The following is a 55337-nucleotide window of genomic DNA, read 5'->3' as shown; positions in this document are numbered from 1 at the left end:
GCCCACGGGGGCACTCGCGAAATCGGGTCTCCCAGGGAGTAATGTCCCCCCTGAGAAGACGATCACGAGGAAGGAACGCTTCATGCTTTCCCGCCTGTTTGCCCCCAAGGTCACGGTCAGCGCCCACTGCGACCTGCCCTGCGGCGTGTACGACCCGGCCCAGGCCCGCATCGAGGCGGAGTCGGTGAAGGCCGTCCAGGAGAAGATGGCCGGTAACGACGACCCGCACTTCCAGGCCCGCGCCACGGTCATCAAGGAGCAGCGCGCCGAGCTCGCGAAGCACCACGTGTCCGTGCTGTGGAGCGACTACTTCAAGCCCCCGCACTTCGAGAAGTACCCGGAGCTGCACCAGCTGGTCAACGACACCCTGAAGGCCCTCTCGGCCGCCAAGGGCTCGACCGACCCGGCGACCGGCCAGAAGGCCCTGGACTACATCGCCCAGATCGACAAGATCTTCTGGGAGACGAAGAAGGCCTGACCTGATCCGTGTCCGCACCCGTTCCGCAGGCCGCCGAGCACGGCGTCCCTCACGGACCGGGTGCGGTCTTCTTATTAGGCCGGGCAGCCCCACCAGGATGCGGGCGGGCACTCACACGGGCCGGTAATGCTCGGCGAACAGTCGTGCAACGAGTTCGCCCCGGCTGGAGACCTCTGCCTTGCCGAAGACGGCCTTGATGTGGTCGCGCACGGTGTGGGGGGAGATGAACAGCGTCGTCGCGATCTCGGCGGTGGGCAGCCCGCGAGCGATGAGCTGGGTGACCTGCAGCTCGCGCGGTGTCAGGCCGTACGCCTCGGCCATCAGGACGGCCCGGTCGGCGGCGGCCGCCGGTTCGATGACGAGTGCCACGGGGCCGGGTTGGCCGGCCGGGCCACTGAGGCAGGAAGCGCGGCACGTCAGCCATCGGCCGTCGACGGTGCGGATGCGCGTCCTCGCGCCGCCCGCCCGCTCCTGGCCCCGGGCGATCGCGCGGGCCTGCAGAGCGGTGGCGACCAACCAGATCGGCAGCCTCAGGCCCAACCGCGAGGGAATGGAGGGGCCTTCAGGGAGCCGCGAGAGGTGCTGCCGTGCCTCCTCATTGATCGAGGTCGGTTCCCCGGAGGGATCGAAGAGCATCAGTCCGGGCGCGGGTACGTCGGCTTGAGCGTCGGACGCCGACTGGCGGGCGAATCGGCGCAGCCGCGAGGCCAGCGGGGCGGACAGGCCGGCGAGCAGTGTGGTCTCGTCCTGGCCGAACGGGGCGCCACCGCCCATACGGAACAGGCTTATCACCGCCCATGGCCGGTCACCGACCCGCAGGACGGCCCGTAGTTCGTCGTCCACGCCCTGGCTCCCGAGCAGCCGGCGAAAGCGCGCGCTACGGGCGGGCAGGCCGCTGGTGGCCGCGCGCAGGCCGGCCACCGGCACGGCGGCGCGGGCGAGGTCGCGAAACGGGAGGACGTTCTCCTCCAGGAGTTCGCTCTCCCAGTATTCGGCGCAGCGTTCACCGGAGCCGAGGTTCTCCACCAGCATCGGCGCGGTGATGAGACCCGTCTCGGGGTCGGTGGCCGCCCACACCGCCGAGTCGAACGGCATGAGCTGTCGCAGCTCGGCGGATGTCCGGCCGAAGAGGTCGTGTGTGTCGGTGGCCCGATCCGCACCCGCCAGCACCTTGGTCTGAGCTGACAGCACCTCGGCGTGGCGGCGCGCAGCGGACATGGAGACCCCCCTGGTCTGGCTGCGGACCAGCCTGCCCGCCCTCCCGGTACTGCGCCAACCCCCCGTTTGAGGGGGTCATTCCCGGGCCCGTCACCGCTCACGGGGGATGGGCCTCGGCACCGGCGGCCGCGAGGCTCGAAGGGGCCGCGGCTTCCTCTCGACCGCGGCCGCCGACGTGAAGGGGAAGAACATGGACATCGCCATCGTCGGAGCGGGTGCCGCCGCGGTCGGCCTGCTGGACACGCTGGCGGCCACCGCCCACAGCCCCGGGACCATCACGGTGTTCGAGCCGTCCCCGCATCTCTGGCGAGGCCGCCCGTACGGGCCGGACCTGGATGCGGTGCTGGTCAACGCACCACCGGCCCTCATGTCGATCCGCCACTGGGACTTCGGGCACTACGCCGCGTGGCTGGGCCCGCGTGGCGCCGTCCATCTCGATGAACGGCTGGGACAGCCGCTGGTACCGCGCGCGCTCTACGGCGATTACCTCGCACACACCGCGGAGACGGCGTTGGCGACCCTGCGCGCGTACGGCTGGCGAGTGCGCGTCGTCATCTGCCGCGTCACCGGCGCCACCCGGTCCGGGGCCCGCTGGTCGCTCCGCACCGAGGACGGACGCGCGCACGAGGCCGACCACGTGGCCCTGTGCGTGGGCGGGGGAACACCGCGGGACCACTACGGTCTCGACGGCGCCCCGGGGTACGTGAACGATCCGTATCCGCTGGCCCGCACCCTCGAACGGGTCCCGCCCGGCAGCGACATCTTGGTCATCGGGAGCGGCCTCACCGCGGTCGACATCGTCGTGTCCCTCGCCGCACGCGGGCACACCGGGCCGATCACGCTGCTGTCCCGCAGCGGTGTGCTGCCCCACGTCTGGCAGCGCCCGGTCGGCCACCGGCCGCGGCAGGTGACCGCCGAACGGGTGGCGGCGCTGCACCAGGAACGGGGTGCCGTCACCCTTGACGACCTCATCGGGCTGCTGCGCGCCGAACTGGCGGAGGCGGGAGAGGACTTCGAAGAGCTCAAGTCCGATCTGCTGGCGACCGGGACCGACGATCCGGTGCGGCGTCTGCGGACGCAGCTGGCCGCTGTCGACGACCCCAGGATCGGCCGGCGGGTCCTCCAGGAGACGGCGCACAGCGTGGGCCCGTACGCATGGCGGCTGCTGCCGGAACCCGACCGTATGCGACTGCGCCGTCACTTCCGCCTGGCGACGAGCGTGGCCTCGCCGATGGTGCCGGTGAACGCCGCCACCCTGATGCGGCTGTCGGACGCCGGGCAACTCGGCATCCTCGCGGGCGTCCGCAAGATCGAGGCGGCGGACGGCGTGTTCCGGGTGCACGGCGACCACGGGGAACGCGGCTTTGACACCGTCGTCAACGCCGTGAACCCGCCGCCGCGGGCGATCCCGCAGGCAGCCGAGCCGCTGGTCACTGCCCTGGTGGCCGACGGCTCCGCCGAGCTGCACCCGGACGGTGGACTGGTTCCGGCCGACCCGCGCCTGCACGTGGCCGGAGACCTCGCCGGGGGCGGTTCGTTCATCACGTCCAGCATCGCGGGCATAGCGGCCCAAGCCGCACGGGTGGCGCACACGATCGTCGCGGCCGGTTGAGCAGGACGACCGTTCGGCCGGCGGTTGTGCGGATCGAACGGTCGGTCTTGTCACGGTCCCGTGGTCGGTGTCCCTTCCTCGCGGTGAGCCAGGGCGCACGCGCCCGCCGCGATCAAGGCGCACGCTCCGGCGACCAGCCACAGCATCACGTAGGCGCGTTCACCGGGCGCCTCTCCGTCGGCGGTGAGCAGTGAGCCGAGGACCGACGCGAACACACCGCCCGCCACCGCGCCGCCGAGGGTCTTGACGTTGTTGTAGACGGCGGTCGCGACCCCCGAGCGGGACGGGTCGCTGGCCTCGACGACGACGGTCGGCATCGCCCCCAGCGCCAGGCCGACCGCGAAGCCGAGCACGGCGTACGTCAGCGACATCTGCCACCACGCGTCGTGCAGGAGCGCGAACGAGCCGAAGGACAGCGCGACGAGCGTGAACGCCCCGACGAGCGCCCGGCGGTAGCCGGTGCGGCCCGCGATACGGGCGGTCAGCATCGAGCCGACGACACTGCACGCCGCCCCCGGCAGCGCCATCAGGGAGATGGACAGCGCGCTGAGCGCGAACCCGTAGCCGGTCTCGGCGGGGTCGGCCGCCCAGAACGTGGAGTTGGGCGCCTGGCTGCCGAAGAAGAAGACCCCGAACAGGAACGAGGCCAGGTAGAACGGCGCGCTGGCCCGTCCTTTCATCGCCCGCAGGTCCAGCAGCGGGTCGGCGGAACGCAGCTCGACGGCGGCGAAGGCGGCCAGCAGCACCGCCCCCGCGGCGACCGGGACGAGGACCGGCGCGGTGAGCCATCCCTCCTCCTCGGCCGCGGAGACGCCGAGCAGCAGGCCGATCATCGCGGCACCGAGCAGGGTGAGGCCCGGCAGGTCGACGCGTCCCGTGGCGAGGCGCTGGCTCTCCGGGATGCGCAGGAAGGAGACCGGCACGCAGGCCACGGTGAGCACGGCGGGGAGCAGCAGCGTGAGCCGGATGTCGTCCAGCGCCTCGTCCGCCGCGCCCATGGCCAGCCCGCCGAGGAGCGATCCGACGGTGAGGGCACCCACCAGCCGGGCGATGGCACGGCGGGCGAGCTCGACCGGAAGCCGGTCGCGGACCAGCGCGATCTCCAGCGGCAGCAGGGCGGCCAGCGGACCTTGCAGGACCCGGCCGAGCAACAGCGTCTCGAACGACGGCGCGAGGGCCACGAGGCAGGTTCCCACAGCCACCGCGGCGAGGGAGATCCGGAGCATGAGCCGGTGTCCGTGGAGGTCGCCGAGCCGCCCGAAGGCCGGTACGCAGACGGCGGCGGCAAGGAGCTGTACGGCGACGACCCAGGAGAGGTCGGAGTCGGTCACGCCGAGCCGGTCGCCGATCTTCGGGAGCAGCGGCACCATGCCCATCTGGAGGAAGCCGCTCACGAACTCGAAGAGGACGAGCAGTCCGACGACCGCCTTCACCGAGCCACCGGGGGCGGGTCCGGACGCCTCCCGCGTCCTGGTCGTAGCGCTCACCTGGACCCCTCCGGGCCCAGTCGGTCGGCGGCGAGCCGGGCGAGCAGCGTCGCCGCGTCCATGAGCACCGCGTCGTCGTAGACGGCCTGGGGCGAGTGATTCATCGGCGCGGTGGCCGGGTCGCGGTCCGGTGGGCAGGCGCCGAGGCCGAGGAAGGCGCCGGGCACCTCCTGGAGCACGAAGGAGAAGTCCTCCGAGCCCGCCATGGGCTTCGGCGCCTCGACCACCCGCCCGGCGCCGAACAGGCCGGCGGCGGTGCGCAGGGCGAAGGCCGCCTCGTCCGCGTCGTTGACCGTGGGCGGGTACAGGTCCTGGTAGTCGACCTCGGCGTGCACGCCGTGGGCCGCGGCGACGCCCTGGACCGTGCGGTGCACGCCCTCGCGCACGGCCTCGTGCGTGGCGGCGGAGAAGCTGCGCACGGTCGCTTCGAAGCGGGCGGTCTCCGGGATGACGTTGTGGGTCGTGCCGGCGTGCAGGGAGCCGACGGTGAGGACGGCGGGGTCGAAGACGTCCACGGTGCGGGTGACCATCGTCTGGAGTGCGGTGACCATCTCGCAGACCGCGGGCACCGGGTCCGTGGCCGCGTGCGGCGACGAGCCGTGGCCGCCGCGTCCGGTCACGGTGACGGTGACCGTGTCGGAGGCGGCCAGCACCGGGCCGGGCCGGGTGGCGACCGTGCCGAGGGTCAGGACCGTGGAGAAGACGTGCAGCCCGTAGGCGGCCACCACACGGGTGCCGGCGGCGTCCAGCACGCCTTCCTCGATCATCAGCCGGGCCCCGCCGTAGCCCTCCTCACCCGGCTGGAACATGAACACCACGTCACCGGGCAGCTCCTCCCGCCGGGCGGCGAGCAGACGCGCGGCGCCCACCAGCGCGGCGGAGTGCACGTCGTGTCCGCAGGCGTGCATCACACCCGGGACCTCGGACGCGTAGGGCACGCCGCTCTCCTCCGGCACCGGCAGCGCGTCCATGTCCCCGCGCAGCAGGACGGCCGGTCCGGGACGGCCACCGCGGAGCACGGCGGTGACGGAGCCGAGGCGCTCACCGGTGCTGATCTCCAACGGCAGCCCGTCGAGCGCGTCGAGCACCTTCCGCTGGGTCCGGGGCAGGCCGAGGCCGATCTCGGGGTCACGGTGCAGGGCGTGGCGCAGCCGGACCAACTCGTCGTGCAGGTCGCGGACGTCGTGGTGTGCGTTCATGTGGGGTACGGTCGGCGCCACTCACCGAACACCGGGGCGAAGTGCCCAGGATGCGCCACAGGAGCGCTTCTGATGCAGACATCCGCCGAGCTGGACGAGCTGGACCGCATGCTCGTCACCGCGCTCCAGGCCGCGCCGCGTGCCGACTGGCGCCGGGTGGGGCGGGCGCTGGACGTGGACGCCTCCACCGCGGCCCGGCGGTGGGCGCGGCTCACGGAGGCGGGGCTGGCCCGGCTGAGCTGCCACCCGTCGGTCGGGCCCGGTCTCGCGCCGCTCGTGGCGTTCATCGAGATCGACTGCGCGCCGGGGCTGCTGCGCCAGGTCGCCGCGCGGATCGCCGCCGACTCCCACGTCTTCACCGTCGAGCACGTCACCGGCGCCCGTGACCTGCTGGTCACCGCCGCCTTCCAGGACCAGGCCGCGCTCGCCCGCTACCTCGGGTTCCGGCTCGGCGCGCTGGAAGGGGTAGCCGCCACACGCAGCCAGATCGCCACCATGGTGCACGTGGAGGGCAGCCACTGGCGGCTGGACCGGCTGCCCGAGCGGCGCCGGGCACTCCTCCTCGACCGTGCCCCGGCGGAACGTTCCGCCGGGGCCGCGGCCGCCGGTACGCCCGACACCGCGGACCTCGCCCTGTTCACCGCGCTCAGCGAGGACTGCCGGATGCCCGCCGCCGGGCTCGCGGAGCGCACCGGGCTCAGCCCCACGACGGTCCGTCGCCGCCTCGCGCGGATGCAGGCCGACCGGGCCCTGGTCTTCCGCTGCGAGGTGGCCCGCTTCCTCTCCGGCTGGCCCGTGTCGGTGACCTTGTGGTGCGCGGCCCCGCCGGGCGACGTACCGAAGATCGCCGCGCAGCTCATCGGCACGCGCGAGACGCGCCTGTGCGCCTCGCTGTCCGGGCCGCACAACGTCATGGCCACCGTCTGGCTGCGTTCGGTCGAGGACATCCAGGCGTACGAGGCACGGCTGGTGGCACGTTTTCCCGAACTCGTCATCGCCGACCGGGCGATCGCCCTGTGGCCGCTCAAGCTGGGCGGCCACATCCTGGACCCGTACGGCCGCCATGTCCGGGCCGTGCCGGTCGCGCTCTGGGAGGACTCCGCGGCGGCGACGGCCGAGGAGTCGCTCCTGGCCCCGTTCCGGCCGGCGGGCGGAGGGGGACCGGCCGCGCAGCGTGGGGTGTGACGACCCGTCCGGAGCGCGGGACGGCTCAGCGCTTCCGGTCGTAGGTCCGCACCACGACGCCGTTGCCGAAGGTGCGCACCGGCCCCGTCACGAACTCGGAGACCTCGAAGCCCGAGGCGAACATCGGCATGCCGGTGCCCAGCACCACCGGGTACGTCTTGATGACCAGCTCGTCGACCTCGTCGGCCAGCTCCCCGGCGACGGCCGCCCCGCCGCACAGGTAGATGTCGAAGTCGCTCTCCTCCGCCTTCAGTTCGCGGACCCTGCCGACCAGGTCCGTCGCGACGATCTCGACGTTGGGGTCGGGCGACTCCGTGAGCGTGCGCGAGGCGACGATCTCGCGCATGTGTGCGTAGGGGCTGGTGATGCCCTCCTTCAGCGCCAGGTCGTAGCTGCCCCGGCCCTGGACGACCGTGTCGAACCGCTTGTTCGGCAGGTCGTCGATGCCGCGCTGCCGCCGGCCGAAGGTCGGCACCGTCTCCGGGTACTCCGCCTTCAGGAACGCGAAGAACTCCTCGTCCACGAACGGGTACATGAACGACGCGTCGCCGTCCGGGCCGCCGATGAAGCCGTCGATCGAACAGGCGATGAAGTACGTGAGCTTGCGCAAACCGGTCTCCTTCTTCTGGGTCACCCCTTGGCCACCCCTTGACCACTACGCTCACAGTACTCCGAATGTAGTTGTATGGTCTCCTGACTATTCGCCCCGCGGCTCGCGCCACATCGGCCACATCATGGGGCCGTCCGGCAGTTGGAGGGCCTGTCCGGTGAACTCGAAGCCCAGGCGCTCGTACAGCACCCGGCCGCGGGCGCTGCTCGCCTCCAGGTAGGCGGGCGTTCCCTCGCTGTCGCAGCGGTCGAGGACCGACGCCATCAGCGCGGTGCCCAGCCCTTCGCCCTGCCGTCCGGGGGCCACGCCGATCATCCACAGGTACTCGTGGGCCCGGCCGGTGGGGTGGATGCCCTCGGTCAGCCGGGCTATCAACTCGACGCGCTCGTTGTCCGGGTCGACGGCCTCGCGCACCAGGACGGGGATGTCCTCGGCGAGTTCCTCGGCGGCCTGTCCGTCCCCGGCCGGTTCGTCCGCGGGTACGGGCAGCCACAGCGCGCAGGCCGCACCGTCCTCGGTGAGATCGATGCGCCCGTCGGCGAGCACGGCGTCGGTGAAGGCCGCCATGAGCCGGTGATGGGTCAGCCGGCGGTACTCCGCGCCGGGAAAGACCCAACCGCTGACCGGATCGTCCTGGAAGGCCTCGTCCAGCAGCCGGACGACCCGCTCCCGGTCGCCCTCCCCCGCCGTCCGGATCACCACACCCATAACCCGCCCCGCCCCTTCGGCTCAACGTCGCTCGTGTGTACGGAGGTTGAGCCTATCCGGGAAGCCGCACGCGCCGGCCGGACAGGGAAAGGGGCGGGCCCCGCACACCGTGGGGAAGTGCGGGACCCGCCGGACCGGAGCCGTCGGCGGTGCGGCCGTACGTCGGGTCAGGTGCCGTACGGCCCTGCACGAGCTCCGGGGTCTTGCGGCCGGCCTGGGCGGCCGGGGTGGTGCGGCGAGCGGCCGTCAGGTGGTGCGCCGGGTCACGAACTCGGCGAGCGCGAGCAGTCCGCCCGCCGACTCCGGGTCCGGCACGGCACGGGCCAGTTCCTGCATCGCCCGTGCCATCCGGTCGGCCGCCTGGGCCTGCGCCCAGTCCCGGCCGCCGGCCCGCTCCACGGCCAGGGCGGTGCGCTCCAGGTCCTCCTTGTCCTCGTCGTACGGTGCCGCGTACAGCGCGGCGAGTTCGGCGGCGACCGGGGTGCCGGAGGTGAGGGCGGCGACCACCGGCAGCGACTTCTTGCGGACGGCCAGGTCCGCACCGGCCGGCTTGCCGGTGCGGCGCGGGTCGCCCCATATGCCGATGACGTCGTCGATGAGCTGGAAGGCCAGCCCGGCCTGCCGGCCGAAGGCGTCCAGCGCCTCGACGTCCTCGTCGGCGGCACCGGCGTACAGCCCGCCGAGCGCGCAGGCGCATCCCAGCAGGGCGCCCGTCTTGGCCTCGGCCATGGCGAGCGTCTCGTCGAGGGTGACCTCGTGGGGCGCGCGCCGCTCCATCGCCGTGTCCGTGTGCTGGCCCTCGCACAGTTCCATGACGCAGTCGGCCAGCCGGATGGCCGCCGCCGCGGACGCCGGATGCGGGTCCGCGGCGAGCAGCCGCAGGCCGAGCGCCTGAACGGCGTCCCCCGTGAGGATCGCGTCGGCGTCGCCGAACACGGTCCAGGCGGTGGGCCGGTGGCGCCGGGTGGTGTCCCGGTCCATCACGTCGTCGTGCAGCAGTGTGAAGTTGTGGATCAGCTCCACCGCGGCAGCGGCCCGGACCGCCGCCGCACGGGCCGCGGGCCCGCCGAGCGCGGCGGCCGCGGTGAGGACGAGTGCGGGGCGGATCGCCTTGCCCGCGTTGCCCTCCGCGGGCGTGCCGTCCGCGTGCTGCCAGCCGAAGTGGTAGAGCGCGACGCGGCGCATCATCGGGGGCAGTGCGGCGATGGCGGAGCGGAGTTCGGGGTCGACCGACGCCCGGGACTCGCGCAGGAGCGCCGCCGCCTCCTGCCCCTCGGACACCGGCGGCCCGGGTCCGTCGACCGGGGTTCCCGGCTCGTCCGCGCGCTGTGTGCCGATGGGCCCGTGCCTCTCCGGCGCTCCGGTGGGACCGCGGGTCGCGGTGGCGCCGCACCCGGTCTCCGTCATGGACTCACCTCCCCCATGGGCCCGCTCCCGTACCCCCGGGGTGTACCCGCCCGGGAGGGCGGGGACACGGCGTCGGGCGGACTGGCGTCACTGCCAGCGGCCGATCTCGACGTTCTCCAGGACGCCCAGCGCGTCCGGCACCAGGACCGCGGCCGAGTGATAGGCCGTGACCAGGTACTTGATGACGGCCTGCTCATTGATGCCCATGAAGCGCACCGACACACTCGGCTCGATCTCGTCGGGGATGCCGGTGGCCCGCAGCCCGATGACGCCCTGCTCCTGCTCACCGGTACGCATCGCGATGATCGAGGTCGTACGGGCCTCGGTGACCGGGATCTTGTTGCACGGGTAGATCGGCACCCCGCGCCAGGTCGGGATGCGGTTGCCGGCGACGTCGATCGTCTCGGGGACCAGTCCGCGCCGGTTGAGCTCCCGGCCGATCGCGGCGATCGCACGCGGGTGGGCGAGCAGCAGCTTGGTGCCCCTGCGGCGGCTGAGCAGCTCGTCCAGGTCGTCCGGTCCCGGCACGCCGTCGTGCGGCTGGATCCGCTGGTCGTACTCGCAGTTGTGCAGCAGGCCGAACTCGCGGTTGTTGACCAGCTCGTGCTCCTGCCGCTCCTTCAGCGCCTCGACCGTCAGCCGGATCTGCTGCTCGGTCTGGTTCATCGGCTGGTTGTACAGGTCGGCCACGCGCGAGTGGATGCGCAGCACGGTCTGGGCGACGCTCAGTTCGTACTCACGGGGCCGGGCCTCGTAGTCGACGAAGGTGTGCGGGATGTCCGGCTCACCGCTGTGACCGGCGGAGAGGTCGATCGCCTTCTCGCCGTGCTTGTTGGTGTTCTGCTCCGGGAGCGAGCGCTGCTCCTCCAGGTGCGCGCTCAGGGACTCCGCGCGCTCCGCGACCTGGTCCACCTCCTGGCGGGGCAGCACGAGCACGGTGCAGACGGTGACCGCGCGGGCCGTGTACTCCCAGATGGCGTCCCCGTCGAGCAGCGCCTGGTCGCCGAAGTAGGCGCCGTCGGCGAGGACACCGAGCACCGCGTCGTCGCCGTAGGGACCGGTGCCGATCTTCTCGACCTTGCCGTGCGCCAGCAGGTACACCTCGTCGGCCCGGCCGCCGAACGAGGCGATGACCTCGCCGGGGCCGAACTCCCGCTGCTCGCAGCGCTGCGCGAGCTCCGACAGGACCTCGTCGTCCTCGTACGACCGCAGCGCCGGCAGCTCGCCCAGCTCCGCGGGGACGACCTCGACGCGGTCGCCGGTCTTCACGAACGTCACGCGGCCGTCGCCGACGGCGAAGGTCAGACGCCGGTTCACCCGGTACGTGCCGCCCTGGATGTCCACCCAGGGAAGCGAGCGCAGCAGCCAGCGTGAGCTGATCTCCTGCATCTGAGGAACGGACTTGGTCGTGGTGGCCAGGTTCCGCGCGGCCGCCGTGCCGAGGCTCTGCTGCGGCCTGGTCTGCTCGGTGCGGACCTCTTCGCCTACCGACATAAGGAATTGCCCTCCCGGTCGTGCCGGACGGCTGCGCCCGGCATCGATGTGCGTGGACCAGCCTTCCTCACGGAGCGTGCCGGTGCTATTACACGAAAGAGCGGGAATGGATCACCGGAAGCCGGGGCAGATATGGGAGCTTGTTCGCCGTCTCGGCGTCTTGTCCGGCCCTGTTCAACGCGATGGGCCGGGACGAGATTGGCCGAAAACGCTCGTACGCGCGCCGGACAAGTAATAGCGGGAGCTCCGTTTCGGTACAAGCACGGTACGAGACGGTCGCGCCCAGGCGGTCGTCACACAGCGTGAAGGAGTCGGCCGTGGCCTCACCCATGTCCGCGAGCAGCTTCCTCAAGGCACTGAAGGCGGAGGGGCTCACCGTCGTCGAGGTCGGCGACTGGCGCGACCACAACCGCAACCACAAGGGTCCTTGGGGGCCCGTGAACGGTGTGATGATCCACCACACGGTCACGAAGGGCAGCGCGCGGACGGTGGACATCTGCCGCAGGGGCTACGAGGGCCTGCCCGGCCCCCTGTGCCACGGGGTCATCACGAAGGACGGCCGGGTCCATCTGGTCGGGTACGGCAGGGCCAACCACGCCGGGCTCGGCGACGACGACGTCCTGCGCGCGGTGATCGCCGAGCGGGCGCTGCCGAAGGACAACGAGGCGAACACCGACGGCAACCGGCACTTCTACGGGTTCGAGTGCGAGAACCTGGGCGACGGCGACGACCCCTGGCCGGCGGCGCAGCTGGAGGCGATCGAGCGGGCCACCGCCGCGGTCTGCCGCCATCACGGGTGGAACGAACGGTCCGTGATCGGGCACCTGGAGTGGCAGCCCGGGAAGGTGGACCCGCGCGGGTTCACCATGGCGTCCATGCGGGGGCGGATCCGGGACCGGCTGACGTGACGCGCCCGCGCCGCGGCGTGAGAATGGCCCGGTGACCGGCACCGACACCTCCGACCTCGCCGCCCTCGGCCCCCGCCTGCCGTCACCCTGCCAGGAGATCGTCGACGGGCGGTTCGAGCGGCACGGCGTCCGGCTGCTGCTGAAGCGGGACGACCTGATCCACCCCGACCTGGTCGGCAACAAGTGGCGCAAACTGGCACCGAATCTCGCCACCGCGCGGGGCCGCACCGTCGTCACGTTCGGCGGCGCCTACTCCAACCACCTGCGCGCCACGGCCGCCGCCGGCCGACTGCTCGGCCTGCGGACGGTGGGCGTGGTGCGTGGTCAGGAACTGGCCGGGCGGCCGCTCAACCCCTCCCTGGCCCGGTGCGCGGCCGACGGCATGCGGCTGCACTTCGTCGACCGCTCGACGTACCGCCGCAAGAGCGAGCCGGAGACCCTGGCCGCGCTGCTGCGCGCGCTGGCCGCCGAGGACGCGGTCGTCGTCCCCGAGGGCGGCAGCAACGCGTCGGCCGTCCGCGGCTGCCGGGCTCTCGGCGAGGAACTGGGCGGACACGCCGACGTGGCCGCCGTCGCCTGCGGCACCGGTGGCACGCTCGCCGGTCTGGCCGCGGGACTGCCCCGGGGCCGCCGGACGCTGGGGATACCCGTGCTCAAGGGCGGCTTCCTGGCCGACGACATACGGCGGCTCCAGGACCGTGCGTTCGGCGGACCGCGCGGCGACTGGAGCCTCGACGACCGCTTCCACTGCGGCGGCTACGCGCGCACGACGCCGGAGCTCGACGCCTTCGCCGACGACTTCGAGCACCGCCACGGCCTCCCCGTGGAGCGCGTGTACGTCGCCAAGCTGCTGCACGCCCTGCTCGCACTCGCCCGGGAGGGCGCCTTCCCGCGCGGGACCACCCTGGCCGCGGTCGTCACCGGCCGCCCGTTCCCCTGACCGCGGCCGCCCCTCCCAGGCGCGCCCCGCTCACGTGGCCTCCCGGTAGGCCGCCGCCTCCTCCAGGTCGAGGCGCCGCAGCAGCGTCCGCAGCATCTCGTCGTCGATGTAACGGCCGTCGCGCAGCCGGACGAAGACGTCGCGCTCGGCGCTGATCATCTCCCGGGACAGCCGCCGGTAGGTGTCGTCGACGCTCTCGCCGGTGACCGGGTTGACCTGCCCGAGCCGCTCCCAGACGGCGTTGCGGCGGCGTTCCAGGACCGTGCGCAGGCGCTCGGCGAGCGGGCCCGGCAGGGCGTTGCGCTCGTCGGCGAGCAGCTCGTCCAGGCGCCGCTCGGCCGCCCGGGAGGCCTGCGCCTGGGCGTTGGCCTCGGCGAGCGTCTCGGTCTGCACGTCGCGGGCGGGGAACTTCAGCAGGCGGATCAGCGGCGGCAGGGTGACGCCCTGGACGACGAGCGTGCCGATGACGGTGGTGAAGGTGAGGAAAAGGATGAGGTTGCGCTCGGGGAAGGGATCGCCGTCGTGCACGGTGAGCGGGATGGAGAAGGCGATGGCCAGCGAGACCACGCCCCGCATCCCCGCCCAGCCGATGATGAAAGGCCCCTTCCAGGAGAGGTCGCCCTCCCGCGCGCGTACGCGTGCCGACAGGCGCGGCAGGAAGGTCGCCGGATACACCCACACGAACCTCGCCACCGCGACCACCAGGAAGAGGGCGACGGCGTACCAGGCGGCTTCGGCGCCCTCGTACTCACCGAGCCCCTTGAGGACGACGGGCAGCTGGAGTCCGATCAGGGCGAACACGGCAGACTCCAGCACGAACGCGACCATCTTCCACACCGCCTCCTCCTGGAGCCGGGTGGCGAAGTCGACCTCCCACGCGCGGTGGCCGAGATAGAGCGCGACGACGACCACCGCGAGCACCCCGGAGGCGTGCACCTGCTCGGCGACCGCGTAGGCGACGAACGGGATCAGCAGGGAGAGCGTGTTCTGCAGCAGCGCCTCCCGCAGATGGGTGCGCAGCCAGTGCAGCGGCACCATCAGCACCAGCCCCACGCCGACGCCGCCGATCGCCGCGATCACGAACTCCAGGATCCCGCCGGCCCACGTGGCGCCCTCGCCGACCGCCGCCGCGAGCGCCACCCTGAAGGCGGTGATCGCGGTGGCGTCGTTCACCAGGGACTCGCCCTGGAGGATCGTGGTGATCCGGGAGGGCAGCCCCACGCGGCGCGCGACGGCCGTGGCGGCGACGGCGTCCGGCGGCGCGACCACCGCACCGAGCACCAGGGCCGCCGTCAGCGGCAGACCCGGCACGATCAGGTACGCGGCGCAGCCGACGACGAAGGTCGCGAAGAGGACGTAGCCCACGGACAGCAGCGCCACCGGCCGCACCTGAGCCCGCAGGTCCAGGTAGGAGCTGTCGGTGGCCGCCGTATAGAGCAGCGGGGGCAGCAGCAGGGGCAGGACGATGTGCGGGTCGAGGGTGTAGTCGGGCACGCCCGGGACGTAGCTCACCGCCAGGCCCACCGCCACCAGCAGCAGCGGCACCGGTACCGGTACCCGCCGCCCCGCGGCGGCGACCGCGGCACTGCCCGCCACCAGCAACAGCAGCGGCATCACGTCCATGTCCTCGCCCGCCCTCTTCTTCCGCGCGGTGATCCGCACACCCGTCGTAACCTGGCAATCATGAAACAGTGCACGCACGCCGACGCGCTGCCGCACCCGGAACCGGAGCCGCGCGGTGAGACCTGTCCGGAGTGTCTGGCCGAGGGCACGGACCCGGTGCAGCTGCGGCTGTGCCTCGACTGCGGTCATGTCGGCTGCTGCGACTCCTCACCGGGGCAGCACGCGACGACGCACCACAAGGAGACCGGCCACCCGGTCATGCGCACCTTCGAGCCCGGGGAGAACTGGCGCTGGTGCTTCGTCGACCACGTCCTCGTGTGACCTCGGCCCGGTACGGTTCGACCGTCTGACGCCTGGGTACGTCAACCCGGCGCGCGCTCTTCCGATTTGGGCCGCCGAACCCCTAGCCACTGTGCGTGTTCGTGTGTTTACTATGAGTGACAGCATGGGGTTGGGGTCTCGGGGACAGGAAAGTTCGGAGCGCGATAACGTCACCGCTGAACCACGTATCGCGTTACCCCGAGGGCGACCCCCTGGCCCTGTAACGCTTGTACCACCTTGGAGGTGAGGGTGTCCCAGATCGCAGGCGAGCCCGCGACCCAGGACTTCGTCGAAGTCCGGCTGCCGGCCGCGGGTGCCTACCTGTCGGTGCTGCGTACGGCGACGGCCGGCCTCGCAGCCCGTTTGGACTTCACCCTCGACGAGATCGAGGACCTGCGCATCGCAGTCGACGAGGCCTGCGCGATCCTGCTCCAGCAGGCCGTGCCCGGCTCGGTGCTCAGCTGTGTCTTCCGCCTCGTCGACGACTCGCTCGAAGTCACCGTCTCGGCGCCGACCACGGACGGCCACGCCCCTTCGCGGGACACCTTCGCCTGGACGGTGCTGTCCGCCCTCGCGGGGAAGGTCTCCTCCGCCGTGGACGAGGACAAAACCGTTTCGATCAGCCTCTACAAACAGCGCGGCGCGGGACCCGGGCCGACGTGAGGGACGGAAACGGGGACGGGGACGGGCCGGTGCGGGACGACGAGCGCGGCACACGGGAGCGGCCGGCCGAGGGCGAGCGTTCTCCGAACGAGGCCCGGCGCACGGCGGACGGCATCGACGGCATCCCCGAGCAGGCCCGGCCGCATCCGGAGGACGAGACCTCACCCGAGGCCGTCGTTCCGGGCGACGGGCAGCGGACCGGGGACACCCCCGTCCGGCCCGTCCGAGCGGAGGAGAAGGCTCGGGAAAGGGCAACGGGCGGGACGATGAGCGAGCACGAGCGACACTCCGAGGACGACGCGCCGGGTGCCCGGGGCACGCAGGGCACACGGCACGACCCGCAGGACCGCAGCGGGGCGCGCCTCCTGTTCGCGGAGCTGCGCACCCTGGAGAAGGACAGCCCCGCCTACGCGGAGCTGCGCAACCGGCTGGTCCGCATGCACCTGCCGCTCGTCGAGCACCTCGCGCGCCGCTTCCGCAACCGCGGCGAGCCCCTGGACGACCTGACCCAGGTCGCCACCATCGGACTGATCAAGTCGGTCGACCGTTTCGACCCGGACCGCGGGGTGGAGTTCTCCACGTACGCGACTCCGACGGTGGTCGGCGAGATCAAGCGGCACTTCCGGGACAAGGGCTGGGCGGTCCGCGTCCCGCGCCGGCTCCAGGAGCTGCGGCTGGCCCTGACCACGGCCACCGCGGAACTCTCCCAGCTGCACGGGCGCTCCCCCACGGTGCACGAGCTGGCGCAGAAGCTCGCGATCTCCGAGGAGGAGGTCCTGGAGGGCCTGGAGTCGGCCAACGCCTACTCCACGCTCTCCCTCGACGTGCCGGACACCGACGACGAGTCCCCGGCGGTCGCGGACACCCTCGGCGCCGAGGACGAGGCCCTGGAGGGCGTCGAGTACCGGGAGTCGCTCAAGCCGCTGCTGGAGGACCTCCCGCCGCGCGAGAAGCGGATCCTGCTGCTGCGCTTCTTCGGCAACATGACCCAGTCGCAGATCGCGCAGGAGGTCGGCATCTCGCAGATGCACGTCTCGCGGCTGCTGGCCCGCACCCTGGCGCAGCTGCGGGAGAAGCTGCTGGTCGAGGAGTAGCCGCCCCGCCCGCGCCGGCGGGCGGCGGCCGCCCGCCTACTTCTCGGCGTTGCCGGGGCCCCGGATGCCGAGGGCCTGGGTGGTCTCCGGGTTGACGAGCAGCACCAGCGCCGTGACGGAGACCACGGCGAGCACGATGCCCGCCGGAATGGCCGGACCGTTCGTCGTCAGCAGGTTGTAGGCCACGGGCAGCGCCATGATCTGCGTGATCACGGCGGGCCCCCGGCTCCAGCCCCGCCGGCCGAGCAGCCCGCGCGCGGCGAGCAGCGGCAGCAGGGCGAGGACGATCAGGGTGATGCCACCGGTGATCGCGGAGGTCCTGTCGTCGGGGTGGCCGGTCAGCCCCCCGACGAGCATCCAGGCGCCGCCCACGACGAGCGCCAGTCCCTCCAGTGCGGCGAGCGCGGCCGCGGCGGTCAGCCGGCCGGGACGGGGGCCCGCCTCTTCGGCGGCTTCGGAAACGGGGTTCGGCTCACTGCTCACCCCTGAAGGGTAGCCCTCCGCGCACCGGCGTCCACGAGGGTGTCCGCCCTATCACGTGCGCGGTTCCACCGCGGCGATCTTCACCTCGGTCTGGGCCGAGTACCACCCAGTAGGTACCCTGCAAACCATGCGTGCACTTCTCGTGGTCAACCCGGCGGCAACCACCACGAGTGCGCGTACGCGCGACGTGCTGATCCACGCGCTCGCGAGCGAGATGAAGCTGGAGGCCGTCACCACCGAGTACCGCGGGCACGCGCGCGACCTCGGCCGGCACGCCGCGCAGAGTGACGACATCGAGCTGGTGGTGGCCCTCGGCGGCGACGGCACGGTGAACGAGGTCGTCAACGGTCTGCTGCACGCGGGCCCCGATCCGGAGCACCTGCCCGGCCTCGCGGTGGTCCCCGGCGGCTCCACCAACGTCTTCGCCCGCGCCCTCGGCCTGCCCAACCAACCGGTGGAGGCCACCGGCGCACTGCTGGACGCCCTGCGCGAGGGCAGCGAGCGGACCGTCGGGCTCGGCCTGGCCTCGGGGACGCCGGGGTCGGAGGACGAGGCGGTCCCGTCCCGGTGGTTCACCTTCAACGCCGGACTGGGCTTCGACGCCGGCGTGGTCGGCCGCGTCGAGCAGCACCGTGAGCGCGGCAAGAAGTCGACACACGCCCTCTACGTCCGCCAGGTGATGCGCGCGCTCGTCGGCGAGCCGCACCGCCGCAGCGGGACGATCACCCTGGAGCGGGCGGGCGAGGACCCGGTCACCGATCTGGTGCTGTCCATAGTCTCGAACACCTGCCCCTGGACGTTTCTCGGCAATCGCCCGATCTACGCGTCACCTAAAGCCTCGTTCGACACCGCGCTCGACGTGTTCGGTCTCAGCCGCCTGTCGACGGCCGCTGTCGCCCGGTATGGCACCCAGTTGCTCACTTCGTCCCCGGAGCGCGGACCCCGGGGCCGGCACGCGGTCTCCCTGCATGACTTGACCGACTTCACCTTGCATTCGAAGGTGCCACTCCCCCTCCAGATGGACGGTGACCACCTGGGGCTGCGAACCAGCGTGACGTTCACAGGCGTACGTCGTGCACTGCGTGTGATTGTGTGAGCAGAAGGGGCGAAAGTCCTTTCACTCGAACGTTTAGACCAGGGTCCACCCCATGGAAGTACGGCTGTGACCTAGTCGACACCGAAGAATCAAAAAAAACTTTCCGGAAGGGGTTGTATCCGCCGCCGAGGTTTGCGAGTCTCTTCTTGGCGATCGGGACGGCCCGCAAGACCGGCCTCCACAGATCACCGGAACCCCTCTTCAAACCACAGGACCACGCCAGGGAACCTGGCTGTCGGCCCTTCCCTTGTTGAGGGATTCGTGAAAGCGTTCACATTCACAAGCAACCCGCATGTAATACCAAGGAGAGGTAGCAGCCATGGACTGGCGTCACCGCGCCGTTTGCCGCGAGGAAGACCCCGAGCTCTTCTTCCCCATCGGCAACACCGGTCCCGCGCTGCTGCAGATCGAGGAAGCCAAGGCCGTCTGCCGTCGCTGCCCTGTCATGGAGCAGTGCCTGCAGTGGGCGCTCGAGTCCGGTCAGGACTCCGGCGTCTGGGGTGGTCTCAGCGAGGACGAGCGCCGCGCGATGAAGCGCCGTGCCGCCCGCAACCGGGCCCGTCAGGCATCTGCCTGACACAGCCACCCTGCCTGAGCTTGGCGGCGCGTACAGCGAGTACGCATCCCCCGCTCCCGAGCCGCAGCGCGCAGTACCCCCGATGCGATCGCACGAGCACTGGCCTCGGACCTTCACCGGTCCGGGGCTTTTTGCTGTCCGAGGACCCGGCGCCCCCGTGTGCTACTTCGCCGCTACTTCGCCGCGGGCACGGGAATGTCCAGGATGACCTGAGTGCCGCGCTCCGGGGCCGGGACCATGTCGAAGGTGCCGCCCAGTTCGCCCTCCACCAGGGTGCGGACGATCTGCAGGCCGAGGTTGCCCGAGCGGTGCGGGTCGAAGTCGGCGGGCAGACCCACGCCGTCGTCCTGGACGGTGACCCGGAGCCGGGCCTCCTTCGTCGTACCGCCGCGGACCGCGGAGACCTCGACCGTCCCGGTGTCGCCCTCCCGGAAGCCGTGTTCGAGGGCGTTCTGCAGCACCTCGGTCAGCACCATCGAGAGCGGGGTCGCGACCTCGGCGTCCAGGATGCCGAAGCGTCCGGTGCGCCGGCCGGTCACCTTGCCCGGCGAGATCTCCGCCACCATCGCCAGCACCCGGTCGGCGATCTCGTCGAACTCCACCCGCTCGTCCAGGTTCTGGGACAGCGTCTCGTGCACGATCGCGATCGAACCGACGCGACGCACGGCCTCCTCCAGCGCCTCGCGGCCCCGGTCGGACTCGATGCGCCGGGCCTGCAGGCGCAGCAGGGCGGCCACCGTCTGGAGGTTGTTCTTCACCCGGTGGTGGATCTCCCGGATGGTGGCGTCCTTGGTGATCAACTCGCGTTCGCGGCGGCGCAGTTCCGTGACGTCGCGCAGCAGTACGAGTGAACCGATGCGTGTTCCCTTGGGCTTGAGCGGGATGGCCCGGAACTGGATGACCCCGTCGTGCGCCTCGATCTCGAACTCGCGCGGCGCCCAGCCGCTGGCCACCTTGGCCAGTGCCTCGTCCACCGGCCCGCGGGACGGGGCGAGTTCGGCGGTGGTCCGGCCCAGGTGATGGCCGACCAGGTCGGCTGCGAGACCCATGCGGTGGTAGGCCGACAGCGCGTTCGGGGAGGCGTACTGGACGATGCCGTCCGCGTCGAGCCGGATCAGGCCGTCGCCGACGCGGGGCGAGGCGTCCATGTCGACCTGCTGGTTCTCGAACGGGAAGGCGCCGGCCGCGATCATCTGTGCGAGGTCCGAGGCGCTCTGCAGGTACGTCAGTTCCAGGCGGCTCGGGGTGCGCACGGTGAGCAGGTTGGTGTTGCGGGCGATGACGCCCAGGACGCGCCCCTGACGGCGTACCGGGATGGACTCGACCCGGACCGGGACCTCCTCGCGCCACTCCGGGTCGCCCTCGCGCACGATCCGGCCCTCGTCCAGGGCGGCGTCCAGCATGGGGCGCCGGCCGCGCGGGACGAGGTGGCCGACCATGTCGTCCTGGTAGGAGGTGGGGCCGGTGTTGGGCCGCATCTGGGCGACGGAGACGTACCGGGTGCCGTCCAGGGTGGGGACCCACAGGACCAGGTCGGCGAAGGAGAGGTCGGAGAGGAGCTGCCACTCCGAGACCAGCAGGTGGAGCCACTCGAGGTCGGAGTCGTCGAGCGCGGTGTGCTGGCGTACGAGTTCGTTCATGGAGGGCACGGGGCTGAGCGTACCTGGCGGTACACCCGCGGGCCGCGGCGCCTGGGAGGGACCCTCAACCCTCCCGGCACCGCAGCCCGGAGCAACATCGGCCGTGGGGTGTGCGGTCCCGGTCGGCCGAAGGATGAGGAGCCGGGGCAGTCAGGGCAGAGAGCTCCGGTTCCTCGGTCCGCCCTCCTGTGCGGGGAAGGCGGAAGCCTGACGATCACTTCGCGTGTATGACACGCTCAGCGTCTCGTCACCATTCTGGACTAGACCACTAAGCGTGTCCATGCGGTGGACCGTGTTTGTTCTTGCGCGATCCGCCTGTTTCCAGGCGTCCGCGCACCCGCCAGCAGCCTAACCCTGTTGGCTCACCCGCGGGGCCAGACCGCCAGGGCAATTTCCACCAGCGCCTCCAGCTCCGTCCGGCTCGCGCCGTCGCGCGCCTGTTGGGACATGCCCTGGATCATCGCGCCGGCGTGCCGGGCCAGGGCGGCGGCGTCGGTGCCCGGCGGCAGTACGCCCGCGGCCACGTCGGCCGAGATCCGGTTCTCGATCGCGGCGATGTTGGCGTTGCGCCGTTCCCGCAGGGACTCCTCCACCTCAGGGGTCGAGCAGTTGGCGGCGGCGTGGACGACGAGGCAGCCGTGCGGCCGGCCGGGGACCGTGTACTCGTCGGCGGCCTCGCGCAGCATCCTTTCTATCCCCGCACGGGCGGTCGGCTCCTCGGCGAGCGCGCGGTCACCGAAGGAGCCGTACCGCACGCCGTATTCCTGGACGACCTCCTCGAAGAGCGAGCGCTTGTCGCCGAAAGCCCTGTAGAGGCTCGGGGCGCCGATGTCCATGACCCGCGTGAGGTCGGAGACGGAGGTGGCCTCGTAGCCGCGCTCCCAGAAGGTCATGAGGGCCGCCTCCAAGGCCGTCGCGCGATCGAAGGAGCGAGGGCGTCCGCGGCCCCTGCCGGTGGCGGCCCGAGCCGGGGCCCCGGACCGCACGCCCTTCCCGCCCCGCTCGCCGCCCGGCCCCTCGCCCTGCCCGTCACCGCTCTCGCCGCCGCGCTCCCTGCTCACCATGGAGTGGATTTTATAGCGAGCACTAGAGAAATGTCGCCGGACTGCTGTACGGTCATTTTTGTAGCGACCGCTATTCAAATGCGAAGGGGGGCGCCGCCATGGGCGCGCTTGCGGGCAGGACGGCTCTCGTCACGGGAGCGAGCAGGGGCATCGGACGCGGGATCGCCGAGCGGCTGGGGCGTGACGGCGCCCGGGTCGCGGTGCACTACGGGAGGAACGAGGGGGCGGCGAAGGACACGGCGGCCGCGATCGAGGCGGCGGGCGGCTCGGCGTTCACGGTCGGGGCCGACCTGCGCTCCCCCGGGGCCGCCGAGGCGCTGTGGGAGGAGTTCGACCGGCACGCCGACGGACTGGACATCCTGGTGAACAACGCGGGGATCGGCAGCACGCATCCGATCGCGGAGATAGCTGAGGAGGAGTACGACGCGGTCTTCGCGGTCAATGTGAAGGCGCCGTTCTTCCTGCTCAAGCACGGCCTGGGGCGACTGCGCGACGGAGGCAGGGTCATCAACGTCTCCTCGGGGCTGGCCCGCACCGCCGTGATGCCGGACAACGTGGCCTACGCGATGACGAAGGGCGCGCTGGACGTGCTCTCGCGCGACCTCTCCAAGGTGCTGGGCGCCCGAGGTATCACGGTGAACTCGGTGGCCCCCGGCATCATCGACACGGACAACACGGCCGAGTTTCTGCACGGCAGCGCGGAGGGCTGGGACCGGGCGGCGGCTCTCTCCGCGCTGGGCGGGGTGGGGACGCCGTCGGAGGTGGCCGACGTGGTGGCGTTCCTCGCCTCACACGGGGGCCGGTGGGTCACCGGAAGCTGGGTCGACGCGACGGGAGGTTCCCTGACGTGACGCCTCCGTCCGGCTGACCGTTTCGACGCGCTCGCGGGGCCCTGCTCTGTTAGATTGGTCTAAACCACATAGCCAGTCCCGGACCCCGGGTGAGTCCTCTCTTCGAAACGGCAGGCCAGCGTGGAAGTTGTCATCGTTCCCGATGCCAAGGCGGGCGGCGAACTCATAGCCGAGGCCATGGCGCAGCTGCTCCGGTGCAAGCCCGACGCCCTGCTCGGGGTGGCCACCGGTTCCACGCCGCTGCCCGTGTACGAGGCACTGGCGGCCAAGGTGCGCTCGGGTGCCGTGGACACCGCGCGGGCGCGGATCGCCCAGCTCGACGAGTACGTGGGGCTGCCGGCGGAGCACCCGGAGTCGTACCGCTCGGTGCTGCGGCGCGAGGTGCTCGAACCGCTCGGGATCGGCATGGACGCGTTCACGGGCCCCGACGGCACGGCCGCGGACGTCCAGGCGGCGGGCGAGGAGTACGACCGGGCGCTGAGCGGGGCCGGCGGGGTCGACCTCCAGCTGCTGGGCATCGGCACCGACGGACACATCGGCTTCAACGAACCGTGCTCCTCGCTGGCCTCCCGGACCAGGATCAAGACGCTCACCGAGCAGACCCGCGTCGACAACGCGCGCTTCTTCGACGGTGACATCGAGCAGGTGCCGCACCACGTGATCACGCAGGGCATCGGCACCATCCTGGAGGCGCGGCACGTGGTGCTGCTCGCCACCGGTGAGGGCAAGGCGGACGCGGTCGCCGCGAGCGTCGAGGGCCCGGTCGCGGCCGTGTGCCCGGCCTCCGCGCTGCAGCTGCACCCGCACGCCACGGTCGTCGTCGACGAGGCCGCCGCTGCCAAGCTGAAGCTCGCCGACTACTTCCGGCACACCTACGCCCACAAGCCGGACTGGCAGGGCATCTGACGCGAAGACGCGAAGACGAGGGCGCCGGAACCCGTGCGGGGTTCCGGCGCCCTCGTCGTGCTCGTGACGGGCCTTCGTCAGGCGCCCGCCAGGGCCTCCGCCGCCGCCCGGCCGCAGACGCGGGCCGCGCCGTGGGTGGCCAGGTGGAGGGAGCCGCGGGGTTCGGCCCGGGGGACGCCCATCTCGACGACGACCGTGTCGGGCCGGGCCGCCAGCAGGGTGTCGAGGGCCGCCGCCATCCAGGGGTGGCGGTGCTCGTCGCGGACCACGGCGACGACGCGGCGGGTGCCCGCCGCGGCCAGCGCCTCGTGCCCGGCGTCGGGTCCGGTGAAGCTGCCGGTCTCCGTGCCCGGGAGCAGGCGGCGGAGTTCGGCGGCGACGCCCCAGGGGGTCTCGTCGCCGACCGCGATGTTCGCGACCGGGGTGAAGGCGGCCACGAACGGCGGCGCGGTGAGCGGGCCGAAGCCCTCGGTGGCGGTGACGCGCAGGGCACGGCGGGCCGCGCGCAGGCCCACCTCCTCGTCGGGGGCACCGGCCGTGCGGGCGTCCGGGCGGTTCGCCGCGGTCCAGCGGGACAGGGCGCGGACCCGGTCGGCCGCGTCGGCCAGCCGCTCCTCGGGCAGCTCGCCCGAGCGGACGGCCTCGACCAGGGCGTCGGACAGCCGCCGCACGGTGTCCTCGTCGCACAGGCCGCCGCCCACGCAGATCGCGTCGGCGCCCGCCGCGATGGCCAGGGCGCTGCCGCGTTCGATGCCGTAGGTGCCGGAGATGGCCCGCATCTCGATGCCGTCGGTGACGATGAGGCCGTCGTAGCCCAGCTCACCGCGGAGCAGGTCCGTCAGGATGCGGCGGGACAGCGTGGCCGGGCGGTCCGGGTCCAGGGCCGGGGCAAGGATGTGGGCGCTCATCACCGCGCGGCTGCCGGCGGCGATGGCCGCGCGGAACGGGACCAGGTCGCGTTCGGCCAGCACCGCGGCGTCCACGTCGATGCGCGGCACGGCGTGGTGGGAGTCGATGCCGGTGTCCCCGTGCCCGGGGAAGTGCTTGGTGCAGGTGGCGACGCCCGCCGACTGCATGCCGGTGACGTAGGCGGCGGTGTGCCGGGCGACCAGGTCGGTGCCGGCGCCGAAGGAGCGTACGCCGATGACCGGGTTGTCGGGGTTGGAGTTCACGTCGGCCGACGGGGCCCAGTTGAAGTTGACGCCGCAGTCCGCGAGCCGGCGGCCCAGTTCGGCGGCGACCTCGCGGGTGAGGCCCACGTCGTCCACCGCGCCGAGGGCGTGGTTGCCGGGGAAGGAGGAGCCGGTGCGGACCTCGAGGCGGGTGACGTCGCCGCCCTCCTCGTCGATGGCGACCAGCACGTCCTCGCGTTCGGCGCGGAGCTGTGCGGTCAGGGCCGCCACCTGGTCGGGCGTCCTGACGTTCCGCCCGAACAGGGCGACGGAGGCCAGCCCCTCCCCGAGGCGGCGCAGCAGCCAGTCGGGGGCGGTGGTGCCGGAGAAGCCGGGCTGCAGAACGGTGAGCGCGTTCTGGGTGAGTGTGTCGGTGCCGCTGGCGATGGTCGTCATCGGGTGGCGTTATCCCTTCACGGCGCCGGCGGTCAGGCCGCTGACGGCCTTGCGCTGGAGGAAGACGAAGAGGATCAGGATCGGGATGGCGAAGAGGGACGACGCGGCCATGGTCGCACCCCAGTCGTCGCCGAACTGGGTCTGGAAGCTGGACAGCCACAGCGGCAGCGTCTTGGCCTCGGTGTCCTTGTTGAGCACCAGGACCAGCGCGAACTCGTTCCACGCGGTGATGAACCCGAACAGCGAGGTGGACATGAGTCCCGGCGCGAGCAGCGGCAGGATGACCCGGCGGAACGCCTGGACGCGGGTGCAGCCGTCGACCATCGCGGACTCCTCCAGCTCCCTGGGCACCGCGGCGACGAAGCCGCGCAGCGTCAGGATGGTGAAGGGCAGGATCATCATCATGTAGAAGAGCGTGAGCGGCACGAGGCTGTTGAGCATCGACGCGTCCCGCACGATCATGTACATCGCGATGATCATGACTTCCCAGGGCGCCATCTGGGCCAGCATGAAGCCGATGATGAAGCCGCGCCGCCCCTTGAACCGCATCCGCGCCAGGGCGAAGGACCCGGCCAGCGCGATGATCAGGGAGAAGACGACCGCGAGGATGGTCACGGTCAGCGAGTTGGTGACGTACGTCCAGAAGTGGTCGGCGCTCGTCGCGGTCTCGAAGTGGTCGAAGGTGATGTCGGTCGGGACCCAGACCGGGTTGTCCGCGAGGATGTCGCCCCTCGGCTTGAGTGCCGTGGCGAACATCCAGTACACGGGGAAGACGAAGCCGATGAACAGGACGACGGCCGTGGCGTTGGGCCACAGGCGGCCGAAGAGCGAGCGCTTCACAGCTCGTCCTCCTCTTGCTTGAGCACGATCCTGAGGTAGTAGGCGGTCAGACCGAGCAGGATCAGGATGGTCAGGACGGCGATCGCCGCGCCCATGCCGTAGTGCTGGTTGCCGACGCCCTCGACGTACGCGTAGACGGGCAGGATCTCGGTGAGCCGGTCCGGGCCGCCCTCGTTGAAGGTGTAGACCTGCACGAACGCCTTGAAGACCCAGATGATCTCCAGGAAGGTCGTCGCGTAGAGGAAGGGCCGCAGGAACGGCATGGTGACCGTGGTGAAGCTCCGCCAGCCGCCGGCGCCGTCGAGGGACGCGGCCTCGTAGAGCTCGCCCGGGATGGTGGTGGTCGCCGCGTACAGGTTGATGGCGACGAACGGGATGGACATCCACACGATCAGCGTGGTGACGACGAAGAACGTCGACATCTGGCTGCTGGTCCAGCTGTAGTCGGCCATGGAGTGCCAGCCGAGCTTGTCAAGGACCCAGTTGACGACGCCGAAGCGCGTGGCGAACAGCCACTGGTAGACGGTGGTGGCGGCCACCACCGGCATCGCCCAGGCCAGCACCAGGCCGCTCAGCAGGAGGAACCGCATCCGCCTGCCGAGGCGGGCGAGCAGCAGACCGATCAGGGTGCCGAGCACCATGATCAGGGCGACGTTGGCCGCCGTGAAGAGGATCGAGCGGAGCGTGACCCGCCAGAACTGCTCGCTGGTGAGCGTCTCCTTGTAGTTCTCGACGCCGTTCCACTCGGTGACGTGCTGGATCAGCTGCGCCATGTTGAGGTTCTGGAACGACAGCAGGACGTCCTTCAGCAGCGGCCAGCCGAGCAGCAGCACGGAGGCCGCGCAGGCGGGCAGCAGCAACAGGTACGGGGCGAGGGCGCCGGCGCGCGACGCGGCTCTCGTTCTCGGTCCGCCGGATGCCCCGCCGTCCGCCTTGCGGACGTCCGCCGGGCCCGAGGGCGGCCGTTCGGTCTGCACGGTCATGCTCGCGTTCTCTCTTCTCGACCTGTGTACGTCGACCCGCGTACGGTCGCCGGGGCGGGAGCCGTCGTCCGGCCACTCCGCCCCGGCACACCCGGTGTTACTGCTGCTGCGACAGGCGCTTGTTGAACTCTTCCTCGACCTGCTTGGCCGCCTCGGCGGGGGCCTTGCCGTTCAGCACGGCGGTCATGTAGGTCTTGATCGGGTTGGGCGCGTTCTCGACCGCGGCCCACTCCGGGATCAGCGGCGTGGTGCCACCGCCCGCGGCGGCCGGCGCGGCGGCCTCGGCGGCGACGTTGCCCTTCAGGTTGGTCTGGAGCGAGTCCTTGTTCGGGATGACGCCGTTGGCCTTGGCCAGCGCGCCCTCGAACTCGTCGGACAGCGTGACCTTCAGGAACTCCTTGGCCAGCTCCTGCTTCTTGCTGCCCGCGGCGACGGCCAGGTTGGAGCCGCCGAGGAAGACACCCTCGGGCTTGGCGGCCGTCTCACCCGGGATGGTGAAGTAGCCGATGTCCTTCTCGATCTTCGGGTTGGTCTCGATCGCGATGCCGGCTTCCCAGCCCATGCCGATGAAGGCGCCGACGTCACCCTTGGCGAAGACCTCGCCCTGCTGCGGGGTGGCCTCGTCCTTGTCCTTGGGCGCCTCGGAGAGGGACTGGAACTTCTTGTAGGTCTCCATGGCCGCGGTGATCTTCGGGTCGGCCAGGTTGGAGACGTACTTGTCGCCGTCCTTCTTGACCAGTTCGGCGCCCTCGCCGATCGCGAGGCCGACGAAGTGGTACCAGTTCTGGCCCGGCAGGTAGATCGGCTCGGCGTCGGTCTTCTCACCGATCGTCTTGAGGTCGGCGTAGAACTCGTCGCGGGTCTTGGGCAGTTCCTTGATGCCCGCGTCCGCCCAGACCTTCTTGTTGTAGACCACCACGCGGTTGACCACGAACCACGGGGCGGCGTACTGCTTGCCGTCGAAGACGGCGGACTCGTTCAGGGACTCGGACCAGTCCGTGCCGATCGAGCTCTTCAGGTCGGCCAGGTCGGCGAGACCGCCGGTCTTCGCGTAGGCCGGCGTCTGGGTGTTGCCGATCTCGAAGACGTCCGGCGGGTTCTCCTCGGACAGGGCGGTCGTCAGCTTCTGCTGAATCCCGTTCCACGTCTGGACCTCGAACTTGACCTTCGCCTTCGTCTTCTTCTCGAAGGCGGCCGCCACGTCCTTCTGCCACTGGTCCGGCGAAGACCCGTCCATCACCCACACGGTGAGCGTCTCGCCGGCGTAGCCGTCCGCCCCGGCCTTCTTGCCGTCGTCGCCGCTGTCGCCCCCGCACGCCGCGATCGAGACCATCATGCCCGCGATACCGATCGCGGCTATCAGCTTGCGCTTCACGCCACCCTCCTCAGGGATGCCACAAAACCCCCCTGCCTCCCCGCGGTTGCTCGTCGACGCGGACCGCCCATGGGGCCGGGACCTGGACCAATGGTGTAGACCAGTACGGGGAGCTTGGCCCAGACCAATAGGGCTGTCAAGGGTGTTCAACCACGCTCCCCGGGTCCGTGATGCGACCGAGATATGCAGGGACCTTTCATTGCGCAAGCCCCAGATCGGGCGGACCGGGACCGGGTGTACCACCACCCGCCGAACGACGTGCCGGTACGGCCCCGAACGCGCGTACCAGCGACGTCCGACCCCGCTGTGGACTAGACCAAGGGGGGTCCCGGGGGTATACAGAAGGGATCACGGAGCGTGCGGGGCCATCCCGGCACGAAGCCGTGCCACGATGTGAGCCGTGACCGACAGGAATGCCGGTCACTTCGGCACCCGGAGCCGGGAAGGCAGAGCATGAGCACCGACGTCAGCAGTGCGGAGAACGAGGGTGGGGCGACCGTCCGTACCGCGCGCGTGCCCAAGTACTACCGTCTGAAGAAGCATCTGCTCGACATGACCCGGACACAGACACCGGGCACGCCGGTCCCGCCGGAGCGCACGCTGGCCGCCGAGTTCGACACCTCGCGCACCACCGTGCGCCAGGCCCTCCAGGAGCTGGTGGTGGAGGGCCGCCTGGAACGCATCCAGGGCAAGGGCACCTTCGTCGCCAAGCCCAAGGTGTCGCAGGCGCTGCAACTCACCTCCTACACCGAGGACATGCGCGCCCAGGGCCTCGAACCCACCTCGCAGCTGCTGGACATCGGCTACATCACCGCCGACGACCGGCTCGCCGGACTGCTGGACATCACGGCCGGCGGACGGGTGCTGCGCATCGAGCGGCTGCGGATGGCCAACGGCGAGCCGATGGCCATCGAGACCACCCACCTGTCGGCGAAGCGCTTCCCCGCGCTGCGCCGGTCCCTGGTGAAGTACACGTCCCTGTACACCGCGCTCGCCGAGGTGTACGACGTCCATCTCGCCGAGGCCGAGGAGACCATCGAGACCTCGCTGGCCACCCCGCGCGAGGCCGGCCTGCTCGGCACCGACGTGGGCCTGCCGATGCTGATGCTCTCCCGGCACTCCCAGGACCGCACCGGCCAGCCGGTGGAATGGGTGCGCTCGGTGTACCGGGGCGACCGCTACAAGTTCGTGGCCCGCCTGAAGCGCCCCCAGGACTAGCGCAAACCGGGCAAAACATACCGCTCCCGACCGCGAAGTTGCAGTTGAGGACCGATATGCGGACGAGGGCTTCCGCTGTCTTGACGCCGTCACCTACATTTCGTGCGCACTGCACGAGGTGATCAGCGAGGGGACGGAGCCACCGCATGTCACAAGCCCCGGAAGTGAGCAGAGGCCCGGTGGTGACGCCTGTGCGCGTCATCATCGGCCTCTGCCTAGTCGCACCGTTCGTCGCCATGCTCTGGGTCGGTTCGTACGCGAAGACGGACCCGGTCTTCATCGGCATACCGTTCTTCTACTGGTACCAAATGGCGTGGGTGCTCATCTCCACCGTCCTCACGGTGATCGCGTACCAGCTGTGGCAGCGTGACCAGCGCGCCCGCCGGAAAGGCGGGGCCAAGTGAACGACGGCGTGAACGGCGTCGCGCTCGGCGTCTTCATCTTCTTCTTCATCCTCGTCACCGCCATGGGCTTCCTGGCCGCCCGCTGGCGCCGGGCCGCGAACGAGCAGAGCCTCGACGAGTGGGGCCTCGGCGGCCGCTCGTTCGGCACCTGGGTCACCTGGTTCCTGCTCGGCGGCGACCTGTACACCGCGTACACCTTCGTGGCGGTCCCGGCGGCGATCTACGCGGCGGGCGCGGCGGGCTTCTTCGCGGTGCCGTACACGATCCTGGTCTACCCGCTGATCTTCACCTTCCTGCCGCGCCTGTGGTCGGTCTCCCACAAGCACGGGTACGTGACGACCTCGGACTTCGTGCGCGGCCGGTTCGGCTCGAAGGGGCTGTCGCTGGCGGTCGCCGTCACCGGCATCCTGGCCACGATGCCGTACATCGCGCTCCAGCTGGTCGGCATCCAGGCCGTGCTCGACGTGATGGGCGTCGGCGGCGGCGAGGACACCAACTGGTTCATCAAGGACCTGCCGCTGCTGATCGCCTTCGGTGTGCTGGCCGCGTACACCTACTCGTCGGGTCTGCGCGCGCCCGCGCTGATCGCGTTCGTGAAGGACACGCTGATCTACATCGTGATCGCGGTGGCGATCATCTACATCCCGATCAAGCTCGGCGGGTTCGACGACATCTTCGCCGCGGCGGGCGACAAGTTCACCGAGTCGGGCAAGGGCGGGCTGGTGCCGGACCACGGCGGCCAGTGGACGTACGCCACCCTGGCCCTCGGTTCGGCGCTGGCGCTGTTCATGTACCCGCACTCGATCACCGCCACGCTGTCCTCGCGCAGCCGTGAGGTGATCCGGCGCAACACCACGATCCTGCCGCTGTACTCGCTGATGCTGGGCCTGCTCGCGCTGCTGGGCTTCATGGCGATCGCGGCGGGCGTCAAGGTGGAGAACGGGCAGCTGGCGATCCCGCAGCTGTTCGAGAACATGTTCCCGGACTGGTTCGCGGGCGTGGCCTTCGCGGCGATCGGCATCGGCGCGCTGGTGCCGGCGGCGATCATGTCGATCGCGGCGGCGAACCTCTTCACCCGCAACATCTACAAGGACTTCATCAAGCCGGACGCCACCCCGGCCCAGGAGACCAAGGTCTCCAAGCTGGTGTCGCTGCTGGTGAAGGTGGGTGCGCTGGTCTTCGTCCTGGGCATGGACAAGACGGTCGCGATCAACTTCCAGCTGCTCGGCGGCATCTGGATCCTGCAGACCTTCCCGGCGCTGGTCGGCGGCCTGTTCACCCGCTGGTTCCACCGCTGGGCGCTGCTCGGCGGCTGGGCGGTCGGCATGATCTACGGCACGGTCGCCGCGTACGGTGTGGCCTCGCCGACGCAGAAGCACTTCGGCGGCTCCTCCGACGAGATCCCCGGCATCGGCGAGATCGGCTACATCGGTCTCACCGCCTTCGTGCTGAACATCGTGGTCACCGTGGTCCTGACCTTCGTCCTGCGGGCGGTCAAGGCACCCGACGGCGTCGACGAGACCAAGCCGAGCGACTACACGGCGGACGCGGGCGACCCGGGCGTCGAGGTCGAACTGCCGCCGGCCACGGCGGGCACCTCGCACTAGGGCCTTCCTCGTCAGCGGGCCGTCGGAGAAATCCGGCGGCCCGTTGTCGTACCCGTCGGGCACACTCGGCGGCATGGACTTCGTGATCCGGCGGGCGGCGGCCGAGGAGTACGACACCCTCGGTGAGATCACCGCACAGGCCTACCTGCGCGACGGCCTCCTCGACTTCGGGGAGGACGACGCGTACCTCCACGAGCTGCGCGCCGTGGCCAAGCGGGCGGCGGCCGCCGAGGTGCTGGTCGCCGCGGCGGACGGCGGAGTGCTCGGCGGCGTGACCTTCGTCCCCTCCGGCGGGCCCATGGCGGACATCGCCCGGCCCGGTGAGGCCGAGATACGCATGCTCGCCGTCGCCCGCGAGGCACGCGGACGCGGGGCCGGCGAGGCGCTCGTACGGGCCTGCGTCGACCGCGCCCGGTCCGTGGAGGGCTGCACACGCGTCGTGCTGTCCACCCAGGGCACCATGCGCACCGCCCACCGCCTCTACGCGCGCCTGGGCTTCACCCGCACACCGGACCGCGACTGGAACCCCCTGCCGGAGCTGGACGACATCACTCTCCTCACCTATGAACTGACGCTCTGACACCACCCCGACACACTGGCGGACACAACATCTGGGGGTGCTGGCGGAGCCCGGCACAAGATGTATGCTCGTGCTCGCTGTCGCCGCAGGGGAATCCGGTGTGAATCCGGAACTGTCCCGCAACGGTGTACATGCGTGTATCCGTACGTTCTCGGACGTACGTGCACGCGTGCCTCAGTCCGAGGACCTGCCGACAGTGCGCCCCGGCCTCCCGGCCCGGGTGCCATGACGTCCGGGCCTCGTGGAGTGGGCCGGTGGACGCGACGCCGCGTGCGCTCGTGTGCTGCCCCCTGCCCTCCGCCAGGCCCCGTGCCGAGCGAGGGAGTGCCCCCACGTGACCATCGCGCCAGCCGATCCGGCCACAGCGACCCCGGTGACGACTTCAGCGATGCCGGTGACCGAGGAGTCCGACGGACCCGGTGCCGCCCTGCTGCGGACCCTGACCGCTCTGACCGCCGACCTCCCCGACGCCGACCCCGGCCGGGTCGCCGCCGCCGCGCTGCGCGGCCGGTCCGCCCACGCGGACGAGGCCGAGCTGCGCGAGCTGGCCACGGAGGCGGCCGCCGGTCTCATCTCCGAGGACCCGGTCTACTCCCGCCTTGCCGCCCGGCTGCTGACCATCGGCATCCGCGCGGAGGCCGCCTCCCAGGGCGTCACGTCCTTCACCGAGTCGGTCGCCACCGGCCACCGCGAGGGCCTGATCGCCGACCGCACCGCCGAGTTCGTACGGCTGCACGCGGACCGGCTGGACGCGACGATCGACCGGGCCGCCGACGACCGCTTCGGCTACTTCGGGCTGCGCACCCTGCACAGCCGCTACCTGCTGCGGCACCCGATCACCCGCAAGGTCGTCGAGACGCCCCAGCACTTCATGCTGCGGGTGGCCGCCGGCCTCGCCGAGGACACTGTGTCCAATTCAGAGACGGGCGCCCACTCCGTGGAAGAGGTCTCCGCCCTCTACGGCCTGATGAGCCGCCTCGACTACCTGCCCTCCTCCCCCACCCTGTTCAACTCGGGCACCCGGCACGCCCAGATGTCGTCCTGCTACCTCCTCGACTCCCCCAAGGACGAGCTGGACTCCCTCTACGACCGCCTCCACCAGGTCGCCCGGCTCTCCAAGCACGCCGGCGGCATCGGCATCGCCTACTCCCGCGTCCGCTCCCGGGGTTCGCTGATCCGAGGCACCAACGGGCACTCCAACGGCATCGTCCCGTTCCTGAAGACGCTGGACGCCTCGGTGGCGGCCGTGAACCAGGGCGGCCGGCGCAAGGGCGCGGCGGCGGTCTACCTGGAGACCTGGCACGCGGACATCGAGGAGTTCCTGGAGCTGCGGGACAACACCGGCGAGGACGCCCGCCGCACGCACAACCTCAACCTGGCGCACTGGATCCCGGACGAGTTCATGCGCCGCGTGGACGCCGACGGCCAGTGGTCGCTGTTCTCGCCCGCCGACGTGCCCGAGCTGACCGACCTGTACGGCGCGGAGTTCGACGCGGCCTACCGCAAGGCCGAGGCGGCCGGGCTCGCCCGCAGGACCCTGCCCGCCCGTGAGCTGTACGGCCGCATGATGCGCACCCTCGCGCAGACCGGCAACGGCTGGATGACCTTCAAGGACACCGCCAACCGCACCGCCAACCAGACGGCCGAGCCGGGCAACGTCATCCACTCCTCCAACCTCTGCACGGAGATCCTGGAGGTCACGGACGACGGCGAGACGGCGGTCTGCAACCTGGGCTCGGTCAACCTCGGCGCCTTCGTCGACGTGGCCAAGGGCGACATCGACTGGGAGCGGCTGGACGCCACCGTCCGCACGGCCGTCACCTTCCTGGACCGGGTCGTCGACATCAACTTCTACCCGACCGAGCAGGCGGGCCGCTCCAACGCCCGCTGGCGCCCGGTGGGCCTGGGTGCGATGGGCCTCCAGGACGTCTTCTTCCAGCTGCGCCTGCCCTTCGACTCGCCCGAGGCGAGGGCCCTGTCCACCCGCATCGCCGAGCGGATCATGCTCGCCGCGTACGAGACGTCCACCGACCTCGCCGAGCGCAACGGCCCGCTGCCTGCCTGGGAGAAGACCCGTACCGCCCGGGGCGTGCTGCACCCCGACCACTACGGCGTCGAGACCACCTGGCCGGAGCGCTGGGCGGCGCTGCGCGAGCGCATGGCCTCCACCGGGCTGCGCAACTCCCTGCTGCTCGCCATCGCGCCGACCGCCACCATCGCCTCCATCGCGGGCGTCTACGAGTGCATCGAGCCGCAGGTGTCCAACCTGTTCAAGCGCGAGACGCTGTCCGGCGAGTTCCTCCAGGTCAACTCGTACCTGGTGGACGAGCTCAAGCGGCTCGGCGTGTGGGACGCCCGCACCCGCGAGGCGCTGCGCGAGGCCAACGGCTCGGTCCAGGAGTTCACCTGGATCCCCGCGGACGTCCGCGCGCTGTACCGCACCGCCTGGGAGATCCCGCAGCGCGGCCTGATCGACATGGCCGCCGCCCGCACCCCGTACCTCGACCAGGCCCAGTCGCTGAACCTGTTCCTGGAGACGCCGACCATCGGGAAGCTCTCCTCGATGTACGCGTACGCCTGGAAGCAGGGCCTGAAGACCACGTACTACCTGCGTTCGCGCCCGGCGACCCGGATCGCCCGCGCCGCCGGCCGGGCCACCGTCCCCGCCCAGGCCACCCCCGACCCCGAAGCGGTCGCCTGCTCCCTTGAGAACCCCGAGTCCTGCGAGGCCTGCCAGTAATGAGCGACACCACCAAGAACCTGCTCGACCCGGGCTTCGAGCTGACCCTGCGCCCCATGCGCTACCCGGACTTCTACGAGCGCTACCGGGACGCCATCAAGAACACCTGGCACGTGGAGGAGGTCGACCTCCACTCGGACGTCGCCGACCTCGCGAAGCTCAGCCCCGAGGAGCAGCACCTGATCGGGCGGCTGGTGGCCTTCTTCGCCACCGGTGACTCGATCGTGGCGAACAACCTGGTGCTGACCCTCTACAAGCACATCAACTCCCCCGAGGCGCGCCTGTACCTGTCGCGGCAACTGTTCGAGGAGGCCGTCCACGTCCAGTTCTATCTGACGCTGCTGGACACCTACCTGCCCGACCCGGAGGACCGCAACGCGGCCTTCGCGGCCGTGGAGAACATCCCGTCCATCCGCGAGAAGGCGGAGTTCTGCTTCCGGTGGATGGACTCGGTCGAGTCGATCGACCGCCTGGAGAGCCAGGCCGACCGCCGCCGTTTCCTGCTGAACCTCATCTGCTTCGCCGCCTGCATCGAGGGCCTGTTCTTCTACGGCGCCTTCGCGTACGTCTACTGGTTCCGCAGCCGGGGTCTGCTGCACGGTCTGGCCACCGGCACCAACTGGGTGTTCCGGGACGAGACGATGCACATGTCCTTCGCCTTCGACGTGGTCGACACCGTGCGCAAGGAGGAGCCGGAGCTGTTCGACGAGCGGCTCGAGCAGCAGGTCACCGACATGCTGCGGGAGGCCGTCGAGGCCGAGCTGCAGTTCGCGCGCGACCTGTGCGGTGACGGCCTCCCGGGCATGAACACCGACTCGATGCGGGAGTACCTGGAGTGCGTCGCCGACCAGCGCCTGACGCGCCTGGGCTTCGCCCCCGTGTACGGCTCGGAGAACCCCTTCTCCTTCATGGAGCTGCAGGGTGTTCAGGAGCTGACCAACTTCTTCGAGCGGCGTCCCTCGGCGTACCAGGTGGCGGTGGAGGGCACCGTCGACCTGGACGAGGACTTCTGAGTCACCTCCTCTCCCCTCCTCCCCTCCTGGGCCTCCCTGAGCTGACGGTCGACGCGCCGGTCGCGCACGATGCCGATCACCGAGGGGAGGACCATGAGGACCAGGAGTCCGAAGGTCACGAGCATTCCGATCAGGGCTTCGATCTGGTTTCCGTTCATGACACCACTGTCGCGCCGGATGCTCCTTACCGGGAGTGGCAGGACTGCCGTAGGGCCTCGATTTCCTGCCACTTCCGGGGCACACTGGGGGCATGCTCGAAAACGTGGCCGCCGTGCTGCTCGACGGTGTGCATCCCTTCGAACTCGGCGTGGTCTGCGAGGTCTTCGGCATCGACCGGAGCGACGAGGGCCTGCCGGGGTACGACTTCGCGGTGGTCTCCGCGGAGGGCCCCGCGCTCGGCACCCATGTCGGCGGACTGACCGTCTCCACGCCGTACGGTCTCGACCGGCTGGACGAGGCGGACCTGATCGCCGTGCCGGCCGGGAGCGACTTCGTGCGCCGGGAGTACCCGCCCGAGCTGCTTGACGCCCTGCGGCAGGCGGTGGACCGGGGCACACGCGTCCTGAGCGTGTGTTCCGGGGTCTTCGTGCTGGGCGCCGCCGGGCTGCTGGACGGACGGCGGTGCGCGGTGCACTGGCACCACGCGGCCGAGCTGAGCCGCCAGTACCCGCGGGCCGTCGTCGCGCCCGACGTGCTCTACGTCGACGAGGACCCGGTGATCACCTCCGCCGGCACCGCGGCCGGGATCGACGCCTGCCTGCACATCGTGCGCAAGGAACAGGGACCTGAGGTCGCCAACCGGATCGCCCGGCGCATGGTGGTGCCGCCGCACCGGGACGGCGGACAGGCGCAGTACATCGAACGCCCGCTGCCGCGCTCCTCCTGCGACACCGTCGGCGAGGTGCTGGCCTGGATGGAGCAGCACCTCGACGAGGAGGTCACCGTCGAGCAGCTCGCGGCCCGGGCGCACATGTCCCCGCGCACCTTCGCCCGCCGCTTCCAGCAGGAGACGGGCACGACTCCCTACCGCTGGATCCTGCGCCAGCGCGTGCTGCTGGCCCAGCGGCTGCTTGAGGCGACGGACGAGACGATGGACACGATCGCCTGGCGCACCGGTTTCGGTACGGCGGCGGCCCTCAGGCACCAGTTCGTCAGGGCCCTGGACACCACCCCGCACGCCTACCGGCGCACCTTCCGGGGCCCGGAGGCCGCCGCCTGAGCGTCACCGTGCCACGGGCCTGACCAGCAGGTCGTGCGGGCGCAGGGTGATGCCGACCCGGACGGCGTCGTTCGAGCCCGCCACCTGCTCGAAGCGGTACTTCGTGGCGAGCGCGGCCGTGATCAGCGTCAGCTGTGCCATGGAGAAGTGGTCGCTGGGGCACTTGCGATTGCCCACGCTGAACGGCTTCATGGCGTATTTCGGCACATTCCGCGCCCGCTCCGGAAGCCAGCGGTCCGGGTCGAACTCCAGGTTGTCGGCGTACGACTTCGCATCGCGCTGGATTGCGTACGGACTGTAGATGATGTCCGAACCGGCCGGAATGCGATAGCCACCGAGTTCGGTCTCGGCCACCGAGCGCCGGGTCAATACCCATACGGCCGGGCGCAAACGCATGGCTTCCACGATGACATTGCCGGTGTGCGTGAGCTTGCGGACGTCCCCGAATGCCACGGGGCGTCCGCCGGTCACCGCTTCGACTTCGTCGCGTATGCGGTCGGCATGTTCCGGGTGGTCGGCAAGTGCCTGCAGCAACCACATGATCGTGGAGGCGATGGTTTCACTGCCCGGGGTGAGTATCGCGACGACCTGGTCGTGGATCTCCTGTTCCCCGATCGGGTCGCCATTGTCGTCCTTCGCCTCCAGCAATGCCGTGAGCAAATCGTCCGGCTTTTGACCGGATGCGCGGCGCTCGGCGATGATCTCGTCCACCAGCAGATGCAGATCGGCCAACGCGTTGTTGAATTTGCGGTTGGCCGGAAGGGGCAGCCGGTAGAGCGGTCCGAGCGGGACGACCATGCGCCGGTACATGCCCCGGAAGACGGTCGCGAGGGCGACGCACAGCCGCTCGGCGCGCTCGTCCATGTACTGCCCGCGCAGCAGGCAGCGGGCCGCGACGCGCACCGCCACCCGGAAGGACTCGGAGGTCGCGTCGACGGTCCGGCCCGGCCGCCAGCGCTCGGCGAGCGCGTGCGCCTCCTCCTCCATGATCGGCCCGTACGCGGGGATGGCGTCGAGTTTGAAGGCCGGCTGGATGGTGCGCCGCTGACGCCGGTGGAGTGGGCCGTTGGCGGTCGCCACGCCCTCCTTGCCGAGCAGGCCCTCCAGCGACTCCCACAGCGGACCGGCTATGTGGTAGTCGGGGCTCAGCGCGAGGGCCCCGGTGAGTTCGGGGGCGGTGACCGCGTAGACGGTCTTCGGACCCAGCTTGATGCGCACGATGTCGCCGTGGTCGCGCAGCTGGGACATGTAGGCCAGCGGGTCGCGGGCCAGCCGCCATCCGTGGCCGAGCAGCGGTACGCCGCCACCCGCGAAGGGCGGCTCGCGCAGGTCCGGCGCCACTTCCTCGCGGGTCTCGGGGTTGACGGACTCGACGGTCATTTCTCACCTGCCGCTTCGTTGTTGACGTACGGGGGTGTGGACCGGTCGTCCCAGCTGTCGACCATGTACCGGCCGGACTCGTGATGGAACCAGTACACGGAACTGAACCAGTTCCGCATATTGCCGACGTTGGCCCGCACGGCCCCGCTCAGTTCCTTTCCGCGTACGGTTCCGTCGGCGAGTCCGTCGGCGAAACGTAACGCGTCCTGCTCCACCGCGAGGAATTCGGTGATGGATTCCTCGACGCGTCGCCTGACTTCTACGATGGCTTCTTCCAGGGTGAGTCCCTCATGTGTGATGAGACTGATGCCGAGATTGTGGACCTCGTCGCCCGCGATTTCCTTGGGCAGGGAGCAGAGGTCGTTGTACCAGGCGGCGAATTCCTGACTCAGCAGCGCCGCCCTGCGATATGCCGGGTGTTTCCGTACCGCGTCCGGCAGTTCGCAGCCCGCGCTCGGCTCCAGCAGGTCGGTCCAGATCCAGTGGGCGAAGGTGAGCCGGCGCAGTTCGAGATACTCCTCGACTCCGGGCACGATTCCGCGGGTGCGGTTGTGGAATTCCCGGTCGTACGCCTCGATCACCGCGTGGAAGTGCCGGGCGAACCGGGCGTTCCAGGTCGTCGGCAGGAAGGCGTACAGGCGCCGCACGCTGTCGGCGAACCCGGCCACCAGGGTGTCCTCGTGGTGCAGGTGTTCCCCGGGTGAGTCGAGTGCCGTGTGCAGCAGGTCGCGCAGTCGCCGCCAGGCGCCGGCCCGGCCGTGGACGATGTCCCGGTCGTGCCGGTCGTCCCAGACGAAGAACCACGCGCTGTAGTCCGCTATCGCCTGCAGGACCGGCTCGGGGGCGCCCAGGTAGTACCCCGCCATGAGGTCCGTGTAGCACAGGCCGTCGGCATATTCCTCGACCTTGTCCGCCGGCATGAGCCGTTTTTCGAGCAGCCAGGTACGCGTCTTCTCCTGGAGCTTCGGCCAATACGGGTGCAGTTGCCGGGGAAATGCCGCCTCGATCACCGGGAGACGGAGCGATGGCGGTACTGCGATCGCGGTCGGTGTCGCTGTGGTGCCGTGTGGGAAAGCATGCACGAACAAACCCCTCTCAGCCGCCGGTGGCGCACCCCTCTCGCTGAGCGGGGCGTGCGCCGTTGCGTATCCCCGCACTTCCCATTCAGCACCACAACTGACCGTTCTGGGAACGGATTTGCTCCATTCACTACCCCTGATGCCGGAATTCTCCTGTTGTGTGGCAGGTTTCGACAGACGAACGGCGCCCACCCGGGTGAGACCCGAACAGGCGCCGTGCGCAAGGGAGATGTGTGACTGGTGGGGCGGTGTCAGTCGTTCGCGACCACGGGGTAACGCGGCTCGTTCTCGGCCATCTGCCGCAGCGCGTCCTTGCGTTCACGCTTGGAGAGCCGGTCGATGTACAGGTACCCGTACAGATGGTCCGTCTCGTGCTGCAAACACCGTGCGAAGTAGCCGGTGCCGCGCACCTTGACCGGGTTGCCCTTCTCGTCCTGCCCGGTCACCTCGGCGTAGTCGGGGCGGGCCAGCGGCGCGTAGGCGGTCGGCACGGACAGGCAGCCCTCGTTGCTGTCGTCGAGGCGGCGCCGGTCGGCGGGCAGTTCGACGAGGACCGGGTTGCAGACCACGCCGACGTGGCGGAGGCCCTCGTCGTCGGGGCAGTCGTAGACGAAGACCTTCTGGGAGACGCCGATCTGGTTGGCGGCCAGGCCCACGCCCTCGGCGGTGCGCTGGCTGGCGAACATGTCCGCCACCAGCTGCTGGAACTCCTCGCCGAAGTCGGTGACGTCCGCGCACTCCGTGTGCAGCACCGGATTGCCGACCACCGTGATCGGACGCGAGGCGCCCCGCTCACGCCAGGCCGCCTCGCGCTCCTCGCAGTCCTCGGTGTCGACGACGAACCCCTCGTCGTCCACGGGGAGCACGCCCACGTGCTGCTGATCGGTGTCCTGCTGGGCCATGACCGACGTATGCCTTCCTGGATGAACCTGGCTGAATGCTTGATACAGGGTACGGTGACGCGCCCCGACAGGGGCGCGGGGAACTGCGCGACCAGCCACAACGGACGGACGACGAAGGAACGACCTCAGCAGACCTCTTCCAGATCCCGCCAATCCCGAGAATCAGGACTATCGGCAACCCACCCGTCCAACAACCCCCTCACCAACGCAGCCGGCGCAGCCACCCCGCACTCCCGCTCCGGCACCCACAGCTGCCCGTCCGTACGGTGCCCGAGGGGCCCGGGATGTCCCGGTTCGCTGTGGTCGTGCGGGTCGAGGTGCTCGCCCTCGCCCTCGTCGGACGGCATCCGTGACTCCGAGCACATCCGGCACAGCAGCCGGACCGAGGACGACCAGTCCTCGGCGGCGAACCCGGCGTCGGCCGCCAGCTGCTCCAGCGCGTCCCGGTCGGACTCGGTGGCCGCCTCCAGGAGGACGACCCAGGTGGGCACGGGCGACGGCGCCCACAGCTCGATCTCGTCGAAGACGGGGTAGGAGTGCCCGGCCGCGGTGGACCGCTCTCCGTGCGGCACCCCGTCGTGCAGGACGACCTCGCCCCAGCGCCGCCCGGAGGACGGCAGCGGAATGGACAGCACCTCCACGCGGGCGGGGTCCAGGCGCCGCCCCCACACGACCTCGGCCTCCCCCTCCGGGGACAGCCGTACGGCCGCGCTGCCGAGTTCCATGCCGAGCGGCTCACCGGCGTCCGTCGCGTCCCCGGGGGTGCGCAGCCCGTACGCCTGCCAGGCCCGGCGGGCCAGCGGCCAGTCCTGCAGAGCGGTCGCCGCGATGCCGACGTTCCACCAGTCGGGGGCGCCGGTGTCCCGGTCGAGGAGCGCGACGGCCCGCAGCCCGGCCGCTCTGGCCTGCTCCCAGTCGTGCCGGAACTTGTGCAGCAGGGCGAGGTTGAACCACGACTCCGACAGCCAGGGTTCCAGGTCGGCGGCCCGCGTCAGCAGCGCCCCCGCGTCCTCGTAGCGACCGTCGCCGATCAGCGTGAACGCGCGGTCGGTGGCCTGCCGCCAGGAGGCGGAGGGCCGGTGCCGTGCCTTGCCGAAGATCCTCACGATTCCCGCCTGCCAGTTCCGTTCTGTGGGCTGGCTGTGCCTTTCGCGCCCCCGGACACCCTTTCCTGCGCATCAAACCACGTACGGCTGTAGAGGCGCTCATTACCCATGGGTTACCCAGCCGAGGGCGAGGTAAGACTGCCTCGCGAAAGCACTCGGGCCAGTGCTTCCACCACGTCCGGAGCGTAGTCGTCAGCGGTGGCCAGGCGCAGCTCCTCCAGGGCCGTGAGACCGCCGCCGGGACCGGCGTCCTGCGCCTTCTCCTCGTAGGCGTTCACGACCCGTACGATCCGCGCGGCCGGCGGCTGCTCCCGGCAGGGGTCGGCCTGGCGCTCCACGACCACCGCGACGGCCGGGTCGACGCCGGTCTGGCGGACCACGGCGCCGCCGAGCAGCGCGATCCGCCGCTGTTCCGGGGCGGGCAGGCCGGCGGTGGCACCCGCCGGGACCGGGTCGACCAGGCTGAGCTGGCCGATGTCGTGCATCAGGGCCGCGTACTCCAGCACGGTCAGCTCGGCCCCCGACAGCCCCAGGTCGCGCCCCACGGCCCCGCTCAGCTCGGCGACGCGGCGCGCGTGCCCGGCCGGGGTGTATCCGGCGATCTCGGTGGCTCTGGCCAGGGACGCGATGGTCTGCCGGTAGGTGGCCCGGACGGCCGCGTACCGGCGGTAGGACAGCTGGGCGAGCAGCAGCGGCACGCAGAAGACGGGGAGCGCCCAGAGGCCGGCGACGCCCACCGCGAGCGCCATCACCACCCCGGTCGCGCACACCGCGGAGGTGATCCCGACCATGCCGCGCAGCTCCTCGCGCAGCAGCGGGCCGAAGGGCCAGCCGGTGCGCGCGTGCGCGGGCGCCGCGGCGAGCACGGCGTCGCACAGCGTGGTCAGGGCGAGCAGCGCGATCAGCAGCAGCGCGTACGCGGGGCCGCCCCAGTCGCGGAAGGTGCCCTGGCCGGAGAGCGGCTGGAAGCACACGGCGGCGAAGGCGACGGTGAGCACGCGCCGCGCCAGGTGGTCGAGGACGGGCCCGCTGCCGCGGGCTACGTAGGGCACGCTGCCGGCCAGCGAGGCGGCGAGGACGACGGTGACGGTCTGGGCGACGCCGTGCGGGGCGGGCCGCCCGGCGACCTCCCCGAGCAGCGCGTACGCCAGTGCCCCGGCGGCGCCGAGCGGTGCTGCCTCCCGGGCCTCGGCGTCGGCGCGGCGGGTCAGCTCACCGAGGGCGACCAGCACACCGAAGGCGAGCGCGACGGGCCGGTGGACGAGCCCCGACCACAGCACGGAGGTGAGGCAGAGCACGGCGACGAGTCCGGCGGCGGCGCGGATGAGGCGGGGGGTCAGCGGAGGCCGACCCCGTAGCCGGGGGACCAGAGGAGACCGCCCCCGTAGCCGGGGGACCAGAGGAGACCGACCCCGTAGCCGGGGGACCAGAGGAGGCCGGTCCCGCGGCCGGGGCTCGCTCATACGGCACGCCTCCCGACGCTGTCGCGCGCGCCCGCGCCGCGGGACCGGCCGGGGATCGCCGCGGCCGTCGGGAGTGCGGGGGTGCCGTCGGCCGTGACCGACGGGTGCCAGCCGTGCCGCCCCAGGGCGCGGACCAGTGCGCCCACCATCCGGGGGTCGAACTGTCTGCCCGCACACCGTTGGAGCTCCTCCACCGCCGCGGCGACGGGGCGGGCCCTGCGGTAGGAGCGGGTGGAGGTCATCGCGTCGAAGGCGTCGGCGACGGCCACCACGCGGGCCGACTCGGGGATGCGGTCGCCGACGAGGCCGTAGGGGTAGCCGCTGCCGTCCAGCCGTTCGTGGTGGTGGAGGACGGCGGCCCGGGCCTCCCCCAGGAAGCGGATGCCGCGCACCATCTCGTGCCCGTACTCCGGGTGCAGTTCGATCACCCGCCGCTCCTCGGGCGTCAGCGCCCCCTCCTTGCGCAGCAGCCGGGTGGGCACGCCGAGCTTGCCCACGTCGTGCAGGATGCCGGCGAAGCGGAGCGTCTCGACCCGCTCGTCGTCCATGCCCAGCTCGCGGGCGATCATCATGGTGGCCCGGCCGACGCGCTCACTGTGTCCGCGGGTGTAGCCGTCCTTGATGTCGACGGCCTGCACCAGCGCGCGGATGGTCGCCTGGTGCGCGGCCCGCTCCCGGTGGTACTGGGCGAACGCCCACCACGCGACACACATCGGCAGCAGCACGAGCAGCGCGGCCACCGGACCGTACGGGCTGCGCCACAGGACGGCCATCATCAGCCCGGCGAGCCCGTGCACGGCGACCGGCCCGAGCGTCCTGGGGAACAGCCCCCGCCACGCCCGGCTCGCCGGCACGTGGTCGGCGAGGGTCAGGATGCCGCCGTCCAGCAGGGCGAGCACCAGGCAGAACGCCAGTACCGCGGCCCCGGCCAGCACGAGCGCGTACGGGAAGTCGGGCTCGACGAGCGCGTCCCGCCCGCCGAGCCGCCCGTGGACGTACGCGGCGGCCCAGACGGCGAGCGTCAGCTGCGCGGCCCGCCAGACACGCCGCAGCGCGAAGGGCCGCCTGGGCACCGGGGACAGCAGGGCTCCCGGCAGTGCGACGAGCGCCGCGGCGGACGGCGGGAGCAGGAAGGCACCGGCGAGCAGGACGGGGTAGCAGGTACCGACGGAGCGGGACCGCGCGACCAGCTCGGAGCCCGCGTACAGCCCGGCGAGGAGCAGCACCGCCCACCAGGGGGCGGGTATCGCGGGCAGCGGCCGCAGGCAGAGCAGTGCGGCCACGACGACACCGGCGACGTACACGCGCGCCCGCGCCGGTACCGCGTCCATGAGCCCCTCCCCCGACCACGCCTGTCAGGCTCCGGAGCCTAGGGCGGCGGTGGGGAGGCCGCGGACAGATAACCCGCGGATTAGCACGTACGAGTGACCCGGGGAGGGCTCAGGACTCCTGGGGAGTCGGCGGTGCGGCCGTGACATCGTGCTCGGGCACGGACTGTCCCGACCGGATCAGGTCGAGCCTGCCCATGACCTTGGCGCGCAGGTCACCCGGCACGTCGTCCTGTCCGCAGCAGCGCTTGACCAGCTTCTTCACGGCCTGCTCCAGCCCGTACTTCTCCAGGCAGGGCGAGCACTCCTCGAAGTGGTGCTCGAACTTCACGCAGTCCGAGTCCGGCATCTCCTTGTCGAGGAACTCGTAGAGATGATCGAGGATTTCGCTGCAATCCGTCTCGTGCGGCTCTCCGCAGCTCATGACCCCGAGCCTTTCGCTTCGTTCGACTCTCCGGCGCCGGCCGGGACCAGGCCGCGGTCGCGGGCGTAGTCCTCCAGCATGCCGCGCAGCTGACGGCGTCCACGGTGCAGCCGGGACATCACCGTACCGATGGGTGTCCCCATGATGTCGGCGATCTCCTTGTAGGCAAACCCCTCGACATCCGCCAGATAGACGGCGATGCGGAACTCCTCGGGGATGGCCTGGAGCGCCTGCTTCACGTCCGAGTCGGGCAGGTGGTCCAGCGCCTGCGACTCGGCGGAGCGCAGACCGGTCGACATGTGCGACTCGGCACGCGCGAGCTGCCAGTCCTCGATCTCCTCGGCCGCGCTGCGCTGGGGCTCGCGCTGCTTCTTGCGGTACGAGTTGATGAAGGTGTTGGTGAGGATGCGGTACAGCCACGCCTTGAGGTTGGTGCCCTCGCGGAACTGGTGGAAGGACGCGTACGCCTTGGCGTAGGTCTCCTGCACCAGGTCCTCGGCGTCGGCCGGATTACGCGTCATGCGCAGCGCGGCCGAGTACATCTGGTCGAGGAACTCCAGCGCGTCCCGCTCGAAGCGCGCGCTGCGCTCGGCGGTCGACTCCGCGCTCGTGCCCCGGCCCTCGGGCTGCTCCGCCTGGCCGTGTTCGGTCCCTGCGTCGGTCCCAGTGACCGGACCCACCTCCTCCAGTGACGTCGTGAAACCGAGACCGGCCCCACTCGAATCGGAGGATAGACGACGATCCGGTCCGCCCGCCGCCCGAATAGGGGCGGTCTTCGCCGCGTGCAGCACCGTCCAGTCCAGGTCGGCGCGGCTGCTGCGACTCGGGCAGAAGGCTGAACCCATGCGGCGGACTTCCTCTCGTACGGCGTCGGTGCTGATTCTCAGCAACGTACGTCCGCCACAACAGTGGGCGCACGCCGGTCATTCCCAGGCGTTCACCCGAGTGAGCCGACCCACTTCGCGACCCCCTCGGTGATCAGCTCCAGGGCCGCCTCCTGCGTGATCTCCGCCCGCTTGGGCACGGCGAAGCCGTGGTCGCCGTAGGGCACCTCGACGAGGTCGTACGTCCCCTCGGGAGCCTCGGGGAACTCCGCCGGCCTGCCGAAGGGGTCGTTGCCGCCCTGTACGACGAGGGTGGGGACACCGGCCCCGAGCAGTTCGTCGGCGCGGGACTTCTCGGGCTTGCCCGGCGGGTGCAGGGGGAAGCTCAGGGCGAGGACGGCGTGGGCGCCCAGTTCGCGGGCGGTGCGGCAGGCGACGCGGGCGCCGGCGCTGCGGCCGCCCGAGATCACGGGCAGTCCCGGTGCGGCCAGCGCGGGCCAGATGCCGCGCCAGCCGGTGTCGAGGGTCTTCGGCGCGGGCGCCAGCTTCTTTCCGGCCACCCGCCAGGGCTGCTCGACCAGGGCCACGGTCACTCCGTGGGCGGGCAGCGCGGCCGCCAGCGCCCGCAGGTCGCGTGCCTCGATGCCGCCGCCGGCGCCGTGGCTCGCGGCGAGGACGAGGCGGGGCTTCCTCGCCCGGTGCCAGGTGATGCGGGCGGGTCCGGCGTCGGTCTCTACCGCCTCGACCGCCTCGGGCTTCTCCTGCGTCTCCTTCGTCACATGCGTCACGTCAGAAGAGTGTGCCCTCTTCCGGCGCCTCCAGCTCCTTGAGCAGCTCCGGCCCGTTGTTGCGGACGTTGCTGACCGCGGTGGAGACCGGGAACGCCCGCATCATTCCGGCGGGCGGGGGCGCCAGCAGGGAGGTCAGCTCGTCGGGGTCGGTGCGCGCCGGGTCGAGCCAGTCGTCCCAGCGGTCCGGCGTCAGCATCAGGGGCATCCGGGGGTGGATGTCGGAGAGCGCGTGCGGCCCGTCGGCCGGGGCGACCGCCAGTGGTGTGGTCTCGGCCTCGGTCGTGATCACCGAGCACGTCACCCACCAGGCCTGCGGGTGGTCGTCCGGCAGCGTCCCGTCCCGCCAGAACTCGTACAGCCCGGCCATGGCGAACACGGACCCGTCGGCCGGTGTCACGAAGTACGGCTGCTTGCGGGGCCGCTTCTTGCGTCCCTCGACCTCGAGGTCCCGCTCCTGCTTGCCGGTGACCCACTCGTAGTAGCCGTCGGCGGGCAGGATGCAGCGCCTGGTGCTGAAGGCGCGCCGGTAGGAGGGCTTCTCGTGGACGGTCTCCGCGCGGGCGTTGATCATCCGGGCCCCGCCCTCGGGCGTCTTGGACCAGGACGGGACGAGCCCCCACTTCAGCTTCCGCAGCTGGCGAACCGGATCCGGGTCCTCGGCGTCCTTCAGGGGACGGTCCAGAACGGCGTAGACCTCCTTGGTGGGCGCCACGTTGTAGTCGGGCTCCAAGCTCTCCTTGGGCTCCCACTTCTCGATCTCGAAGATTCCCGCGAGATCCTCGGGTCGACGACTCGCCGCATACCGTCCGCACATACGTGCCACACTGCCAGACCCCGCGCCCACACGAGGAGCCCTCACCGAACATGGACCACCTCGCAACGGCCTCGCTCACCTCTCTGTGGGACGAGGTCTCCGGCACCCAGCCCGATCCCGACCTGTGGGTGGTGGTCGCGGCCCTGGTGGCCGCGCTGGTCGTCGTCGTGCCGCACCGGCCGTGGCGGATAGCGCGCAACGCGATCACCATCGCGCACGAGGGCGGCCACGGGCTCGTGGCGCTGCTGACCGGCCGCACGCTGACCGGGATCACCCTGCACTCGGACACCAGCGGCCTGACGGTGAGCCGCGGCAAGCCGACCGGCGTCGGGATGATCCTGACGGCGGTGGCCGGCTACACCGCTCCCCCGCTGCTCGGCCTCGGCGGCGCCGCGCTGCTGGCCGCGGGGCGCATCACGCTGCTGCTGTGGCTGGCGACGGCGCTGCTCGTCGCCCTGCTGGTGATGGTCCGCAACGCCTACGGGATGCTGACGGTGGTACTCACCGGCGGCACGTTCGTCCTGGTCTCCTGGCTGGCCGGACCGCAGGTGCAGGCGGCGTTCGCGTACGCGGTGGTCTGGTTCCTGCTGCTCGGCGGGGTGCGTCCGGCCTTCGAGCTGCAGGCCAAGCGGGCCCGGGGCGGCGCCGGCGACTCGGACGCGGACCAGCTGGCCCGGCTGACCCACGCGCCGGCGGGGGTCTGGTTCTTCCTGTTCCACGCGGTGTCGCTGTGCTCGCTGGTCGGCGGGGGACGCTGGCTGCTGGAGCTGTGACGCACGGGCGCCCGCACGCGCCCGGATACACGCGCCCGCATATATGCACGGCATGTGCACTGTCGCGATTTCGGTCAGGTTTCGCCGCTTTTGATCAAGATCTCCGATCGGCTTCAGCCATTAAAGTGGGGCCCATGACCGCGAACCCCACGCACACCGCCCTCTGGCCCGCACCGCACGCGAGCGGAGCCGTCGACGCGACCGTCCATGTGCCCGGGTCCAAGTCGGTCACCAACCGCGCCCTGGTGCTGGCCGCCCTCGCCTCCGAGCCCGGCTGGCTGCGCCGTCCGCTGCGCTCCCGCGACACCCTGCTGATGGCCGAGGCGCTGCGCGCGATGGGCGTCGAGATCGAGGAGGGCGTCGGCCCGGACGGCAGCGGTGAGTTCTGGCGGGTCATCCCGGCGGGACTGCGCGGCCCGGCCACGGTCGACGTCGGCAACGCGGGCACGGTCATGCGCTTCCTGCCGCCGGTCGCCACCCTCGTGGACGGTCCCGTCCGCTTCGACGGCGATCCGCGGTCCTACGAGCGTCCGCTGCACGGCGTGATCGACGCGCTGCGCGTCCTGGGTGCCCGCGTCGACGACGACGGGCGCGGCGCGCTGCCGCTGACCGTGCACGGCGGGGGCGCGCTGGAGGGCGGCCCGGTCGAGATCGACGCGTCGTCGTCCTCGCAGTTCGTCAGCGCCCTGCTGCTGTCCGGCCCGCGCTTCAACCAGGGCGTCGAGGTCCGCCACACCGGCTCCGCGCTGCCGTCCATGCCGCACATCCGGATGACCGTCGACATGCTGCGCTCGGTGGGCGCCCAGGTCGACACCCCGGAGTCGGGCGGCGAGCCGAACGTCTGGCGGGTCACGCCGGGCGCGCTCCTCGGCCGGGACCTGACGGTCGAGCCGGACCTGTCCAACGCCCAGCCGTTCCTGGCCGCGGCCCTGGTCACCGGCGGCAAGGTCGTGATCCCCGACTGGCCGTCCCAGACCACCCAGCCCGGCGACCGGCTGCGGGAGATCTTCACCGAGATGGGCGGTTCCTGCGAACTGGCCGACTACGGACTGGTCTTCACCGGATCGGGCGCCATTCACGGCATCGACGTCGACCTCGGCGAGGTCGGCGAGCTGACCCCGGGCATCGCGGCCGTCGCCGCCCTCGCGGACTCCCCCTCGACCCTGCGCGGGGTGGCGCACCTGCGGCTGCACGAGACGGACCGCCTGGCCGCGCTCACCAAGGAGATCAACGAACTCGGCGGCGACGTCACCGAGACCGCCGACGGTCTGCACATCCGCCCGCGCCCCCTGCACGGCGGCGTCTTCCACACGTACGAGGACCACCGCATGGCCACCGCCGGCGCGATCCTCGGTCTCGCGGTCGAGGGAGTGCGGATCGAGAACGTGGCGACGACGGCCAAGACCCTGCCCGACTTCCCCGACCTGTGGACCGGGATGCTCGGGGCGTAGGGACTGTTCGCCATGCGCCGCTACGGCAAGCACACCGACGAGGACGACATCCGCTCCCGCCCCAACCGCAAGGGCAACCGGCCGCGCACCCACATCCGGCCCAAGCACGAGGACGCCGCCGAGGGCCTGGTCCTCACCGTGGACCGCGGCCGGCTGACCTGCCTGGTCGAGGACCGGATCGTGATGGCGATGAAGGCCAGGGAACTGGGCCGCAAGGCGGCGATCGTCGGCGACCGGGTGGCACTGGTCGGCGACCTCACCGGCAAGAAGGACACGCTCGCGCGCATCGTCCGCATCGAGGAGCGCACCTCGGTCCTGCGCCGCACGGCGGACGACGACGACCCCTACGAGCGCGTGGTCGTCGCCAACGCCGACCAGCTCGCCATCGTCACCGCCCTGGCCGACCCGGAGCCGCGCCCCCGCCTGATCGACCGCTGCCTGGTCGCGGCGTTCGACGGCGGCCTCACCCCGCTGCTGGTCATGACCAAGTCGGACCTGGCGCCGCCGGACGAACTCCTGGAGCTGTACGGCGCGTTGGACATCCCGTACGTCGTCACCAGTCGCGAGGAGCTGGAGAACGGCGCCGCGGCCGGCCTCGTGCGCGAGCACCTGGACGGGAAGATCACGGCTTTCGTCGGCCACTCCGGTGTCGGCAAGACGACGCTCGTCAACACCCTGGTGCCGGAGGACCGCCGCCGGGTGACGGGCCATGTGAACGCGGTGACGGGCCGCGGCCGGCACACCACGACCTCGGCCCTCGCCCTGCCGCTGTCGTCCAAGGCGGGCGGCTGGGTCGTCGACACCCCGGGCGTACGGTCGTTCGGGCTGGCGCACATCGATCCGTCGCGGGTCATCAACGCCTTCCCCGACCTGGTGCCCGGCACGGAGGGGTGCCCCCGCGCGTGCAGCCACGACGAGCAGGACTGCGCGCTGGACGCGTGGGTCGCCGAGGGCCACGCCGACCCGGCACGGCTGTACTCGCTGCGCCGGCTGCTGTCGACGCGCGAGCGGAAGGAAGGCGACTGACCTCCGCGTTGTTTGCCGTGCCGTGGCACCGGCAAGTGCATAATCGCACCAAACCGGAACCAACCCCGAGCACGGTCACGGTACGGGACTACGGGAGGACAAGACATGGCGTGGCTGCTGGTCATAGTGGCCGGGTTGCTCGAGACCGGCTTCGCCGTCTGCCTGAAGCTGTCGCACGGCTTCACCCGGCTCTGGCCCACCGTCGCCTTCTGCGCCTTCGCCCTGGGCAGTTTCGGCCTGCTGACGCTGGCACTGAAGAGGCTCGACGTCGGCCCCGCGTACGCGGTGTGGACCGGCATCGGCGCCGCGGGCACCGCCATCTACGGCATGGTCTTCCTCGGCGACGTGGTCTCGACCCTGAAGATCGTCTCGATCAGCTTCGTCATCATCGGCGTGGTCGGGCTCCAGTTGTCGGGCTCGGCGCACTGAGCCGCGTCCGCTACGCCATCGACCGGCGCGGCAGGGCGGTGCGCACGAGGTCGGCCACACCGCCCTCACCGGGCGGTGCCGCGACGCAGGACAGGGCGAGCCGCACGGCCAGTTCGCAGGAGCGGGCCAGCTCGACGGCGTCCGGAGGGGCGAGCGGGTCGGCGCCGTACAGGACGGCCACGGCACGGTCGCGGACGAGGGCCACGAAATCGCCGGGCGAGGGCAGCGGGCCGTCGGCCCGGCGCTGGGCCGGTGCGGCGGAGGAGGACGGCACGGCCGTCAGCTCCGGTGCGGGCAGCCGCTCGCTCCAGCAGCCGGTGAGCAGCGCCCGGACCAGCGCGTTCTCGTGGGCGGCGGACATCATCCACTCGGCGGTCGCGGTGAGCCGCTCACGCGGGTCGCTGGGCCCGGCGAGCGCGCGGTCCACGCCGGCGAGATAGCCGTCGGCCTCCCGCCGGACGAGCGCCCGCGCGAGGCCCTCCTTGCTGCCGAACTCGTTGTACAGCGTCTGCCGGGACACCCCGGCCGCCGCCGCGACGTCCACCATCCGCACGGCGGACCACGGCCGACGCGCCAACGCCTGGTAAGCGGCGTCGAGCAGGGACTCCCGGGCTGCGGGCACCGTCGCCTCCCTCGGGCCGAGCGGCTTCGTGCCCAGATTTGACGGGTATGGGGTCACTGTCAAGGGTCCTCGCGCCGGGGCGGGCACAGCTGTGGGGCGCACCCGCCCCCTCGGCGCCCCCTCCGTGATCCGCCACGCCCGCCAAACCCCTGGTGGCTCCCGCGCGTCCCGGGCCTATACGGTTGCCGCATGCCCGACTACCTCGACGACCTCCGCCTCGCCCACGTGCTCGCCGACGCCGCCGACGCGGCGACGATGGACCGCTTCAAGGCCCTCGACCTCAAGGTCGAGACGAAGCCGGACATGACCCCGGTGAGCGAGGCGGACAAGGCCGCCGAGGAACTCATCCGCGGCCACCTCGCCCGCGCCCGGCCCCGCGACTCGGTGCAGGGCGAGGAGTTCGGCACCACGGGCGCCGGCACCCGTCGCTGGGTGATCGACCCGATCGACGGCACCAAGAACTACGTCCGGGGCGTCCCCGTCTGGGCCACCCTCATCGCGCTCATGGAGGCCGGCGAGGGGGGCTACCAGCCCGTGGTGGGACTGGTCTCCGCCCCTGCCCTCGGGCGCCGCTGGTGGGCGGTGCAGGACCACGGCGCGTTCACCGGCCGCAGCCTGACCTCCGCCTCCAGGCTCCGGGTCTCCCAGGTGTCCACGCTCCCGGACGCCTCGTTCGCGTACTCGTCGCTCAGCGGCTGGGAGGAGCAGGGGCGACTGGACGGCTTCCTCGACCTCACCCGCGAGGTGTGGCGCACGCGCGCGTACGGCGACTTCTGGCCGTACATGATGGTCGCCGAGGGCTCGGTGGACATCTGCGCCGAACCCGAGCTGTCCCTCTGGGACATGGCCGCGAACGCCATCATCGTCACGGAGGCCGGCGGCACCTTCACCGGCCTCGACGGCCGCCACGGCCCGCACAGCGGCAACGCGGCGGCATCGAACGGCCGCCTGCACGACGAACTCCTCGGCTATCTGAACCAGCGCTACTGAGCGCCCGCCGACTCCCCCTCCACGCCCCCTTGTTGACCCCCGCTTTACCTGCCACCCTGAGAGTTCCCCCACTTGTGAACTTGTGAATCCATGAACTAACTCATGGATCACCGGCAGGAGGTGGCTCCACCCCATGCTCGTCCGCGAAGTCATGAGCAAGGTAGTCCTCACCATCGGCCCCGCCCACACACTCCGCCAGTCCGCCGCCCTGATGTCCGCACGCGGCGTCGGCGCGGCCGTGGTGTACGACCCGGACGCCGACGGCATCGGCATCCTCACCGAACGCGACGTCCTGGTCTCCGTGGGCCAGGGCCAGGACCCGGACACCGAGCGCGCCCACGCCCACACCACCACCGACGTCGTCTTCGCCGCACCGTCCTGGACCGTGGAGGAGGCGGCCGCGGCGATGGCGCACGGCGGTTTCCGCCACCTCATCGTGCTCGAGGGCGGCGAGCCGGCCGGCATCGTCTCGGTGCGCGACATCATCCGCTGCTGGGCGCCGGAGCGTTCGCGGCCGGGCGCCCCGGCGGTGACGGCCTGACGGCCTGACGGGCAGAACGACGAAACGGGCCGGACCCCCGTCCCCGGGGATCCGGCCCGCCGCCGCGACAAGCGGTCCAGTACTGGACGTCAGCCGCGCAGGGCCTGGACCGCGGCCTCCAGCCGCTTGCCGAAGTCACCGTCGGCCTGACGGAAGTTGTTCACCGCGCGCTCGACGATGTCGTCGCGCGAGACGTCGGAGAGGGCACCGGCCAGGTTGTCGATCAGCCGCCCCTTCTCCTCCTCCGTCATCAGCCGGTAGAGGTTGCCCGCCTGGACGAAGTCGTTGTCCTCGGCGTGCGACGGAGCCTCGGTCTCGCCGGTGACACCGGAGACCGCGACCGGCTGCCACAGCGCGCGGTCCGTCTGGAACGGGCCCCCGAAGCTGTTCGGCTCGTAGTTCTTCGCGCCCTTGTGGCGGCCGTCGTACAGGAAGCCGTCACGGGAGTTGGTGCGCGCCTCGGTGGCGTGCGGGCGGTTCACCGGGAGGTGGTCGGCGTTGATGCCGACGCGGTAGCGGTGGGCGTCACCGTAGGCGAAGAGGCGGCCCTGGAGCATCTTGTCCGGGGACGGGCCGATGCCGGGCACGAAGTGCGACGGGGAGAAGATCGACTGCTCGACCTCGGCGAAGACGTTCTCCGGGTTGCGGTTGAGCTCCAGCTTGCCGAACTCGATGACCGGGTAGTCCGCGTGCGGCCACACCTTGGTCAGGTCGAACGGGTTGAAGCGGTACTTCGCCGCCTCGGCGACGGGCATGATCTGCACGCCGACGGTCCAGGACGGGAACTCGCCCCGCTCGATCGCCTGACGCAGGTCGCGCTGGTGCGAGTCGGGGTCGGCACCGGCGAGCGTGTCGGCCTCGGCCTGGGTGAGGGTCTTGATGCCCTGGTCCGTCTTGAAGTGGTACTTCACCCAGAAGGCTTCGCCGGCCTCGTTGCTCCACTGGTAGGTGTGCGAGCCGAAGCCGTCCATGTGGCGGTACGACGCCGGGATGCCGCGGTCACCGAAGAGCCAGGTCACCTGGTGCGTCGACTCCGGCGACAGGCTCCAGAAGTCCCAGACGTTGTCCATCTCGGTCGAGCCCGTGTACGGGTCGCGCTTCTGGGTGTGGATGAAGTCGGGGAACTTGATGGCGTCCTTGATGAAGAACACCGGGGTGTTGTTGCCGACGAGGTCGTAGTTGCCCTCCTCGGTGTAGAACTTCAGCGCGAAGCCGCGCGGGTCCCGGACGGCGTCCGGCGCGCCCAGGTTGCCGGCCACGGTGGAGAAGCGGAGGAAGGTCTCCGTCTCCTTGCCCACCTCGGAGAGGAAGTTCGCGCGGGTGTACGGGGTGACGTCGGCGGTGACGGTGAAGGTGCCGTACGCGCCGGCGCCGCGGGCGTGCACGACGCGCTCCGGGATGCGCTCCCGGTTGAAGTGGGCCAGCTTCTCCAGCAGGAGCTGGTCCTGGACGAGCACGGGGCCGCCGACGCCCGCGGTCTCGCTGTTCTGGTTGTCGGCTACCGGTGCACCGGCTTCCGTAGTGAGCGGTCCCTGAGTCACGTACGCCTCCTGCGCCAATCCTGCAAAACCTGTCCCTTGGCTAATGCCGTTCTCGATCCTACAATGGACAATGTCTAAGTCAAGCACGGCTCCAAAGTCACACCTGTTCGGGACCTGGTCCCCCTAGCTGCTAGGCTGGTCTGTATGAGTGACCTACTGGAACGGCTGCGTGGTCGCGGCTGGCGCATGACCGCGCAACGGCGCGTCGTGGCCGAGGTCCTCGACGGCGAACACGTCCATCTGACGGCCGACGAGGTGCACGCCAGGGCCGTGGGCAGGCTCCCGGAGATCTCCCGGGCGACGGTCTACAACACCCTGGGCGAGCTGGTCTCGCTCGGTGAGGTGCTGGAGGTCGCGACGGACAAGCGCGCCAAGCGCTACGACCCGAACGCGCACACGCCCCACCACCACCTGGTCTGCGCCCAGTGCGGCGCGATCCGCGACGTCCACCCGACGGGCAACCCGATGGCGGACCTCCCCGACTCGGAGCGCTTCGGCTTCACCGTCTCGGACGTCGAGGTGACCTACCGCGGCACCTGCCCGAACTGCGCGGCGGCGTAGGTCCCACCAGCACGCACGAAGCCCCGGCACCGATGGTGCCGGGGCTTCGTCATGACCGTGACCGGGGTTTCGCCCTCGGGCTCACCGTGAACGCACCGAGGGCCGGAACCCTTTCGGGTTCCGGCCCTCGGCCTTCAGTAGCGGGGACAGGATTTGAACCTGCGACCTCTGGGTTATGAGC

The 55337-nt window shown here is 71.2% G+C and carries 54 protein-coding genes and 1 riboswitch; of the genes, 26 read left to right on the top strand and 28 right to left on the bottom strand.

Translation table 11 applies throughout. From position 1 onward, the window contains the following. Positions 1–82: 82 nt before the first annotated feature. Positions 83–478: a superoxide dismutase, Ni gene (sodN, locus tag ACFC1X_RS25875; RefSeq protein WP_064729779.1), complete on the top strand. Its 396-nt coding sequence runs from the start codon at positions 83–85 to the stop codon at positions 476–478. A 111-nt stretch (positions 479–589) separates the two neighbouring features. Here sodN and ACFC1X_RS25870 read toward each other — a convergent pair whose 3' ends face one another. Further along, on the bottom strand, positions 590–1696 hold the full coding sequence (locus ACFC1X_RS25870; protein ID WP_376357410.1) for a LuxR C-terminal-related transcriptional regulator: 1107 nt from the start codon (positions 1694–1696) through the stop codon (positions 590–592). Between the two features lie 190 nt (positions 1697–1886). On the opposite strand from ACFC1X_RS25870, the gene ACFC1X_RS25865 reads away from it, so the two are divergent. Next, positions 1887–3308 (top strand): FAD/NAD(P)-binding protein, encoded by a 1422-nt coding sequence (locus ACFC1X_RS25865; protein WP_376357408.1) that lies wholly within the window; start codon positions 1887–1889, stop codon positions 3306–3308. 50 nt (positions 3309–3358) lie between these two features. Here ACFC1X_RS25865 and ACFC1X_RS25860 read toward each other — a convergent pair whose 3' ends face one another. Further along, complete coding sequence (locus ACFC1X_RS25860) at positions 3359–4795, bottom strand: MFS transporter (protein ID WP_376357406.1); 1437 nt, start codon at positions 4793–4795, stop codon at positions 3359–3361. Beyond that, positions 4792–5994, bottom strand: coding sequence for a M20 family metallopeptidase (locus ACFC1X_RS25855; protein ID WP_376357404.1), 1203 nt, complete (start codon positions 5992–5994; stop codon positions 4792–4794). The genes ACFC1X_RS25860 and ACFC1X_RS25855 overlap by 4 nt, the downstream gene beginning before the upstream one ends. A 72-nt stretch (positions 5995–6066) precedes the next feature. On the opposite strand from ACFC1X_RS25855, the gene ACFC1X_RS25850 reads away from it, so the two are divergent. After that, on the top strand, positions 6067–7179 hold the full coding sequence (locus tag ACFC1X_RS25850) for an Lrp/AsnC family transcriptional regulator (RefSeq protein ID WP_376357402.1): 1113 nt from the start codon (positions 6067–6069) through the stop codon (positions 7177–7179). A 25-nt stretch (positions 7180–7204) separates the two neighbouring features. On the opposite strand, the gene ACFC1X_RS25845 is transcribed toward ACFC1X_RS25850, so the two are convergent. The 4 genes from ACFC1X_RS25845 to ACFC1X_RS25830 all read right to left on the bottom strand — a co-directional run bounded on the left by ACFC1X_RS25845 (position 7205) and on the right by ACFC1X_RS25830 (position 11398). Next, a complete protein-coding gene (locus tag ACFC1X_RS25845) occupies positions 7205–7789 on the bottom strand; it encodes a dihydrofolate reductase family protein (protein WP_376357554.1) in 585 nt (194 codons plus the stop codon). Positions 7790–7876: 87 nt separating this feature from the next. After that, on the bottom strand, positions 7877–8497 hold the full coding sequence (locus ACFC1X_RS25840) for a GNAT family N-acetyltransferase (RefSeq protein ID WP_376357400.1): 621 nt from the start codon (positions 8495–8497) through the stop codon (positions 7877–7879). A gap of 246 nt (positions 8498–8743) precedes the next feature. Beyond that, positions 8744–9904 carry a family 2 encapsulin nanocompartment cargo protein polyprenyl transferase gene (locus tag ACFC1X_RS25835; protein ID WP_376357398.1) on the bottom strand — a complete coding sequence of 387 codons (1161 nt, stop codon included), beginning with the start codon at positions 9902–9904 and terminating at the stop codon, positions 8744–8746. Between the two features lie 87 nt (positions 9905–9991). Continuing rightward, entirely contained in the window at positions 9992–11398 is a 1407-nt protein-coding gene (locus tag ACFC1X_RS25830) for a family 2B encapsulin nanocompartment shell protein (protein WP_376357396.1), read from the bottom strand. A 329-nt stretch (positions 11399–11727) separates the two neighbouring features. On the opposite strand from ACFC1X_RS25830, the gene ACFC1X_RS25825 reads away from it, so the two are divergent. Then, complete coding sequence (locus tag ACFC1X_RS25825) at positions 11728–12306, top strand: N-acetylmuramoyl-L-alanine amidase (protein ID WP_376357552.1); 579 nt, start codon at positions 11728–11730, stop codon at positions 12304–12306. A gap of 31 nt (positions 12307–12337) precedes the next feature. Beyond that, positions 12338–13246, top strand: coding sequence for a 1-aminocyclopropane-1-carboxylate deaminase/D-cysteine desulfhydrase (locus ACFC1X_RS25820; RefSeq protein WP_376357394.1), 909 nt, complete (start codon positions 12338–12340; stop codon positions 13244–13246). 30 nt (positions 13247–13276) lie between these two features. Here the strand turns inward: ACFC1X_RS25820 and ACFC1X_RS25815 are convergent, their stop codons facing one another. Further along, the gene (locus tag ACFC1X_RS25815) at positions 13277–14869 is read right to left on the bottom strand and encodes a Na+/H+ antiporter (RefSeq protein WP_376357550.1); all 1593 of its coding nucleotides are present in this window, start codon (positions 14867–14869) and stop codon (positions 13277–13279) included. A gap of 60 nt (positions 14870–14929) precedes the next feature. Here ACFC1X_RS25815 and ACFC1X_RS25810 point away from each other — a divergent pair, with 60 nt between their 5' ends. The 3 genes from ACFC1X_RS25810 to ACFC1X_RS25800 all read left to right on the top strand — a co-directional run bounded on the left by ACFC1X_RS25810 (position 14930) and on the right by ACFC1X_RS25800 (position 16947). Next, on the top strand, positions 14930–15190 hold the full coding sequence (locus ACFC1X_RS25810) for a UBP-type zinc finger domain-containing protein (protein WP_122616162.1): 261 nt from the start codon (positions 14930–14932) through the stop codon (positions 15188–15190). A 249-nt stretch (positions 15191–15439) separates the two neighbouring features. After that, on the top strand, positions 15440–15853 hold the full coding sequence (locus ACFC1X_RS25805) for an anti-sigma regulatory factor (protein ID WP_003973726.1): 414 nt from the start codon (positions 15440–15442) through the stop codon (positions 15851–15853). Between the two features lie 29 nt (positions 15854–15882). Continuing rightward, a complete protein-coding gene (locus ACFC1X_RS25800) occupies positions 15883–16947 on the top strand; it encodes an RNA polymerase sigma factor SigF (RefSeq protein WP_161329975.1) in 1065 nt (354 codons plus the stop codon). 36 nt (positions 16948–16983) lie between these two features. On the opposite strand, the gene ACFC1X_RS25795 is transcribed toward ACFC1X_RS25800, so the two are convergent. After that, positions 16984–17430: a hypothetical protein gene (locus ACFC1X_RS25795; RefSeq protein WP_376357392.1), complete on the bottom strand. Its 447-nt coding sequence runs from the start codon at positions 17428–17430 to the stop codon at positions 16984–16986. Between the two features lie 127 nt (positions 17431–17557). Here ACFC1X_RS25795 and ACFC1X_RS25790 point away from each other — a divergent pair, with 127 nt between their 5' ends. Together ACFC1X_RS25790 and ACFC1X_RS25785 are read left to right on the top strand one after the other, a co-directional pair. Beyond that, entirely contained in the window at positions 17558–18526 is a 969-nt protein-coding gene (locus tag ACFC1X_RS25790; RefSeq protein ID WP_376357390.1) for a diacylglycerol/lipid kinase family protein, read from the top strand. A 319-nt stretch (positions 18527–18845) separates the two neighbouring features. Further along, positions 18846–19103, top strand: a complete 258-nt coding sequence (locus tag ACFC1X_RS25785; protein WP_003973730.1) for a WhiB family transcriptional regulator — start codon at positions 18846–18848, stop codon at positions 19101–19103. 173 nt (positions 19104–19276) lie between these two features. Here ACFC1X_RS25785 and ACFC1X_RS25780 read toward each other — a convergent pair whose 3' ends face one another. Together ACFC1X_RS25780 and ACFC1X_RS25775 are read right to left on the bottom strand one after the other, a co-directional pair. Beyond that, positions 19277–20743, bottom strand: a complete 1467-nt coding sequence (locus tag ACFC1X_RS25780; RefSeq protein ID WP_376357548.1) for a sensor histidine kinase — start codon at positions 20741–20743, stop codon at positions 19277–19279. A gap of 362 nt (positions 20744–21105) precedes the next feature. Then, positions 21106–21807, bottom strand: coding sequence for a TetR/AcrR family transcriptional regulator (locus ACFC1X_RS25775; RefSeq protein WP_376357388.1), 702 nt, complete (start codon positions 21805–21807; stop codon positions 21106–21108). Positions 21808–21905: 98 nt separating this feature from the next. Here ACFC1X_RS25775 and ACFC1X_RS25770 point away from each other — a divergent pair, with 98 nt between their 5' ends. Further along, entirely contained in the window at positions 21906–22658 is a 753-nt protein-coding gene (locus ACFC1X_RS25770; protein ID WP_376357387.1) for an SDR family oxidoreductase, read from the top strand. Between the two features lie 120 nt (positions 22659–22778). Continuing rightward, on the top strand, positions 22779–23564 hold the full coding sequence (nagB, locus tag ACFC1X_RS25765; RefSeq protein ID WP_376357385.1) for a glucosamine-6-phosphate deaminase: 786 nt from the start codon (positions 22779–22781) through the stop codon (positions 23562–23564). Positions 23565–23641: 77 nt separating this feature from the next. Here the strand turns inward: nagB and ACFC1X_RS25760 are convergent, their stop codons facing one another. From ACFC1X_RS25760 to ACFC1X_RS25745, 4 genes are all read right to left on the bottom strand, one after another. Then, positions 23642–25132: a glycoside hydrolase family 3 protein gene (locus ACFC1X_RS25760; protein WP_376357383.1), complete on the bottom strand. Its 1491-nt coding sequence runs from the start codon at positions 25130–25132 to the stop codon at positions 23642–23644. Between the two features lie 9 nt (positions 25133–25141). Beyond that, a complete protein-coding gene (locus ACFC1X_RS25755) occupies positions 25142–25972 on the bottom strand; it encodes a carbohydrate ABC transporter permease (protein WP_376357381.1) in 831 nt (276 codons plus the stop codon). Beyond that, positions 25969–26955, bottom strand: coding sequence for a carbohydrate ABC transporter permease (locus ACFC1X_RS25750; protein ID WP_376357379.1), 987 nt, complete (start codon positions 26953–26955; stop codon positions 25969–25971). The genes ACFC1X_RS25755 and ACFC1X_RS25750 overlap by 4 nt, the downstream gene beginning before the upstream one ends. Before the next feature lie 97 nt (positions 26956–27052). Beyond that, positions 27053–28330 (bottom strand): extracellular solute-binding protein, encoded by a 1278-nt coding sequence (locus tag ACFC1X_RS25745; RefSeq protein WP_376357377.1) that lies wholly within the window; start codon positions 28328–28330, stop codon positions 27053–27055. Between the two features lie 453 nt (positions 28331–28783). On the opposite strand from ACFC1X_RS25745, the gene ACFC1X_RS25740 reads away from it, so the two are divergent. From ACFC1X_RS25740 to ACFC1X_RS25715, 6 genes are all read left to right on the top strand, one after another. Further along, positions 28784–29548 carry a GntR family transcriptional regulator gene (locus ACFC1X_RS25740; RefSeq protein ID WP_003973740.1) on the top strand — a complete coding sequence of 255 codons (765 nt, stop codon included), beginning with the start codon at positions 28784–28786 and terminating at the stop codon, positions 29546–29548. A 146-nt stretch (positions 29549–29694) separates the two neighbouring features. Then, positions 29695–29952 carry a DUF3311 domain-containing protein gene (locus ACFC1X_RS25735; RefSeq protein WP_376357375.1) on the top strand — a complete coding sequence of 86 codons (258 nt, stop codon included), beginning with the start codon at positions 29695–29697 and terminating at the stop codon, positions 29950–29952. After that, entirely contained in the window at positions 29949–31559 is a 1611-nt protein-coding gene (gene mctP / locus ACFC1X_RS25730; protein ID WP_376357373.1) for a monocarboxylate uptake permease MctP, read from the top strand. The genes ACFC1X_RS25735 and mctP overlap by 4 nt, the downstream gene beginning before the upstream one ends. 73 nt (positions 31560–31632) lie before the next feature. Further along, entirely contained in the window at positions 31633–32139 is a 507-nt protein-coding gene (locus ACFC1X_RS25725; RefSeq protein ID WP_376357371.1) for a GNAT family N-acetyltransferase, read from the top strand. Between the two features lie 47 nt (positions 32140–32186). Further along, a riboswitch (cobalamin riboswitch) is annotated at positions 32187–32349 on the top strand. Positions 32350–32473: 124 nt separating this feature from the next. Then, on the top strand, positions 32474–34879 hold the full coding sequence (locus ACFC1X_RS25720; protein ID WP_376357369.1) for a ribonucleoside-diphosphate reductase subunit alpha: 2406 nt from the start codon (positions 32474–32476) through the stop codon (positions 34877–34879). Beyond that, positions 34879–35892 carry a ribonucleotide-diphosphate reductase subunit beta gene (locus ACFC1X_RS25715; protein WP_376357368.1) on the top strand — a complete coding sequence of 338 codons (1014 nt, stop codon included), beginning with the start codon at positions 34879–34881 and terminating at the stop codon, positions 35890–35892. The genes ACFC1X_RS25720 and ACFC1X_RS25715 overlap by 1 nt, the downstream gene beginning before the upstream one ends. On the opposite strand, the gene ACFC1X_RS25710 is transcribed toward ACFC1X_RS25715, so the two are convergent. Further along, positions 35805–36050 (bottom strand): hypothetical protein, encoded by a 246-nt coding sequence (locus tag ACFC1X_RS25710; protein ID WP_376357366.1) that lies wholly within the window; start codon positions 36048–36050, stop codon positions 35805–35807. The two genes, ACFC1X_RS25715 and ACFC1X_RS25710, sit on opposite strands and share 88 nt — an antisense overlap. A 92-nt stretch (positions 36051–36142) precedes the next feature. Here ACFC1X_RS25710 and ACFC1X_RS25705 point away from each other — a divergent pair, with 92 nt between their 5' ends. Next, positions 36143–37111: a GlxA family transcriptional regulator gene (locus ACFC1X_RS25705; protein WP_376357364.1), complete on the top strand. Its 969-nt coding sequence runs from the start codon at positions 36143–36145 to the stop codon at positions 37109–37111. Between the two features lie 3 nt (positions 37112–37114). Here ACFC1X_RS25705 and ACFC1X_RS25700 read toward each other — a convergent pair whose 3' ends face one another. The 10 genes from ACFC1X_RS25700 to ACFC1X_RS25655 all read right to left on the bottom strand — a co-directional run bounded on the left by ACFC1X_RS25700 (position 37115) and on the right by ACFC1X_RS25655 (position 47222). Continuing rightward, positions 37115–38491, bottom strand: coding sequence for a cytochrome P450 (locus ACFC1X_RS25700; RefSeq protein WP_376357362.1), 1377 nt, complete (start codon positions 38489–38491; stop codon positions 37115–37117). Continuing rightward, positions 38488–39573, bottom strand: a complete 1086-nt coding sequence (cyc1, locus tag ACFC1X_RS25695; protein ID WP_376357360.1) for an epi-isozizaene synthase — start codon at positions 39571–39573, stop codon at positions 38488–38490. The genes ACFC1X_RS25700 and cyc1 overlap by 4 nt, the downstream gene beginning before the upstream one ends. Positions 39574–39821: 248 nt before the next feature. Next, positions 39822–40472 (bottom strand): peptide deformylase, encoded by a 651-nt coding sequence (gene def / locus ACFC1X_RS25690; RefSeq protein ID WP_376357358.1) that lies wholly within the window; start codon positions 40470–40472, stop codon positions 39822–39824. 125 nt (positions 40473–40597) lie between these two features. Then, a complete protein-coding gene (locus ACFC1X_RS25685) occupies positions 40598–41578 on the bottom strand; it encodes a hypothetical protein (protein ID WP_161329950.1) in 981 nt (326 codons plus the stop codon). 113 nt (positions 41579–41691) lie between these two features. Then, positions 41692–43008, bottom strand: coding sequence for an HD-GYP domain-containing protein (locus ACFC1X_RS25680; RefSeq protein WP_376357546.1), 1317 nt, complete (start codon positions 43006–43008; stop codon positions 41692–41694). 29 nt (positions 43009–43037) lie between these two features. Then, positions 43038–44372 (bottom strand): HD-GYP domain-containing protein, encoded by a 1335-nt coding sequence (locus ACFC1X_RS25675; protein ID WP_376357356.1) that lies wholly within the window; start codon positions 44370–44372, stop codon positions 43038–43040. Positions 44373–44481: 109 nt separating this feature from the next. Then, the gene (rsrA, locus tag ACFC1X_RS25670; protein WP_125491929.1) at positions 44482–44793 is read right to left on the bottom strand and encodes a mycothiol system anti-sigma-R factor; all 312 of its coding nucleotides are present in this window, start codon (positions 44791–44793) and stop codon (positions 44482–44484) included. Next, a complete protein-coding gene (sigR, locus tag ACFC1X_RS25665; RefSeq protein WP_234955406.1) occupies positions 44790–45473 on the bottom strand; it encodes an RNA polymerase sigma factor SigR in 684 nt (227 codons plus the stop codon). The genes rsrA and sigR overlap by 4 nt, the downstream gene beginning before the upstream one ends. Positions 45474–45730: 257 nt before the next feature. Beyond that, on the bottom strand, positions 45731–46405 hold the full coding sequence (locus ACFC1X_RS25660) for an alpha/beta family hydrolase (RefSeq protein WP_376357354.1): 675 nt from the start codon (positions 46403–46405) through the stop codon (positions 45731–45733). 1 nt (position 46406) lies between these two features. After that, positions 46407–47222 carry an SOS response-associated peptidase gene (locus ACFC1X_RS25655; protein WP_376357352.1) on the bottom strand — a complete coding sequence of 272 codons (816 nt, stop codon included), beginning with the start codon at positions 47220–47222 and terminating at the stop codon, positions 46407–46409. A gap of 50 nt (positions 47223–47272) precedes the next feature. Between ACFC1X_RS25655 and ACFC1X_RS25650 the strand changes: the two genes are divergently transcribed. The 4 genes from ACFC1X_RS25650 (at position 47273) to ACFC1X_RS25635 (ending at position 50901) form a co-directional block, all read left to right on the top strand. Beyond that, on the top strand, positions 47273–47995 hold the full coding sequence (locus ACFC1X_RS25650) for a M50 family metallopeptidase (RefSeq protein WP_376357350.1): 723 nt from the start codon (positions 47273–47275) through the stop codon (positions 47993–47995). A 134-nt stretch (positions 47996–48129) separates the two neighbouring features. Then, entirely contained in the window at positions 48130–49446 is a 1317-nt protein-coding gene (gene aroA, locus ACFC1X_RS25645; protein WP_376357348.1) for a 3-phosphoshikimate 1-carboxyvinyltransferase, read from the top strand. Positions 49447–49458: 12 nt separating this feature from the next. Further along, positions 49459–50472: a ribosome small subunit-dependent GTPase A gene (rsgA, locus tag ACFC1X_RS25640; RefSeq protein WP_376357346.1), complete on the top strand. Its 1014-nt coding sequence runs from the start codon at positions 49459–49461 to the stop codon at positions 50470–50472. A gap of 105 nt (positions 50473–50577) precedes the next feature. Then, positions 50578–50901 carry a DMT family transporter gene (locus ACFC1X_RS25635; RefSeq protein WP_376357344.1) on the top strand — a complete coding sequence of 108 codons (324 nt, stop codon included), beginning with the start codon at positions 50578–50580 and terminating at the stop codon, positions 50899–50901. 10 nt (positions 50902–50911) lie between these two features. Here ACFC1X_RS25635 and ACFC1X_RS25630 read toward each other — a convergent pair whose 3' ends face one another. Continuing rightward, complete coding sequence (locus ACFC1X_RS25630; RefSeq protein WP_307015034.1) at positions 50912–51523, bottom strand: TetR/AcrR family transcriptional regulator; 612 nt, start codon at positions 51521–51523, stop codon at positions 50912–50914. 189 nt (positions 51524–51712) lie between these two features. Here ACFC1X_RS25630 and hisN point away from each other — a divergent pair, with 189 nt between their 5' ends. Both hisN and ACFC1X_RS25620 read left to right on the top strand, forming a co-directional pair. Then, entirely contained in the window at positions 51713–52513 is an 801-nt protein-coding gene (hisN, locus tag ACFC1X_RS25625) for a histidinol-phosphatase (protein ID WP_376357342.1), read from the top strand. Between the two features lie 133 nt (positions 52514–52646). Further along, positions 52647–53054, top strand: a complete 408-nt coding sequence (locus ACFC1X_RS25620; protein ID WP_161329940.1) for a cyclic nucleotide-binding/CBS domain-containing protein — start codon at positions 52647–52649, stop codon at positions 53052–53054. 89 nt (positions 53055–53143) lie between these two features. Here ACFC1X_RS25620 and ACFC1X_RS25615 read toward each other — a convergent pair whose 3' ends face one another. Further along, positions 53144–54595, bottom strand: coding sequence for a catalase (locus ACFC1X_RS25615; protein WP_376357339.1), 1452 nt, complete (start codon positions 54593–54595; stop codon positions 53144–53146). A 144-nt stretch (positions 54596–54739) separates the two neighbouring features. On the opposite strand from ACFC1X_RS25615, the gene ACFC1X_RS25610 reads away from it, so the two are divergent. Beyond that, positions 54740–55156 carry a Fur family transcriptional regulator gene (locus ACFC1X_RS25610; RefSeq protein WP_125491922.1) on the top strand — a complete coding sequence of 139 codons (417 nt, stop codon included), beginning with the start codon at positions 54740–54742 and terminating at the stop codon, positions 55154–55156. The last annotated feature ends 181 nt before the right edge of the window (positions 55157–55337 follow it).

Source organism: Streptomyces sp. NPDC056128 (assembly GCF_042263835.1).
In the GTDB taxonomy this organism is placed as follows: Bacteria; Actinomycetota; Actinomycetes; order Streptomycetales; family Streptomycetaceae; genus Streptomyces.
Note: the sequence above shows the minus strand (reverse complement) of the source record. Positions and strands in the feature narration are given on the sequence as shown.

Bases quoted from the DNA above. Each gene is read 5' to 3' on its own strand.
- sodN (WP_064729779.1), top strand. From the start codon at position 83: ATGCTTTCCCGCCTGTTTGCCCCCAAGGTCACGGTCAGCGCCCACTGC.
- ACFC1X_RS25870 (WP_376357410.1), bottom strand. From the start codon at position 1,696: ATGTCCGCTGCGCGCCGCCACGCCGAGGTGCTGTCAGCTCAGACCAAG.
- ACFC1X_RS25865 (WP_376357408.1), top strand. From the start codon at position 1,887: ATGGACATCGCCATCGTCGGAGCGGGTGCCGCCGCGGTCGGCCTGCTG.
- ACFC1X_RS25855 (WP_376357404.1), bottom strand. From the start codon at position 5,994: ATGAACGCACACCACGACGTCCGCGACCTGCACGACGAGTTGGTCCGG.
- ACFC1X_RS25850 (WP_376357402.1), top strand. From the start codon at position 6,067: ATGCAGACATCCGCCGAGCTGGACGAGCTGGACCGCATGCTCGTCACC.
- ACFC1X_RS25840 (WP_376357400.1), bottom strand. From the start codon at position 8,497: ATGGGTGTGGTGATCCGGACGGCGGGGGAGGGCGACCGGGAGCGGGTC.
- ACFC1X_RS25835 (WP_376357398.1), bottom strand. From the start codon at position 9,904: ATGACGGAGACCGGGTGCGGCGCCACCGCGACCCGCGGTCCCACCGGA.
- ACFC1X_RS25830 (WP_376357396.1), bottom strand. From the start codon at position 11,398: ATGTCGGTAGGCGAAGAGGTCCGCACCGAGCAGACCAGGCCGCAGCAG.
- ACFC1X_RS25825 (WP_376357552.1), top strand. From the start codon at position 11,728: ATGTCCGCGAGCAGCTTCCTCAAGGCACTGAAGGCGGAGGGGCTCACC.
- ACFC1X_RS25815 (WP_376357550.1), bottom strand. From the start codon at position 14,869: ATGGACGTGATGCCGCTGCTGTTGCTGGTGGCGGGCAGTGCCGCGGTC.
- ACFC1X_RS25810 (WP_122616162.1), top strand. From the start codon at position 14,930: ATGAAACAGTGCACGCACGCCGACGCGCTGCCGCACCCGGAACCGGAG.
- ACFC1X_RS25790 (WP_376357390.1), top strand. From the start codon at position 17,558: ATGCGTGCACTTCTCGTGGTCAACCCGGCGGCAACCACCACGAGTGCG.
- ACFC1X_RS25785 (WP_003973730.1), top strand. From the start codon at position 18,846: ATGGACTGGCGTCACCGCGCCGTTTGCCGCGAGGAAGACCCCGAGCTC.
- ACFC1X_RS25780 (WP_376357548.1), bottom strand. From the start codon at position 20,743: ATGAACGAACTCGTACGCCAGCACACCGCGCTCGACGACTCCGACCTC.
- ACFC1X_RS25775 (WP_376357388.1), bottom strand. From the start codon at position 21,807: ATGGTGAGCAGGGAGCGCGGCGGCGAGAGCGGTGACGGGCAGGGCGAG.
- ACFC1X_RS25770 (WP_376357387.1), top strand. From the start codon at position 21,906: ATGGGCGCGCTTGCGGGCAGGACGGCTCTCGTCACGGGAGCGAGCAGG.
- ACFC1X_RS25760 (WP_376357383.1), bottom strand. From the start codon at position 25,132: ATGACGACCATCGCCAGCGGCACCGACACACTCACCCAGAACGCGCTC.
- ACFC1X_RS25750 (WP_376357379.1), bottom strand. From the start codon at position 26,955: ATGACCGTGCAGACCGAACGGCCGCCCTCGGGCCCGGCGGACGTCCGC.
- ACFC1X_RS25740 (WP_003973740.1), top strand. From the start codon at position 28,784: ATGAGCACCGACGTCAGCAGTGCGGAGAACGAGGGTGGGGCGACCGTC.
- ACFC1X_RS25735 (WP_376357375.1), top strand. From the start codon at position 29,695: ATGTCACAAGCCCCGGAAGTGAGCAGAGGCCCGGTGGTGACGCCTGTG.
- ACFC1X_RS25725 (WP_376357371.1), top strand. From the start codon at position 31,633: ATGGACTTCGTGATCCGGCGGGCGGCGGCCGAGGAGTACGACACCCTC.
- ACFC1X_RS25715 (WP_376357368.1), top strand. From the start codon at position 34,879: ATGAGCGACACCACCAAGAACCTGCTCGACCCGGGCTTCGAGCTGACC.
- ACFC1X_RS25710 (WP_376357366.1), bottom strand. From the start codon at position 36,050: ATGAACGGAAACCAGATCGAAGCCCTGATCGGAATGCTCGTGACCTTC.
- ACFC1X_RS25705 (WP_376357364.1), top strand. From the start codon at position 36,143: ATGCTCGAAAACGTGGCCGCCGTGCTGCTCGACGGTGTGCATCCCTTC.
- ACFC1X_RS25700 (WP_376357362.1), bottom strand. From the start codon at position 38,491: ATGACCGTCGAGTCCGTCAACCCCGAGACCCGCGAGGAAGTGGCGCCG.
- def (WP_376357358.1), bottom strand. From the start codon at position 40,472: ATGGCCCAGCAGGACACCGATCAGCAGCACGTGGGCGTGCTCCCCGTG.
- ACFC1X_RS25675 (WP_376357356.1), bottom strand. From the start codon at position 44,372: ATGGACGCGGTACCGGCGCGGGCGCGCGTGTACGTCGCCGGTGTCGTC.
- rsrA (WP_125491929.1), bottom strand. From the start codon at position 44,793: ATGAGCTGCGGAGAGCCGCACGAGACGGATTGCAGCGAAATCCTCGAT.
- ACFC1X_RS25655 (WP_376357352.1), bottom strand. From the start codon at position 47,222: ATGTGCGGACGGTATGCGGCGAGTCGTCGACCCGAGGATCTCGCGGGA.
- ACFC1X_RS25650 (WP_376357350.1), top strand. From the start codon at position 47,273: ATGGACCACCTCGCAACGGCCTCGCTCACCTCTCTGTGGGACGAGGTC.
- aroA (WP_376357348.1), top strand. From the start codon at position 48,130: ATGACCGCGAACCCCACGCACACCGCCCTCTGGCCCGCACCGCACGCG.
- rsgA (WP_376357346.1), top strand. From the start codon at position 49,459: ATGCGCCGCTACGGCAAGCACACCGACGAGGACGACATCCGCTCCCGC.
- ACFC1X_RS25635 (WP_376357344.1), top strand. From the start codon at position 50,578: ATGGCGTGGCTGCTGGTCATAGTGGCCGGGTTGCTCGAGACCGGCTTC.
- hisN (WP_376357342.1), top strand. From the start codon at position 51,713: ATGCCCGACTACCTCGACGACCTCCGCCTCGCCCACGTGCTCGCCGAC.
- ACFC1X_RS25620 (WP_161329940.1), top strand. From the start codon at position 52,647: ATGCTCGTCCGCGAAGTCATGAGCAAGGTAGTCCTCACCATCGGCCCC.
- ACFC1X_RS25610 (WP_125491922.1), top strand. From the start codon at position 54,740: ATGAGTGACCTACTGGAACGGCTGCGTGGTCGCGGCTGGCGCATGACC.